The sequence below is a fragment of the Streptomyces sp. NPDC021562 genome (assembly GCF_040640875.1).
Taxonomy (GTDB): Bacteria; Actinomycetota; Actinomycetes; order Streptomycetales; family Streptomycetaceae; genus Streptomyces.
This window is the reverse complement of sequence record NZ_JBFACN010000008.1, coordinates 230,943-288,120: the sequence shown is the minus strand read 5'-3', so window position 1 is coordinate 288,120 and position 57,178 is coordinate 230,943. Positions and strand designations below refer to the sequence as shown.

Sequence of the window (57,178 nt, the reverse complement as noted above, 5' to 3'; positions counted from 1 at the left end):
GAGCCACTGACACAGCGGCCCGCTTTTCAGATGTGCCTCGCCCGCGCGGTAACGGGGCCTGAGAGATTCAAGGGAGGGACTTGCTCCTTCGGCGCCCCGGGCACCGTGGTGCCGGGGACTCTCCCGCGCGGATTCAAGCGGCCGGTATGCAGTTGGCGCGGACATCATTGCACGCCGCCCGCGGCCGCGGCAGGCCGGACGGGCCGCGCCCCTTTGTGACGGGCCTGTGGCAGGAAGCGAACGGAACCGCGAGACACCGTGCATTACCTTCTCTTTACATTTTGTGGGGAAAACCTTTCCTGAACCCCCAGGGAGGACGGTCACGGTGACAAGGACCACGGCGTACGCGACGACGACGGGCATCGCCCTGCCCGGCCAGGCGACGGCCCCGGCCCGCGAGCGGTGCGGCGATCTCCCCGTCGCACCGGTCGTCCGCGACCTGCGCGACCGCGCCGGCCACAGCCCGCACGGCCTGCTCTTCGGCCCCCGTGACCTGGTCGTCGTCACCGGGTTGCCGGGCAGCGGGAAGTCCACGCTGATGCGGCGCACCGTCCAGGGCATCCGGATCGACTCCCAGGACACCCGCGACCGCTGGGACGCCCGGCTGGCCCGCGTCCTGCCGTACGCGGTCTACCGGCCGCTGGTCCGCCTCGCCCACTACGCCGCGCTGCGCCGCGCGCTGCGCACCGGCGAGGGCGTGGTGGTGCACGACTGCGGAACACAGGTCTGGGTGCGCGACTGGCTGGCCCGGGAGGCGCGCCGCCGCGGCGGGACCCTGCACCTGCTGCTGCTCGACGTCACGCCGGGCACGGCCCTGGACGGCCAGCGCGAGCGGGGCCGGGGTGTCTCGCGGTACGCCTTCCTGCGCCACCGCCGGGCGGCGGCCCGGCTCATCCGCTCCGTCGAGAAGGGCGAACTGCCCCCCGGCTGCGGAGCGGCACTCCTCCTCGACCGCGACGCGGCGGACGCACTGCGCCGCATAACCTTCACAACCTGACCCCGCGCCGACCACCCTTGCACCGCCCAGCACCCCCGGCACGCCCCCGCACCCGCCACCGCGCGTCACCCCCCACCCACACCCGCGACGCGAGCCCCACCCCCGCCCGCACCCGCGACGCGCGCGCCACCCGCCACGCGTGCCCCACCCCGCGTGCGGTCTCGCTCGTGCGGGCTGAGTGGGCTGGGAGTGTGCGGTCCGGTCGGCTGCTCGCTTTGTCGGTGTCACCCGCTAGCCTTTCCAGCCTCAGCAGTGGTTTCCAGCAGGCGGTAGGCAGATGGACTTCCCGGCGGACTTTCCCGCGGACTTCCCGGCACAGGCACACCCCCACCCGCACGGCGGTTGGCCCGGCAACGAACTGGAGGAGGTGCTGTCGGCCTCCCTCGGCGTGCCCGCGGCGGGGGCCCGGCTCATCGAGGTGCTGGGCCGCAGCTTCCTGTGGGTCCCGCTGCCCGAGGGCGGCGGCCCGCACAGCGGCTCCCTCGACCTGCCCACCACGGAGATCGCCGGCCAGGTGTACGTCCCGGTCTTCAGCTCCGAGGAACAGTTCCGCCTGGTGGTCGGCTCGCACCTGTCGTACACCATCGCCCCCGCCGTCGAGTTCGCCCGCGGCCTGCCCCCGCAGGTCGGCATCGCCGTGAACCCCGGGGGAGTGGTGGGCCTTCCGCTGCCGCCGGAGGGCGTCGCCGAGCTGTGCCGGGTCGGCCGCACCGAACTGGACGGCCCCGCCTCGGGCGGCCGGGTGCGCCTCTTCGAGCCGGACTGGCAGGACGACCCGATGGACTTCCTGGCGGCGGCCTCGGCGGAGTTCGCGGCGATCGGCGTGGTCGCCACGGCCCGCCGCTGCCTGGCCGCGATCGAGACGGCCGACCCGGTGATGTTCGTGGGCGTCGAACTCACCCAGTGGGAGGGTGACCTGCGCGCCCTGCCCCTGGAGGCCCTGGGCAAGGCGCTGGGACGGGTCCCGGTGCCCTGGCCGGTCAACCTGGTCCTGCTGGACGTGGCGGACGACCCGGTCGCCCACTGGATGCGGGACCACGTGCGCCCCTTCTACCAGTACGGCCACTGAGGCAGTACGGCCACCGAGGTCCTTTCCCCTGCGGCCGGACCCGTACCCGCGCACGGACCATCGGCCCCCACCCCCCGGGCGCTTAAGCTGTCCCCAAACGCGGGGCAAGCTCCACACGCGGGGCGACGAACGAAGGGGCGGTAACACGTGAGCGCCAGCGGCACCGCGGCGACCGGACAGGTCGAGCACATGCTGCGCCAGGTAACGCCCGGGCGCTACGACGCCTACGAGGCACTCCTCCGCGCCCTCGCCACACCCGCCTCCGGCCAGATCTGGATGCTGCTCTGGCACGGCCAGTCCGGTTCCCCCGACGCCCAGTACGGGAACATGGAGGTGGAGGGGCACGGCTACGCCCCCTGCGTGACCTCGGCCCAGGAACTGTCGGCCAGCGGCTGGAACCGCTCGTACGAGGTGGTCGACGGCCTCGACGTGGCCCGCACCCTGTACCCCGACCACTTCGGCCTCTGGCTCAACCCGCACGCCCCGGGCGGCGGGGTCGGCATCCCCTGGCTGGACCTGCGCCGCATCGCCACGGGCCTGGACCGGCAGCCGGCCGGTCCGCTGCGGCTGGCCGAACCGACCATCGAGATCCCGCAGTTCTACGCCCTGCTGTCGCAGAACGCCCACCGCACGCCCGCGGTCCGCTCGTTGCGCCGCGCCTGGGTGCAGCCCGCGCTCGGCGCACCGTACTTGGCGATCGGCCTCGACGTGTACGACACGTCGCCGCCGGCGGTGGACTCGGTGCGGGCGATGATGCAGCAGTCGATCGGCGCGGTCCCCGACGGCCTGCCGGTGTCCACCGTTGCCATGACCGACGAGTACGACCCGGTCGTACTCTGGATGAGAGCGGCGGCCCGCCCGTTCTACGACCGCGAGGCCCACGCGGCCCTCCCTCCGGCCCCGGCGGCCGGCTACGGCTACCCACCCGCGCCCGGCGGATACTGACGCTTCCACCGGCCGGTCGCGAAGTGCGCGGGACGGTGTGATTCAGGTCATGCCCTTCCGTCGAATGTGGTGATTTGGCCATCCGTGCGACGACTTGTCACCTCTGCCCCCGTCCGGCAGGCGTTACCCGGTGTTCGGATAACGAAACGTCTTGCTCGTATCACGGTTGCGCATCCATTCGCCGCCAACTCTGGCAACCAGTCGCCGGAGCGTTGAAGACTCGCGCTTCATGGGGTGTTCAACCCTGCCCAGGAGAGAGCGATCATGCCGCTACCAGCGGCAAGTGCAAGCCGGCTACAGCCGGTTGAGAGGGGTCCCTGCCAGATGACGGCACCATTGCACGAGCCGACCGCGGAAGCGGCCCCGAGTGCGGCCGAAGAAGCGGCGCTTGCCACCGCCGGTGAGAAGGCCGTGCAGGGGCGTTCCCTGGGCCGGATCGCCTGGGAGCGCCTGAAGCGGGACAAGCTCGCCCTGACGGGTGGCGTCGTCGTGCTCGTCCTCATCGTGATCGCCCTGCTGGCGCCGGTGATCACCCACCTGCTCGGGCAGGACCCGGACAACTTCAACGAGAGCCTGATCGACCCGCTGTTCGGCACCCCCAAGGGTTCGCTGGGCGGCGTCAGCGGCGACCACCTGCTGGGTGTGGAGCCCGTCAACGGCCGCGACATCCTCGCCCGCATCCTCTACGGCGCCCGCGTCTCGCTCCTGGTGGGCTTCCTGTCCGCCGTCGTCGCGGTCGTCCTCGGCACCGTGCTGGGCATCCTGGCGGGCTTCTTCGGCGGCTGGGTGGACTCGCTCATCAGCCGTGTCATGGACGGCCTCCTGGCCTTCCCCCAGCTGCTGTTCACCATCGCGCTGGTCTCGGTGATGCCGAACAACATGCTGGGCCTGTCCGGTTCCAACGTGCGTGTGTTCGTGATGATCCTGGTCATCGGCTTCTTCGGCTGGCCCTACATCGGACGCGTGGTGCGCGGCCAGACCCTCTCGATGCGTGAGCGCGAGTACGTCGAGGCCGCCAAGTCGCTGGGCGCCGGGCGCTTCTACATCCTGTTCAAGGAACTGCTGCCCAACCTGGTCGCGCCGATCATCGTCTACACGACGATGATGATCCCCACGAACATCCTCACCGAGGCGGCGCTCAGCTTCCTGGGTGTGGGCGTCAAGCCGCCCACGTCCTCCTGGGGACAGATGCTGTCGAGCGCGATCGACTACTACGACTCCGACCCCATGTACATGGTGGTCCCGGGTGTGGCGATCTTCATCACCGTCCTTGCCTTCAACCTGTTCGGCGACGGCGTGCGTGACGCGCTGGACCCGAAGGCTTCCCGCTGAACCGCCGTACCCCAAGCGTCCCGTGGCACCAACACGGGGTCTCTCATCTAATCCGGAGGATCCGAGATCGTGACTACCCAACGCACCTCAGGGCGGCGTAAGCAGGCGTTTGCCGCCGCTGCTGCGGTCGCCGCACTGCTGACCACGGCGGCGTGCGGCGGCGGAGGCAGCGACGACAACAACGGTTCGAAGTCCGGCGCCGCCGGCTTCGACGCCGCCAACAACAAGGTCGCCCAGGCCTCGCTGGTCAAGAAGGGTGGCACGCTGCGGTTCGGCGGTGCCCAGGACGCGGACTCGTGGGACACCACGCGCGGCTACTACGGCTTCATGTGGAACTTCGCCCGCTACTACAGCCGTCAGCTGATCACGGGCAAGACCGAGCCGGGCAAGGCGGGCGCCCAGCTCACCCCCGACCTCGCCACCGGTCTGGCCAAGGTCACGGACGGCGGCAAGACCTACACGTACACCCTGCGTGACGGCGTGACGTGGGAGGACGGCAAGCCGATCACGTCCAAGGACGTCAAGTACGGCATCGAGCGCGTCTGGGCGCAGGACGTGCTGTCCGGCGGCCCGACCTACCTGAAGGACTTCCTGGACCCGAAGGGCGAGTACAAGGGCCCGTACAAGGACACGTCCAAGGACAAGCTCGGCCTGAAGGCGATCTCCACCCCGGACGACAAGACGATCGTCTTCCACCTGCCGAAGGCCAACTCGGACTTCCAGGACGTGCTGGCGCTGGTCTCGGCCTCCCCGGTCCGCCAGGACCAGGACACCAAGTCCAAGTACGGCCTGCACCCGTTCTCCTCCGGCCCGTACAAGTTCCAGTCGTACAGCCCCGGCAAGAGCCTGACGCTGGTGCGCAACACCGCGTGGAAGCAGTCCTCGGACCCGGTCCGCAAGGCGTACCCCGACAAGATCACCGTCCAGTTCTTCTCGGACGCCAACCAGCTGGACCAGCGTCTGCTCAACGGTGACCTGGACCTGGACATCAACCAGACCGGCATGTCCCCGCAGGGCCGCACCACCGCCCTGAAGGAGCACAAGGCCAACCTGGACAACCCGGTCTCCGGCTACATCCGTTACGCGGTCTTCCCGCAGAGCGTGAAGCCGTTCGACAACATCGAGTGCCGCAAGGCCGTCATCCTGGGCGCCGACCACGTGTCGCTGCAGACCGCCCGTGGTGGCCCGATCGCCGGTGGCGACATCGGCACCAACATGCTCCCGCCGTCCGTCCCGGGCTCCGAGGGCCAGAAGTACGACCCGTACGGCATCTCCGGTGCCAACAAGAACGGCAACATCGCCGAGGCCAAGAAGGCCCTGCAGGCCTGCGGCAAGCCGAACGGCTTCTCCACCACCATCGCGGTCCGCAACAACAAGCCGGTCGAGGTGGCCACGGCCCAGTCGCTCCAGGCCTCGCTGAAGAAGATCGGCATCAACGCCCAGATCGACCAGTACGACGGTTCGCAGACCACCGGCATCATCGGCAGCCCCTCGAACGTCCAGAAGAAGGGCTACGGCATCATCATCATGGGCTGGGGCCCGGACTTCCCGACCGTCCAGGGCTTCGGTCTGCCGCTGTGGGACAGCAAGTACATCGTCCAGAGCGGTAACAACAACTACGCCCTGATCAAGGACAAGACCATCGACGGTCTGTTCGACCAGTACGTCACCACGCTGGACGAGGCCGGCAAGGCCAAGATCTCGACCGAGATCAACCACAAGGTCATGGAGGGCGCGTACTACCTGCCCTTCACCTTCGAGAAGTTCATCAACTGGCGCTCGGACAACCTGGCGAACGTCTACACGACGGACAACTACAGCGGTACGTACGACTTCGTCAACCTCGGCCTGAAGAACCCCAAGAAGTAAACCGGCACACCCGCCGTACGGCACGAAAGGCAGGTGAAGGCCGGCGCGGCGTGGTCGCGGGCCATCGGAAGACCTCCGGTGGCCCGCGGCCCCGCGGCGGGCCGTAAGCTGTGCTCGCTTACCTGATCAGGCGGCTGTTCGCCGCCGCAGTGATGCTGGTGGTCATCGTCATGGTGGTCTTCGGCATCTTCTTCCTCGTCCCCAAGTGGGCGGGCGTGGACATCGCCTCCAGCTTCGTGGGCAAGCAGGCCGACCCGGCCGCCGTCGAGGCCGTACGGCAGAAGCTGGGCCTGAGCGACCCGATCTACTCCCAGGTCTGGCAGTTCTTCAAGGGCATCTTCGTCGGCCGCACCTACTCGGGCGGCGGTGACGTGACGCACTGCGCCGCGCCCTGCTTCGGCTACTCCTTCCGCAGCGAGCAGGCCGTCTGGCCGGTGCTCACCGACCGCTTCCCGGTGACCCTGGGTCTCGCGCTCGGTGCCGCCGTGCTGTGGCTGGTCTTCGGTGTCGCGGCCGGTGTGCTCTCCGCGCTCAAGCGGGGCAGCATCTGGGACCGCGGCGCGATGGTCGTCGCCCTGGCGGGTGTCTCCCTCCCCATCTACTTCACCGGTCTGCTCAGCCTGGCGATCTTCGCCTTCGGCCTGAAGTGGATCGACGCGCAGTACGTGCCCCTCAGCCAGAGCGTCGGCGGCTGGTTCGGCGGCATGATCCTGCCCTGGATCACCCTCGCGTTCCTCTACGCGGCGATGTACGCCCGGATCACCCGCGCCACCATGCTGGAGATCCTCGGCGAGGACTACATCCGCACGGCACGCGCCAAGGGCCTCACGGAGCCGGTCGTCATCGGCAAGCACGCCATGCGCTCCACGATGACCCCCATCCTCACCATGCTCGGCATGGACCTCGGCGCCCTCATCGGCGGCGCCATCCTGACGGAGTCGACGTTCAACCTGCCCGGCCTCGGCCGCGCGGTGCTCGACGCCATCCGGAACCAGGACCTGCCCATCATCCTGGGCGTCACCCTGATCACTTCTCTCGCGGTGCTGATCGCCAACCTCGTGGTGGACATCCTGTACGCCGTGATCGACCCCCGAGTGAGGCTCTCATGACGGAACTGAGCAAGAGCGGAGCAGCCGTGGGCGAGCCCACGAGCGACTCTCCCGCACCGACCGCCTTCCTCGAAGTGCGCGACCTGAAGGTGCACTTCCCGACCGACGACGGTCTGGTCAAGTCCGTCGACGGGCTCTCCTTCAAGCTGGAGAAGGGCAAGACCCTCGGTATCGTGGGCGAGTCCGGTTCCGGCAAGTCGGTGACCTCGCTCGGCATCATGGGCCTGCACACCGCCGGGCAGTACGGCAAGCGCAAGGCGCAGATATCCGGCGAGATCTGGCTGGACGGCACCGAGCTGCTCGGCAGCGACCCGGACGAGGTGCGCAAGCTGCGCGGCCGCCAGATGTCCATGATCTTCCAGGACCCGCTGTCGGCGCTGCACCCGTACTACACGATCGGCCAGCAGATCGTGGAGGCGTACCGCATCCACCACGACGTCGACAAGAAGACCGCGAAGCGGCGCGCCGTCGAGATGCTCGACCGGGTGGGTATCCCCCAGCCGGACAAGCGGGTCGACAGCTACCCGCACGAGTTCTCCGGCGGTATGCGTCAGCGCGCGATGATCGCGATGTCGCTGGTCAACAACCCCGAACTGCTCATCGCGGACGAGCCGACGACCGCCCTGGACGTGACCGTCCAGGCGCAGATCCTCGACCTGATCCGGGACCTGCAGAAGGAGTTCGGCTCCGCGGTCATCGTCATCACCCACGACCTGGGCGTGGTCGCCGAACTCGCCGACGACATCCTCGTGATGTACGGCGGGCGGTGTGTGGAGCGCGGGCCGGCCGAGAAGGTGTTCTACGAGCCCCGCCACCCCTACACCTGGGGTCTGCTCGGCTCGATGCCGCGCCTCGACCGCGAGCAGCAGGACCGCCTGATCCCGGTCAAGGGCTCCCCGCCCTCCCTGATCAACATCCCGTCCGGCTGCGCCTTCAACCCGCGCTGCCCGTACGCGGACGTCCCCAAGGACAACGTCACCCGCACGGTCCGCCCGGAGCTGACCGAGGTCGGCAGCCGGCACTGGGCCGCCTGCCACATGACGCAGGAGCAGCGGGAGCGGATCTGGACCGAAGAGATTGCGCCGAAGCTGTGAGCGAGAAACCCACCAAGGACGCGGCCGTCACCATTCCCGCGCAGAGCGACGGCGCCGTCTCCACCCGGGGCGTGGCCCAGGGCGAGACCCTGCTCAAGGTGACCGGCCTCCAGAAGCACTTCCCGATCAAGAAGGGCCTGCTCCAGCGGCAGGTCGGCGCCGTGCACGCGGTCGACGGGCTCGACTTCGAGGTCAAGGCCGGTGAGACCCTCGGCGTCGTCGGCGAGTCCGGCTGCGGCAAGTCGACGATGGGCAGGCTGATCACCCGGCTGCTGGAGCCGACCGGCGGCACGGTCGAGTTCGAGGGCAAGGACATCACGCACCTCGGCGTCGGCGGCATGCGCCCGCTGCGCCGCGACGTGCAGATGATCTTCCAGGACCCGTACTCCTCGCTGAACCCGCGCCACACCATCGGCACGATCATCGGGGCGCCCTTCAAGCTCCAGGGCGTGACGCCGGAGGGCGGTGTCAAGAAGGAGGTGCAGCGGCTGCTGTCGGTGGTCGGTCTCAACCCCGAGCACTACAACCGCTACCCGCACGAGTTCTCCGGCGGTCAGCGCCAGCGCATCGGCATCGCCCGCGCGCTCGCCCTGAAGCCGAAGCTGGTCGTGGCCGACGAGCCGGTCTCCGCGCTCGACGTGTCGATCCAGGCGCAGGTCGTGAACCTCATGGACGACCTCCAGGAGGAGCTGGGCCTCACCTACGTCATCATCGCCCACGACCTCTCCGTGGTACGGCACGTCTCGGACCGCATCGCCGTGATGTACCTCGGCAAGATCGTCGAGCTGGCCGACCGGGACTCGCTGTACAAGGCGCCGATGCACCCGTACACCAAGGCCCTGATGTCGGCGGTGCCGATCCCGGACCCGAAGCGCCGTGGTCAGAAGAGCGAGCGCATCCTGCTCCAGGGCGATGTGCCCTCCCCGATCTCCCCGCCGTCCGGTTGCCGCTTCCACACGCGGTGCTGGAAGGCGACGGAGATCTGCAAGACGACCGAGCCGCGCCTCCTCGAACTGCGCACCGGCCAGCAGGTCGCCTGCCACCACCCGGAGAACTTCGCCGACCAGGCACCGCAGGACACGGTCCTGCTGACCGCGGCGAAGCAGGCCGCGGAACTGGTCGGCGAAGCGGCCCTGGAGGAGTCGGCGGAGACGTCGGCGGCGGTCGCCGCGGCGGCGGAGGAGATCACCGCGTCGGAGGAGACCACCAAGGCGCCCGAAACGGCTGCCGCGCAGCCGGAGCCCGCGGAAACGGAAAGCGAAGAAGGCGCGACCGTGCCCGAGGCCGCGACCGAATCCGCGGAATCGGAAACCCGCGACGAGAAGTGAGCGGAACATCCGCGTGAATGCCCCGGCAGCCCCTTTCGGGTTGCCGGGGCATTCGTGTGCCACCCGGATTACCGGGCAGGTTCAGGACTTCGTCTCCCAGTAGTGCCACCCGACCGAAGTGGCCGGCAGCTTCGCCGTGCCCGTCGCCAGGACCGTCGTCCTGCAGTTGGGGTTCGTGCGGTTCGACTGCCAGCCGACCTTGTAGCCGTTGGAGCCGTACTGCAGGTTGCCGTACTTGTGGGGGTTGATGTCGTGCGAGTACGTGTGACCGGTCGTGACCGCCACCGACTTGGTGATGGATCCGCTCACGGAGGCCTTGGCCGAGGCGAAGAGGTAGCTCGCGCTGACCTCCAGCGAGGTGGAGAGGCTGTAGGTGATGGTGCTGGACCTGGTCACCGAGGCCGAGATGGTGCCGCCGGGGCCGTCCTTGAAGTAGGCGCCCTTCGCGGGCAGCCGGTACGCCTTGTGCGACGTGATGAGGACGCCGTAGGTGATCGGGCACGACTTCGGCGTGACGGTGCCGGCGGCCGCCGGTGCCGCCCCCGCGACCACCGGCACCGTCGCGGCCATGACGAACGCGGCCAGCGTGGCTCTCTTGCGCATGGAATTCCCCCAGTGAATGGTGCGGCTTTCGCTGCCGCGAATGCCGTCAGCCGTGACCCTATGAACGTGACGGTGGACGGTCAACGGAGCCCGGAACGAGTTGAGCAAGAACTGAGGTTGCCGAGGTGATGGCCGAGAACAGGAGTCTGTCGCAGGTGACTCGTGACACGTCTCGGTAAAGCCATGTACATGTCGTGACGGGAGCGTGCAGAGTCGGCCCTGTCCGTCCACTGACCGGCACGCTCGAAAGGGACGACCCATGCGCCTCTCCCGTTCGGCACGGCTGGCGGCTGTCGCGACCGCGGCAGCCGCCTCCTTCGTCATCGCCGCCGCTCCCGCCCCCACCCCGGGCGCCGACGGCGTCGGCGACCCCTACTTCCCGCAGCTCGGCAACGGCGGGTTCGACGCCCGGCACTACGACCTCGACATCGCCTACGCCCCCGACACCGGCCGCCTGGACGGCCGTACGACGATCACCGCGCGCGCCACCCAGAACCTCTCCTCCTTCGACCTCGACCTCCAGAAGCTGGACGTCACCCGGATCGAGGTGAACGGCAGACGCGCCGAGTTCACGCGCAGCGGCGACGAGATCACCGTCACCCCCGGGAACTTCCTCGCCAGGGGCCGCACGTTCACCGTCTCCGTCACCTACGGCGGCATACCCCAGCCCCTCAACAGCCCCATCGTCTTCGGCTCCGACTACGGCTGGATGAAGACCCCCGACGGCGTCTTCGTCGCCTGCGAGCCCAACGCGGCCTCCACCTGGTTCCCGTCCAGCGACCACCCCTCCGACAAGGCCACCTACGACATCAGGGTCAAGGCGCCCAAGGGCCTGACCGCGGTCTCCAACGGCCGGCTCGTCTCGACCTACGACAAGGGCGCCTCCACGTACACCCACTGGCGCGAGTCGAAGCCCATGGCGACCTACCTCGCCACCGCCACCATCGGCAAGTTCGACGTACGGACCGGGAAGACCCCCTCCGGCATACCGATCTACGTGGCCATCGACCCCACCCTCGCCAACAGCAACAGCGTCGACGTGTACGCCGTCACGGCCGCCGCCACCGACTACTGGGCCTCGCTCTTCGGGCCGTACCCCTTCGAGGAGACCGGTGCGATCGTCGACAACATGCCGCAGGCGGGGTTCTCGCTGGAGGTGCAGAGCAAGCCGGCCTACTCGGCGGTGCGCAACGAGACGACGATCGTGCACGAACTGGCCCACCAGTGGTTCGGCGACTCGGTGAGCGTGGCGCAGTGGAAGGACACCTGGCTCAACGAGGGCTTCGCCACCTACGCCCAGTGGCTGTGGGCCGAGCACCAGGGCACCAGGTCGGCCCACGACTCGTTCCTCGCCGCCTACGACGCCCGGGCCGCCGACAACCCCTTCTGGGGGATCACCGTCGCCGACCCGCAGCGCGACACCATGTTCGCCTCGGCCGTCTACCAGCGCGGCGCCATGACCCTCCAGATGCTGCGCGAACGGATCGGCGACACGGCCTTCTTCAAGCTGCTCCCCGCCTGGACGAAGCTGCACCGCTACGGCAACGCCGACACCGCCGACTTCATCCGGCTCGCGGAGAAGGTCTCCGGGCAGCAGCTCGACGGCCTGTTCCACACCTGGCTCTTCACCCCTGGCAAACCGACCCTGTAGGCCTGGCTTTGTAAGGTGCGTGCACCCTGACGGTCCACAATGTCAGGGTGCAGCTCCAGCAACTCTTCTCCCCGTCCGTCCAGCACACCCTCGACGTCATCGGCATCTTCGTCTTCGCGATCTCCGGCGCGCTGCTGGCCGTCCGCAAGAACTTCGACGTCTTCGGCATCGCCGTGCTGGCCGAGGTCACCGCGCTGGGCGGCGGGATCTTCCGGGACGTGATCATCGGCGCGGTGCCCCCGGCCGCCTTCACGGACCTCGGGTACTTCATGACCCCCCTCATCGCGGCCCTGGTGGTGTTCTTCCTCCACCCGCACGTCGAACGGATCCAGTCGGCGGTGCTGGTGTTCGACGCGGCCGGTCTCGGCCTGTTCGCCGTCAGCGGCACGACGAAGGCGTACTCCTACGGCCTCAACCTCACCGCGTCGGCCGCCCTGGGGCTCGCCACCGCGGTCGGCGGCGGCGTGCTCAGGGACGTGCTCGCCAACGAGGTTCCCTCGCTGCTGCGCTGGGACCGCGACCTGTACGCGGTCCCGGCGATCGTCGGGGCGACGACCGTGGTGCTGTGCATCCACTACGACGCGCTGACCCCGTACACCAGCGGGCTCGCGGTGGTCACCGCTTTCGTACTGCGCCTGCTCGCGATGCGGTACCACTGGCGAGCGCCGCGCGCGTGGAACCGGCGCTCGACGGTTCGAGAGGAGTAGTGGAGCGGCCCTTGACGTGGCTCTGGCCCATGTTGACCGTGAGCCACTCGAACACGGTCGCCACCTGGGGCCGCCACAGCGCCATGTTGTGGCCGCCGTCGCTGCGCGGCAGGAACACCACGTGCACGGTGGTCGGCGCCTTCGCGATCTGTTCGAGCGCCACCCCGGCCTGGTAGCCGTCACCGGACTCGCCGGACAGGTAGAGCGCGACCGGGGGCGGGCTGGCCGCCTTCCGCAGCAGCAGGTAGGGGTTGTTCTGCGCGCGCAGGGTGGGGTTCTGCGCGGCGAGTGAGTTGCGCTCGCCGATGGGGTCGTTGTACCCGGACAGGCTGACCGCGGCCCGGTAGCGGTCGGGGTGCGCGACCGCCAGCTTGACCGCGCAGTGCGCCCCGGCCGAGTAGCCCGCGGTGGCCCAGTTCGCCGGGGCGGGGGCGGCCCGGAAGTTGTCGGTGACCATCTTCGGGACGTCGATGCTGAGCCAGGTGTCGGCGTTGACCGTGCCCGGGATGTTGGCGCACCCGGTGTCCACCCCGGCCAGCAGGTTGGTGCGCGGGGCGACCAGGATGAAGGGCGCGACCCTGCCGCTCCGCATCAGCGGCTCAAGCTGCTGGGTCACCTTCATCGAGCCGAACCACGCCTTGGCCGAGCCGGGGTAGCCCGGCAGCAGCTCCACCACCGGGAACCTGTGGTTCTTGTACCTGGGCTCGTTGTACTGGGGCGGCAGCCACACGTAGACCTCGGCGTTCACCCCCGAGATCCGGCCCTTGAGCTGGGTGACCTGCACCCCGCGCATGCCCGGTCCGCTGGCCGCGGCGAAGGTCTGCTTCACCTTGGGCAGCGTCTTCAGCGCTATTCCGCCGGTCCCGTCCTGGCCGAGGTTGGCGGCCTGCTGGACGTGGTTGCCGGTGCCGAGGAGGTCGGCCCAGTTGTCGTACAGGTTGTTCTGGTTGTTGACCAGTACGAAGATCAGCGTCACCGCCGTGGCCTGAGCGAACAGCAGCATCAGGACCCGGGCTGCGGCACGCACGATCCTGGGCCCCCGCATCCGCGACCACAGGGCGAGCGGCAGTATGAGAGCGACCACGGTCAGGACGATGGTCGTGTAGAGGAACGGAGTCCCGGTGAGGCTCATGTCCCCATAGAGGGGAATTCCCGGGTCCGGGTTACGGACGTCTCCGGACACTTACCTAGAAATTGCCGGAACCTCACTCGGGAGGGGGATCCCTTACCGGGGAGTCACTGCCGCATGGCTCACAAAAGCGACCGCTTAGTAATTTCCTCTTGTACTGTTCAGGCATGTCAGAAGCATCAGCGACGCAGGCCGTCATCGGCGACAGCGAGTTCGACCGCGACACCGCGGTGACCCCGCGCGCGCCCGGGGTGTACGACATCGACCTCTCGGCCGGCTGGACCATCATCAGCGCCGTCAACGGCGGCTATCTGCTGGCGGTGCTCGGGCGGGCCCTCGCGGACACGCTGCCGCACCCGGACCCGTTCACCGTCTCCGCGCACTACCTGACCGCCTCCCGGCCGGGCCCGGCCGTGATCCGCACGGACACCGTCCGCACCGGCCGCACCCTCTCCACCGGCCAGGCCTCCCTCTTCCAGTACGACGACGAGGGCAACGAGGTCGAACGCATCCGCGTCCTGGCCTCCTACGGCGATCTCGCCGCCCTCCCCGACGACGTCCGCACGACGGCCGTCCCGCCCGCCATCCCGCCCATGGACCAGTGCTTCGGCCCCGAGGACGGGCCCGCCCCGGTCGACGGCAGCTCCGCCATCACCGAGCGGCTGATGCTCAAGCTGGACCCGGCGACCCTGGGCTGGGCGCTCGGCGCACCCTCCGGCAAGGGCGAGATGCGCGCCTGGTTCGGGCTCGCCGACGGCCGGGACGCCGACCCGTTCTCGCTGCTGCTGGCCGTGGACGCGCTGCCGCCCACCGCGTTCGAGATCGGCCTCACGGGCTGGGTCCCGACGGTCGAGCTCACCGTCCACGTCCGGCACCGCCCCGCCCCGGGCCCCCTCCGGGTCTCCATCACCACCCGGAACCTCGCCGGCGGCTTCCTGGAGGAGGACGCCGAGGTCTGGGACAGCGCGGACCGGCTGGTCGCCCAGTCACGGCAGCTGGCCCGCGTCCGGCTCGGCTGACCGCCGGTCTCTGTCACGGGCCTGTACCAGCGCCCAGGCCGCCGCCGCTCCGGAAGGCGCAGGTCACAGGGGTGCCTTGAACCGCCCTTTGCCCCGAGCACAGGCGGCGCATAGGGCGGTCCCAAGAACGCCCTAAGCGCCGTTGGTTGAGTGCCACTCCTCAGGACTCCCTCATCCTCCACGGAGTTGGCTCTCATGAAGCGTGTACGTCTCGTCCCCGCGGTCGCCCTGCTCGCCGTGTCACCGCTGCTGCTGACCGCGTGCGGCTCGGGCGACTCGTCGTCCTCCTCCGGCACCGGCAACTCCGGCTCATCGGGGACCTGTCAGCGCCCCTCGGGCATGCCCACCGGTCGGGCCTCCGGCGCCCCGTCCGGTGCCCCCTCGGGCGCCCCCACCGGCACCGCCAAGCCGACCGGCACCCCCACCGGCATGCCGAGCGGCGCGCCGGGCGGCGGCGGTCAGGGCGGCCCCGGCGGCGGCATGGGCGGTGGCTGCGGAAGCGGCCAGGGCGGTCCCGGGGCCGGCGGCGCGGCCCCCAGCGGCGCGCCGACCGCGCAGGCGACGAAGAGCTGAGCACCGAGGTCGTACGACAGGGGCGGCGCGTCCGGCGAACGGACCCGCCGCCCCTGTGTGTCACGGCTCCTGGTCCAGCCAGTGCTGCCGGCCGAGGCTGATGAGCCGCATCTGACGGGTGGCGATCCGGGTCACGCGCTGCCGCTCCGCCTCCGAGGGCTCGGGCGACTCCAGGGTCTCCAGGAACAGCGAGGCGGTGATGAGCATCTGGTCCACGTACAGGTGGGCCAGCATCAGCAGGTCGTCGTCCTGCCAGCCCTCGGCCCCGGGGTCCTTGGCCAGCTCCGTCTTGACCTCCTCGGCGAACCGGGCCAGCTGGTCCCGGATCGCCGCCCGCACCGGCTGCACCCCGCCGTGCCGCTCGCGCGCGATGAACCGGACGTGCGCCGGGTGCGCGGCCACATGGTCGGCGATCAGCCGCACGGCCCGGGTGATGCGCTCGTCGCCGGGGGTGGCGACCGTCGTGCGGACCATGGGGTGCAGGCTGCCGAGCGCCTCGTCGACGAGGGCGACGCCCAGGTCGGCGGTGGACCGGAAGTGCCGGTAGAAGGCGGTCGGGGCGACCCCGACGGCCCGGGTGACCTCGCGCAGCCCCAGGCTGCTCAGGCTCTGCTCCTCCAGCAGCCCGAGCGCCGCGTCCAGGAGGGCCTGGCGGGTCTTCTGCTTCTGGGCCTGCCGGATGCCGAGGGTGTGACTCATGTCATCCAGTTAACAACTGTTCTCCAGAATTGAAAAGCCGTAGGAGTTGCTAGACTCGAAGTCAGTGAACAACTGTAACTACAACCGTTCACCCAAATGTAACGGAGGGGGATCGAAACCCATGCTGTTCCTCGTCGCCGCACTCATGCTGCTCGGCGTGGTGCTGGGCACTGTGGCCCACGCGCCGCTCGACGTCACCGCCGGCCTGGCCGCGGTCATCGCCGTCTGGCTCGCCGTCTTCGCGGTCCGTGAGCGCATCGCCCGGCACCGCCGCACCTCGGCCAACTGACCTTCCGTCCCGCTCGCCAGAGGAGCCGACCATGATGCACCTCACCGCCCCGGCCGCCCCCCGTACCCGGCCGCGCACCCGCGACGCCGACGGCATGGCCGTCGCGTCCTTCATCCTGGGCCTGCTGGGCCTGCTGGTCCTGAACCTGTTCCTGGGCCCGATCGCGATCGCCCTGGCCGCCGTCGCCCTGTGGCGCGGCACGGCCCGCAAGGGCCGCGCCTACCTCGGCCTGTTCCTGGGCGTGGCGGACCTCGCGGTCCTCGGCATCGCGATGGAGCTGTCGAACACGGTGTCGTGGAGTCTCTGAACGGGATCTTGAAAGCCCGGTTCAGGGCAGCGCCCCGTCAGGGGCGCTGGGGGTACCCCCGGCCGAAGGCTGGGGGAGGAACTGCGCGACCAGCCACGGCCTACCGGCACCCGCAACCGGCCATAGACCCCTACGGCGCTGGGCGACCCCCACCCCGCCCCCCGTAGAATCGACCCCACCATGGCCTACCTCGACCACGCAGCCACGACCCCCATGCTCCCGGAAGCGGCCGCTGCCCTCACCGCCGCCCTGGGCGTCACCGGCAACGCGTCCTCCCTGCACGCCTCCGGCCGCCAGGCCCGCCGCACGGTCGAGGAATCCAGGGAGACCCTGGCCGAGGCGCTCGGCGCCCGCCCCAGCGAGGTCGTCCTCACCTCCGGCGGCACCGAGGCCGACAACCTCGCGGTCAAGGGCCTCTACTGGTCCCGCCGCGACGCGGACCCCGCTCGCACCCGGGTCCTGTCCAGCCCCGTCGAACACCACGCGGTCCTCGACGCGGTCCACTGGCTCGGTGAACACGAGGGCGCGACGGTGGAGTACCTCCCCGTCGACGGCTACGGCCGGGTCCACCCCGACGCGCTGCGCGAGGCGATCGCCCGCAACCCCGACGACGTGGCCCTCGCCACCGTCATGTGGGCCAACAACGAGATCGGCACGATCCTGCCGATCCGCGAACTCGCCGACGTGGCCCGTGAGTTCGACATCCCCCTGCACGCGGACGCGGTGCAGGCGTTCGGCCAGACCCCGGTGGACTTCGCCGCCTCCGGCCTCGCCGCGATGACCGTCTCCGGCCACAAGATCGGCGGCCCCTACGGCATCGGCGCCCTGCTGCTCGGCCGTGAGTACAGCCCCGTACCGGTCCTGCACGGTGGCGGCCAGGAGCGGCACGTGCGCTCCGGCACCCTCGATGTCCCGGCGATCGCCTCCTTCGCGGTGGCCGGGCGCCTCGCCACCGAGCGCCGCGAGCGGTTCGCGCGCGAGGTCGGCGCCCTGCGGGACCAGCTGATCGACGCGGTGCGTACGGCCGTACCGGACGCGATCCTCGGCGGCGACCCGGTGGACCGGCTGCCGGCCAACGCCCACTTCACGTTCCCGGGCTGCGAGGGCGACTCGCTGCTCCTGCTGCTCGACGCGCAGGGCATCGAGTGCTCGACGGGCTCCGCCTGCACGGCCGGGGTCGCCCAGCCGAGTCACGTCCTGCTGGCCACCGGGACCGACCCGGACCTGGCCCGGGGCACCCTGCGCTTCTCGCTCGGCCACACCTCCACCCAGGCCGACGTCGACGCCGTCGCCAAGGCGATCGGCCCGGCGGTGGAGCGGGCCCGGGCCGCCGGACTGTCGTAGACCGGTTCCGCCGGGGCGCGACACGCGAACGGCTGCCGCCGGCGCTCCGCCCGCCGGCGGCTGCCTGACGAGAGGACCGGCCTCCGGCCGGCTAGCTCTCGGTCACCATGAGGGACGCCATCATTCCCTCGTCCTCGTGCTGCAGCAGATGGCAGTGCAACATGTACATGTAGGTGTCGTCCGCGAAGTCCGTGAACTCCATCGCGATCTTGATCGAGCCGCCGCCGACCACCTCGTAGGTGTCGAACCAGCCGAGGTCGACTCCCGTCGGATCCTCGCCGTTGACGGAGACCAGCTGGTAGGGCACGTCGTGCAGGTGGAACGAGTGCTCCAGCTGGGTGCCGTTCTTGATGGTCCAGATCTCCTTGGACCCCAGCGTGGTGCTGATCATGGCCATCGAGGACATGCTCGTCCCCGCCGACCCGTTGATCGTCATGGTCGTGCCGCTCTGGCCGAGGGTGATGGTCCGGGCGGTGAAGTCGCTGGTGTCGTACCGGTCGATCGTGTTGAGCGAGGCCGGCAGGTCGTCGGGGGTGTCGGTGCCGGACGCGGTGATCGCGAGCACGTCGTAGGTGCCGCTGCCGCCGCGGACCCAGCCGGTGGTGACGACGGCCTGCAGCGTGACGGCGTCCGACAGGTCGAGGACGAACTCGGCGCGGGCGCCGGCCACCAGACGGATGCTGGTCACCTCGGTGGCCGCGGTGAGGTAGCCCTGGTCGGTGGCGATCTGGTTGAGGTTGCCGCCGTCGCTGCGCTGGATGGTGATGATGTCGGACGGCGAGGCGTTGAGCACCCGGAACCGGGTGCGGGTCTTGGTCGCCGTGAACGTCAGGGTGGTGTCGTCCACGTTGGTGCCGTTCAGCAGCAGCGGGAAGCTCAGCCCGTTGCCCAGGTAGCCGCTGAGGTTGTACTTGATGTCGCCGGCGCTGTCCGTGGCGAGGCTCTGGAAGATCAACGGAATGTCGTCGGTGCCGTAGGTGCTCGGCAGGTCCGAGGAGGCGGTCGAGTCGTCCGTCACGATGATCATGCCGGCCAGTCCGTGCACCGCCTGCTTGGCCGTGGTGCCCAGGGCGTGCGGGTGGTACCAGAGCGTCTTGGCGTCGTCCTCGACCGTGAACGTCGGGGACCAGGTCTCCCCGTCGGCGAAGGCGACCTGGGGGCCGCCGTCCATCTTGGCGGGGACGTGGGCGCCGTGGAAGTGGACCGTGGTGTCCTCGCCCAGGCTGTTGGTGATGTTGAGCAGCACCGTGTCGCCGTTGGTCCACTTCATGGTGGGGCCGAGGAAGGACTGGTTGTAGCCCATCGTGGAGCTGGTGACCCCGGAGATCACCTCGGCGGTGCCGGTCTTCGCCTCCAGGGTGAAGGTGGTGGTGCCGCCGGAGGTGGTGCCCTCCAGGAGGTCGGGGACGGTCAGCGTCGCCGTGTTGGTCGCGGCGCCGGCCTTGTTGCCCTCCGCGTCGGCCAGCAGGGCGAAGGCCGCGCCGCCCGCGGCTACGGCGCCCAGCCCGACCCCGGCCATGCCGCCGAGGAACGTGCGGCGGTGAAGTCCCTTGCGGCGCCTGGCCGTCGTCCCGCCGCGGGTGACCTGCTCGTCGGTGCCGTCCGCCTCGAAGGCGGGATCTGTGGTGTGGGTCATGGCCCCGGATGGTTGACCGGGGGACTGTGCGCAATCTGAGGCGAAGTTAGGAGCCGACCCGGAGGGCTGTGCGGCGGCCGTGGACGCCCGCATCGCTCAACTCGCCCGCGAACAGACCCGAGTTGGCGAGGTGCAGCTTGCGCCCGGGGTGAGGGACGCAACGGACACAGGCGGCGCGCAGGGCGACCACAGGGTCACGATTGAGTCACGTGAGTCATCTGAGTCACCTGAGCCAGGGCGGGGCGGGTCACGCCTGTCCGGCGTGCCGCACCAGCCGCATGTAGCGATCCCAGTCCCAGTGCTCGCCCGGATCGGTGTGGTCCGTCCCCGGCACCTGTGCGTGGCCGATCACGTGCTCGCGGTCCACGGCCATGCCGTAGCGCCTGCATATCGCGGCCGTGAGCCGTGCCGAGGCCGCGTACATCGCGTCGGTGAAGTCCTGCGGACGGTCCACGAACCCCTCGTGCTCGATCCCGACGCTCCGCTCGTTGTACGACCGGTTGCCCGCGTGGAACGCGACGTCCAGCTCGCGGACCAGCTGGGTGATCCGTCCGTCCTTGCGCACGATGTAGTGCGCGGCCGCCGCGTGCGCCGGGTCCTGGAAGGCCTTCACCGCGCTCGCGTAGCCGCCCTGCGTGACATGGACGACCACCCGGTCCACCGGATAGTCGTCCGGCCGGTTCGCCGTCCGGTAGTTCGCCGGGGACGCCGCCACCCAGCGCGCCCCCCTGAAGTCCACCGCCCCCGCCACCCGGGCCTTGCGCACGCCCGGCAGCCGCCAGTAGAACCGCGTCAGCTCGTCCCTGCTCAGCGCCGCCGTGCCGACGGCCGCCGCCGCCCCGCCGACCAGCAGCGCGCGGCGCCCGATCCGCCGGTCCCTGTCAGCCGCCACTGTCCGATCCACCCCCCCTGCGCACCTCCGTGTGCACGCCGTGTGATCTCCAACGGATACTCGTGGGCCCTGGTTCCCGCGCCCCCGTACCCTTGAGGGGCTATGACTGACACCCCGCAGCGCACCCGTCCCCTCCGCGTCCTCGCCGCCATGTCGGGCGGCGTGGACTCCGCCGTCGCCGCAGCCCGCGCGGCGGAAGCCGGCCACGACGTCACCGGCGTCCACCTCGCGCTCTCCGCGAACCCGCAGTCCTTCCGCACGGGCGCCCGGGGCTGTTGCACCATCGAGGACTCCCGCGACGCCCGCCGCGCCGCCGACGTCATCGGCATCCCGTTCTACGTCTGGGACCTCGCCGACCGCTTCCGTGAGGACGTCGTCGAGGACTTCGTCGCCGAGTACGAGGCCGGGCGCACCCCCAACCCGTGCCTGCGCTGCAACGAGAAGATCAAGTTCGCCGCGCTCCTGGACAAGGCCCTGGCCCTCGGCTTCGACGCGGTGTGCACCGGCCACTACGCGAAGGTGGTCGTCGGGGACGACGGCTCCCGCGAACTGCACCGCGCCTCCGACATGGCCAAGGACCAGTCGTACGTCCTCGGCGTCCTGGACGAGAAGCAGCTCGCCCACGCGCTCTTCCCGCTCGGCGACACGGTGACCACCAAGGACGAGATCCGGGCGGAGGCCGAGCGCCGCGGCCTCGCCGTCGCCAAGAAGCCCGACTCGCACGACATCTGCTTCATCGCGGACGGCGACACCCAGGGCTTCCTGGCCCGGCGGCTCGGCAAGGCGGAGGGCGACATCGTCGACGAGTCCGGCGCGAAGGTCGGCACCCACGAGGGCGCGTACGGCTTCACCATCGGCCAGCGCAAGGGCCTGCGGATCGGCACCCCGGCCGCCGACGGCAAGCCGCGCTACGTCCTCGACATCTCACCGGTGGACAACACGGTCACGGTCGGCCCGGCCGCCGCCCTCGACGTCACCGGCCTCACCGCGATCAAGCCCCGCTGGTGCGGCACGGCCCCCTCCGGCCCCGGCACCTACACCGCCCAGCTCCGCGCCCACGGCGGCGAGACCGAGGTGAGCGCCGAGCTGGTCGGCGGCGAACTGCGCGTCACGTTCACCGAGCCGGTCCGCGGCGTCGCCCCCGGCCAGGCGATCGTCCTGTACGACGGCACCCGCGTCGTCGGCTCGGCGACCATCGCGTCGACCGTACGCCGTCAGTCGGTGACCTCGACGTCGTAGAAGCAGAGGTGGTCCTTGATCCGGGCGACCTCTGGCTTGGGCTCGGGATACGCCCAGACCAGGTCCGGCGCGTCCGGCAGGGACCAGTAGGAGGCGGTGCCCTTGAAGGGGCAGACGCTGTGCGACGCGGAGGGCGTGAGCAGGTCGAGCCGCACGTCGTCGGCGGGGATGTAGTAGCGCGGGGGACAGCCGGTCTCGTGCAGTACGAGGGCCCGGTCGCTCTCGGCGAGGACCAGGTCGCCGTGCGTCACGCGCACGTGCCGGTCACTGTCTTCGACGGTGATGGTGTGTCCTGAGGCCATGTAGAGGGGACGCGTACCGGCGCCCACTTGTTCCCGGCGCCGGCACCCGCACCCGCCGCACTCCGCCAGTGCCTACCCTGACCCCATGCGAATCTGCGTCTTCCTCTCCGCCGCCGACCTCGACGACCGCTACACCCGGCCCGCCCGCGACTTCGGCAAACTCATCGGAGCGGGCGGCCACGCCCTGGTCTGGGGCGGGTCCGACACCGGTCTCATGAAGGTCGTCGCGGACGGGGTCGAGGAGGGCGGCGGCAGGCTGATCGGCGTCACCGTGGAGTTCCTCGCCAACAAGGCCCGCCCCGGCGTCGACGAGATGGTCGTCGCGGCCTCCCTCGCGGAGCGCAAGCGGCTCCTCCTGGAGAAGGCCGACGCGGTCGTGGTCATGGTCGGCGGTACCGGCACCCTGGACGAGGCCACCGAGATCCTGGAGCTGAAGAAGCACGGCCGCACGGACAAGCCGGTCGTCCTGCTCAACACCGCCGGTTTCTACGACGGCCTGGAGGAACAGTTCCGCCGCATGGAGGCCGAGGGCTTCCTGCCCCGCCCCCTGCCGGAGCTGATGCACTTCGCCGCCGAACCCGCCGACGCGCTCGCCTACCTGGAGGCGAACCGGCCGGCCCGCTGATGCGAGCATGGCCCTCATGGCAACTCATGTGATCACCGGCGCCGGCTCCGGTATCGGCGCCGCCGTGGCCCGCAGGCTGCACGCGCGCGGGGACGACCTCGTCCTGCACGCGCGCGACGCGGCCCGCGCCAAGGAATTCGCCGCCGAGTTCCCGGGCGCCCGCACCCTGGTCGGCGACCTGGCGGACCCGGACCGGCTCTCCTGGGCCTTCTCCCACCAGTCGCTCCCGGACCGGGTGGACTCGCTGCTGCACATCGCGGGCGTGGTGGACCTGGGCGAGGTCGGCGAGCTGACCCCGAAGTCCTGGCGGCACCAGCTGAACGTCAACCTGGTCGCACCGGCCGAGCTGACCCGGCACTTCCTGCCCCAGCTGCGCGCCGCCCGCGGCCATGTGCTGTTCGTGAACTCGGGCGCGGGACTCAACGCCCACGCCGGCTGGTCGGCGTACGCGGCGTCCAAGCACGGCCTGAAGGCCCTCGCGGACTCCCTGCGCCAGGAGGAGGCCGGCAACGGAGTCCGGGTCACCTCGGTCTACCCGGGCCGGACGGCGAGCCCGATGCAGGCGAAGGTCCACCAGCAGGAGGGCAAGGAGTACGACCCGGCCCGCTGGATCGACCCGGAGTCGGTGGCGACCACCGTCCTGACCGCCCTGGACCTCCCGAGGGACGCGGAGATCACGGACGTCAGCGTGCGCCCCGGCCCGACGCCCGGCCCGGCGTAGCGGCGGTCGGGGGCACCACGTCCGGCGCACCGCACCAGCGCACCCGCGCCCCGACCAGCGCAGCCGCGCCACCGCACCCCGACCACCGCACCCGCACCGCGGTCACCCCGCATAGGCTCCTCGTGTGAACGCACACCCCACCTTCGGCCCGGCCACCGGCGTCGGCTCGCTTCCCGGCACCGACGCCAGGGAGGCCGCGAAAACCGCGACGGGCAGCTTCGAGGACTTCCCGTTCCTGCCCGAACTGCCCGCCCGCGGCCCCGGCGCCGACATGATCGGCCGTACCGCGGGCCTGCTCGTCGAGCTGTACGCGCGCGTGGAGCCCAGCGGCTGGCGGATCGGCGACCGGCCGGGCCGCGACACCCGGCGCGCCCGGTCCTGGCTGGGCGAGGACCTGGACGCACTGGAGGAGTTCACCCAGGAGTACCAGGGGCCGCTGAAGGTGCAGGCGGTCGGGCCCTGGACGCTCGCCGCCGCCCTGGAGCTGAGGAACGGCGAGTCGGCCCTCTCCGACCCCGGCGCCTGCCGCGACCTGGCCGCGTCGCTCGCCGAGGGCCTGCGCCTGCACCTGGCCGAGGTACAGCGGCGGGTTCCCGGCGCCGGCCTCGTGCTGCAACTCGACGAGCCGTCCCTCACCGCCGTGCTGCGCGGCCAGGTGCGGACCGCCAGCGGCTACCGCACCCACCGGGCCGTGGACCGCCAGCTCGTCGAGTCGACCCTGCGGGACGTCATCGACGTCCACGCCGGCGGCCCGGTGGCCGTCCACTCCTGCGCCCCCGACGTGCCCTTCGCGCTGCTGCGCCGGGCCGGGGCCGAAGCGGTCTCGTTCGACTTCTCGCTCCTCACCGAACGTGACGACGAGACGATCGGCGAGGCCGTGGAGGCCGGTACCCGGCTGCTGGCCGGTGTCGTGCCCGGCACGGACACCGCATTGTCAGACCCTGCCGGTAGCGTCATGGGTGTCAGGACGCTGTGGCGCAGGCTGGGGCTGCGACCGGGGCTGCTCGCGGAGACCGTCACGGTCACACCGGCGTGCGGGCTCGCGGGCGCCTCCCCGGCCTACGCCCGGCAGGCGCTCGCCCACTGCGTCCGGGCGGCGAGATCACTCGCGGACAACCCAGAGTAACGGGAGGAACACGGTGGCCGGCGACAAGCAGCAGGCTCAGACGGCGGTGCCCGCCGAGGCCCGGGAGCAGCACGCGCAGCTCGCCGAGCAGATCGAGGAGCACCGCTTCCGGTACTACGTGAAGGACGCCCCGGTCGTCAGCGACGCCGAGTTCGACAGGCTCCTGAAGACGCTGGAGGCGCTGGAGGACCAGTACCCGCCGCTGCGCACCCCGGACTCGCCGACCCAGAAGGTCGCGGGGTCGTACGAGACGGAGTTCACCTCGGTCGAGCACCGCGAGCGGATGATGTCGCTGGACAACACGTTCAACGACGACGACCTCGCGGCCTGGGTCGAGCGCATCCACAAGGAGCTGGGCGACCAGGAGTTCCACTTCCTGTGCGAGCTGAAGGTCGACGGCCTCGCGGTCAACCTGACGTACGAGCGCGGGCGCCTCGTCCGCGCGGCTACCCGCGGCGACGGCCGCACCGGCGAGGACATCACGCCCAACGTCCGCACGATCGCCGAGATCCCGGACCGGCTGCACGGCGAGAAGGTCCCGGACCTGGTGGAGATCCGAGGCGAGGTCTACTTCCCGATGGAGAAGTTCGCCGAGCTCAACGAACGGCTGGTCGCGGCCGGTGACAAGCCGTTCGCCAACCCGCGCAACGCGGCGGCCGGTTCGCTGCGCCAGAAGGACCCGCGCGTCACCGCCTCCCGCCCGCTGCACATGGTCGTGCACGGCATCGGCGCCCTGGAGGGCTTCGAGGGCCTCGGCCGGCTCTCCGAGGCGTACGAGCTGCTGAAGACCTGGGGACTGCCCACCTCCCGGCACAACAGGGTGGTCGACGACCTCGACGGGGTGCGGGAGTTCATCGCCCACTACGGCGAGCACCGGCACTCGGTGGAGCACGAGATCGACGGCGTCGTCGTCAAGCTGGACGAGATCCGCCTCCAGGGCCGCCTCGGTTCGACGGCCCGGGCCCCGCGCTGGGCGATCGCGTACAAGTACGCGCCGGAGGAGGTCAACACCAAGCTCATCGACATCAAGGTCGGTGTCGGGCGCACCGGGCGGGTCACGCCGTACGCGCAGGTCGAGCCGGTGACGGTGGCGGGCAGCGAGGTGGAGTTCGCGACCCTGCACAACCAGGAGGTCGTCAAGGCCAAGGGGGTGCTGATCGGCGACACCGTGGTGCTGCGCAAGGCCGGTGACGTGATCCCCGAGATCCTCGGCCCCGTCGCCGACCTGCGCGACGGCAGCGAGCGGGAGTTCGTGATGCCCGCCGAGTGCCCCGAGTGCGGCACCCCGCTGCGGCCCATGAAGGAGGGCGACATCGACCTCCGCTGCCCCAACGCCCGCACCTGCCCCGCCCAGTTGAGGGAGCGGGTGGCGTATCTCGCGGGCCGGGAGTGCCTGGACATCGAGCACTTCGGCTCGGTGGCGGCGGCCGCCCTCACCCGGCCGCTGGAGCCGGCCGACCCGCCGCTGGTCGACGAGGGAGACCTCTTCGACCTCACGGTGGAGAAGCTGCTGCCCATCAAGGCGTACGTCCTCGACCCCGACAGCGGGCTGCCCAAGCGCGACCCCAAGTCGGGCGAGGAGAAGGTCGTCACGGTCTTCGCCAACCAGAAGGGCGAGCCCAAGAAGAACACCCTCGCCCTCCTCCAGCACATCGAGGAGGCGAAGACCCGTCCGCTCGCCCGCTTCCTCAACGGCCTGTCCATCCGGCACGTCGGACCGGTCGCCGCACAGGCGCTGGCCCGCGAGTTCCGCTCCATCGACCGCATCGAGCAGGCCACCGAGGAGGAACTGGCCGGCATCGACGGCGTCGGAGGCATCATCGCGACGGCGCTCAAGGAGTGGTTCGCCGAGGAGTGGCACCGCGAGATCATCCGAAAGTGGAAGGCCGCTGGAGTCCCGCTCGAGGACGAGTCCACCGGCGACGACGAGGGACCGCGTCCCCTGGAAGGACTCACCGTCGTCGTCACCGGAACGCTGGAGCGCTACACCCGGGACGGCGCCAAGGACGCACTGCAGAGCCGCGGGGCCAAGGTGACCGGCTCGGTGTCCAAGAAGACATCCTTCGTGGTCGTCGGTGACAACCCCGGATCGAAGTACGACAAGGCGATGCAGGTGAAGGTTCCGGTCCTGAACGAGGACGGATTCGTCGTCCTTTTGGAGCAGGGGCCGGAGGCGGCGGCCGAAGTGGCGCTTCCGACCGGGGAGTAGCGGTTGAAGGCCACCCGTTCGGCGCATACCAGATGCATACGGGTGGCCGGGGCGCAATCGGGCAACCGTCCACGACCGTTGCCCGTGAAAGCCTTCCGCGGCCTACTGTTGGGATATGCGCCCGCCGTGCCCAGCTGCGGTCGGGGCATTCCCGTGCTCCGCAGGGCACGGACCGCATGGCGTGGGCACCGCCGGCTGTGAGAGGGACGGGAATGGAACCGACCGAGAGCGCCGCCCCGGGCGCACGGCTGCCGCTGCGCCGCCGGGCGTGCGCGTGGCGGGAGAGCCGCGGGACGGGGCGGGGCGACCGGCGCACCGGGTTGCCGGTCGCGAGCCTCGTGGCGGACGCCCGTGACCCGCTGCCGCTGGCCGCCGTCGAGCCACCGTCCCGTCTGACCGGCTCCGAACACGACTCCGAACGGCACCTGTCCTGGCCCGCGCTGCCCGCCGGTACCGTCGGCGCCGCCGCGTTCGTCCTCGGTGCCGGCTTCTACCGCGCCTTCACCGACCACCACGCCCTGTTCCCGTCGGGCACGGTGGGCTGGTCGCTGGCCGTGCTGACCGGCATCATCGTCGGCCACCTGGTGCTGCTCGGCCGCGCCCGCTGGTGGGGCGGCACCGGCTCCGGCGCCGCCCTCACCCTCGCCGTCCTGCTGCTCTACGGCTGGGTCCCGGCCGGCATGGTCAGCCTCACCGTCGTCGTCCTGGTCGGCATAGCCCGGCGCCACCGCTGGCGGCAGGGCGTCCTGCACGGCGCGGTGGACATCCTCGGCATCGGCGCCGGCGCTCTCGTGCTCGGCGCGTTCGGCCGGGTGCCGACCGTCGAGTCCCCCTGGAACCCCGCCGGTTGGAGCGTCACCGCGGCACCCCAGGTCGTGCTGGTGGCGGTGGCCTACCTCGCCGTCACCCGCGCCCTGCTCTGGTACCTGCACATCCCGCGCGGCGGCGAAGTGCCCACCGTCGCCCGCACCGCCCTGATGCGACAGGGCCTGGTCGCCGTCGCCCTGCTCGGCATCGCCCCGCTCGTCTGCGTGGTCGCCGTCGCCCAGCCGCTGCTGCTCCCGCTGTTCTCCATCCCGCTGGTCGCCCTCGACTCCACCCTGTGGATAGCCCGGGCCCGCGCCGAGGAGCAACTGCGCGACCCGCTGACCGGACTGCCCAACCGGCAGTGGCTCCTGGAGCGGATCTGGACCGCCCTCGACGACGCGGAACGCATCGGCGCCCGTTCCGCCCTCATGCTGATCGACCTCGACCGGTTCCGTTCGGTCAACGACACGCTCGGTCATCTCGCCGGTGACCGGCTGCTGCTCCAGATAGCGGACCGGCTGCGGGCCGCGCTGCCTCGCGGTGCGGAGGCGGCCCGGCTCGGCGGTGACGAGTTCGCGGTCTTACTGCCCGTCGCCGACTCCACGACGTCCGCGACCCGGGTGGCCCGCAACCTGGTCACCGCCCTCTCCTCCCCGCTCGACCTCGACGGCCTCACCCTCGTCCTGGAGGCCAGCGCCGGCGTCGCCGTCTTCCCCGACCACGCGCTCGACGCGGAAGGGCTGCTGCGCCGGGCCGACGTGGCCATGTACCAGGCGAAGCGGGACCGCACCGGCGTCGAGGTCTACGAGTCCAAGCGGGACTCCAACACCCCGGACCGGCTGGGCCTGCTGGGCGACCTGCGCCGCGCCCTGGACGCCCACGAGGTGCAGCTGCACTACCAGCCCAAGGTGCGCTTCGACGGCCAGGTGGCCGGACTCGAGGCCCTCGTGCGGTGGGTGCACCCCGAGCGCGGCAAGGTGCCGCCGGACGAGTTCATAGCGATCGCCGAGTCCTCCGGGCTGATGCCCCATCTGACGGAGTACGTCCTGGAGACCGCGCTCGGGCAGGTCGCCGCGTGGCGGGCGCAGGGTCTGCGGGTCCCGGTGGCGGTCAACGTCTCGCCGCGGGACGTTCACACGCCCGGGTTCGCGGGCCTGGTGGCGGCGCGGCTGGCCCGGCACGGCGTGCCGGCCGGGGCGCTGCAGCTGGAGATAACCGAGCATGTGCTGCTCGAGGACCCGCAGCGGGCCGCCGACACCCTCGCGGGACTCAACGGGCACGGCGTGAAGATGTCCCTGGACGACTTCGGCACGGGCTACTCGTCGCTGGTGCACCTGCGGCGGCTGCCGGTGAGCGAGCTGAAGATCGACCGGTCCTTCGTGGCCCGCCTGGCCGTGGACAACGAGGACGCCGAGATCGTGCGCTGCACGGTCGACCTCGCGCATTCGCTGGGGCTGCTGGTCGTCGCGGAGGGCGTCGAGGACGACGAGACCTGGGAGCGGTTGCGGGACCTGGGGTGCGACGCGGTGCAGGGGTGGCTGGTCGCCGCCGCCATGCCGCCGGAGGAGACCACCGCATGGCTGCTGGCGCGCGGGGCGCGGGGATGGGAGCGGCCGCGGGCGGCTCTCCCGGCGGCCGAGTAGTTTCCCACCCGCCCGCCCGTTCACCCTTTTTCAAGAGGTGAGCGTCTGCCCTGGGGACGCGATGGTGCGCCCTTTGGGGGAGCTGGCCCCTTACGGAGTGGCGAAGTGGCTGACCAGCAGCGCCAGCCGCGTCTCGTGGTCCTTCTCCGGCAGGCGGCCGCTGCGCATCAGGGTCACCAGGCCGTGCAGGGCGGCCCAGAAGGTCTCGGTCAGGATGCCGGCGTGCTCGCCGTCGGCGGTGATCGGCTCGACCGCCCCGAGGATCTCGCCGAACGCCGCCTGCAGCGGCTCCGGAGCCTCGGGGGTCGCGAACGGCAGGTCCACCAGGTGGGTGAACATCGCGTCGTAGAGGGCCGGGCGGCGGCGCCCGAAGGACGTGTACGTGGCCGCGACCGCGGCCAGCGCCTCGCGCGTGGTCGTCGCCGACGTGCGCGCCGCCCGTAGCTCCACCGCGAGGTCGGCGCAGCCCTGCACCGCCACCGCCGCCATGATCGCGTCCTTGCCCTTGAAGTGGCTGTAGAGGACCGGCTGGCTGTACTCGATCTCGGCGGCCAGGCGGCGGGTGGTCACCGCGTCCCAGCCCTCCGTCTCGGCGAGTTCGCGGGCGGCCGTGACGATCAGCTGCTCGCGCTCTGCCCGTTCACGTTCCCGGCGGTTCTGAATCGACATGCCTGGAATTCTAGCAGCGCTAGCCAATCTGTCGATGCTCTGCTAGCTTCGCTATCAGTCCTAGCGTTGCTAGAAAATCTCTCAGGGGGAGACCATGACCGTCACCGCGTACACCCTCGCCGTCCTGCTCGACCTGTTCTGCCTGTTCCTCGGCTACCGGTTCCTGTTCCAGCCGGGCCCCGCCGCCGCCGGCTACGGCGTGCCGGCCGACCCGAAGGGCGACGCCGGCGCCTACCTCTCGGTCAAGGGCCTCAGGGACGGCACGTACGGAGTCGTGGGGCTCCTGCTGCTGGCCTTCGCCGGGGCGCACGCCGAGGCCTGGTTCATGCTCGGCGTGGCACTCATACCGTTCGGGGACACGGTGAACGTGCTCCGCAACGGCGGGACGAAGGCGGTCGCCTTCGGGATCCACTTCGCCACCGCGATCATCATCCTGATCAGTGCCGCCCTGCTGTTCCTCGTCTGACCGCGCGGCGCGCCGTCACCCACCGGGGGTTCCGTCATGTCGTTGTTCGTACCGAAGTTCGATGAGTCCGTGATCGTGCGGGAGGCCGCCGCCGAGGTGGTCGGCGGCGACCCGACCCGGATCCGGCTGCTCGCCGACAGCAGCGCCACCGGCGGCGCGCTCTCCACCGTCCGGGTCACGCTCGGCGAGGGCGCCGACGGCGCCGCACCGCACCTGCACCGCACCGCCGCCGAGCTGTTCTACCTGCTCGACGGTGCGGCCGAACTGCTCTCCGGCGACGACGTCGTCACCGCCGAACGCGGCGACCTGGTCGTCGTCCCGCCCGGCAGGCCGCACGCCTTCGCCGCCGTCCCCGGCAGCACCGCGGACCTCCTGATCGTCATCACCCCGGGCGTGGAGCGCTTCGAGTACTTCCGCCACCTCCAGCGCCTGCGCCTCGGCGAGGCCACCCTGGAGAGCCTCCTGGAGACGCAGGAGCTGTACGACAACCACTTCCTGCGCAGCACGGCCTGGGAGAGACGCCACTGAAACCCGATGGATACGGGGCCCGGCGAAACCGTTTAACAGCCACCGGGCCCCGCCCCATAGGATTGGCTCCAAACCGCACACACTCACCCCAGAGGAACGCTGCATGCCTGGCATCACGCGCGAGGAGGTCGCCCACCTCGCCCGGCTGGCGCGTCTGGAGCTGAAGCCCGAAGAGCTCGAACACTTCGCGGGACAGCTGGACGACATCATCGGCGCGGTCGCCCGCGTCAGCGAGGTCGCCGACCAAGACGTACCGCCGACCTCGCACCCGCTGCCCCTGACGAACGTCATGCGCGCGGACGAGGTCCGTCCCTCGCTCACCCCCGAGCAGGCGCTCTCCGGCGCCCCGGCCCAGGAGCAGCAGCGTTTCAAGGTGCCGCAGATCCTGGGGGAGGACTAGACAGCCATGACGGACATCATCAAGCTCACGGCCGCCGAGACCGCCGCGAAGATCGCCTCCGGCGAACTCACCGCCGTGCAGGTCACCGAGGCCCACCTCGCCCGCATCGAGGCCGTCGACGAGAAGGTGCACGCCTTCCTGCACGTCGACCGCGAGGGCGCCCTGGCGCAGGCCCGTGCCGTCGACGAGAAGAAGGCCCGCGGCGAGCGGCTCGGCCCGCTGGCCGGCGTCCCGCTCGCGCTCAAGGACATCTTCACCACCGAGGGCATCCCGACCACCGTCGGCTCGAAGATCCTGGAGGGGTGGATCCCGCCGTACGACGCCACCCTCACCAAGCGTCTCAAGGCCGCCGACGTCGTCATCCTCGGCAAGACCAACATGGACGAGTTCGCCATGGGGTCCAGCACCGAGAACAGCGCGTACGGCCCGACCGGCAACCCCTGGGACCTGACGAAGATCCCCGGTGGCTCGGGTGGCGGTTCGTCCGCGGCCCTCGCCTCCTTCCAGGCCCCGCTCGCCATCGGCACCGACACCGGCGGCTCCATCCGCCAGCCGGCCGCCGTCACCGGCACGGTCGGCGTGAAGCCGACGTACGGCGCGGTGTCGCGGTACGGCATGGTCGCCTTCTCCAGCTCCCTGGACCAGGGCGGCCCGTGCGCCCGTACGGTCCTGGACGCGGCGCTCCTGCACGAGGTCATCGCCGGGCACGACCCGCTCGACTCCACCTCCATCGACGCCCCGGTCCCGCCGGTCGTCGAGGCCGCCCGCAACGGCAGCGTCGAGGGCATGCGCGTCGGTGTCGTCAAGCAGTTCCGCGGCGAGGGCTACCAGGCCGGCGTCATCCAGCGCTTCGACGAGTCCGTCGCCCTCCTCAAGGAGCTGGGCGCCGAGATCGTCGAGCTGGACTGCCCGTCCTTCGACCTCGCGCTCTCCGCGTACTACCTGATCGCGCCCAGCGAGTGTTCGAGCAACCTCGCCCGCTTCGACGGCCTGCGCTACGGCCTGCGGACCGGCGACGACGGCACGCACTCCGCCGAGGAGGTCACCTCCCTCACCCGTGAGGCCGGCTTCGGCCCCGAGGTGAAGCGCCGCATCATGCTCGGCACCTACGCCCTGTCGAGCGGCTACTACGACGCCTACTACGGCTCCGCCCAGAAGGTCCGCACGCTCATCACGCGCGACTTCGAGAAGGCCTTCGGGCAAGTGGACGTCATCGTGTCGCCCACGACGCCGACCACCGCCTTCGCGATCGGCGAGCGCGCCGACGACCCGATGGCGATGTACCTGGCCGACCTGTGCACCATCCCGACGAACCTCGCGGGCAACGCGGCGATGTCGCTGCCCTGCGGTCTCGCCCCGGAGGACAACCTCCCGGTGGGCCTGCAGATCATCGCCCCGGCGCTCAAGGACGACCGTCTTTACAAGGTCGGAGCCGCTGTCGAGGCCGCCTTCGTGGAAAGGTGGGGGCACCCGCTCCTAGAGGAGGCACCGTCGCTGTGAGCAACGCACTGTCGAAGGCCAAGGGCTTCAAGAAGTCGAAGTCCGGCACGTACCTGTCCATGGCCACCACCGCGTTCGGCGCGGTGAGTGTCGCCAAGCAGATCAAGAAGGCCCGCGCCGAGCACGACACGCTCCGGCTGATCGACGCCACGGTCTCCGCCGTGGCGATCGTGACCGGCCTCGCGATCCTCTACCGCGAGCTGAAGCGGCTGGGCGACGACGACGTCCTGCTGGGCTGAGAGGGAAGTTTCACCGTGACCACCACGACCGACCTGGTGTCGTACGAGGACGCGCTGGCGTCGTACGACCCCGTCATGGGCCTTGAGGTCCATGTCGAACTCGGCACCAGGACCAAGATGTTCTGCGGCTGTTCGACCGAGCTGGGCGCCGAGCCCAACTCGCAGACCTGCCCGACCTGCCTCGGCCTGCCCGGCGCGCTCCCGGTCGTCAACGCGACCGGGGTCGAGTCCGCGATCAAGATCGGTCTCGCGCTGAACTGCGAGATCGCCGAGTGGTGCCGTTTCGCCCGGAAGAACTACTTCTATCCGGACATGCCGAAGAACTTCCAGACCTCCCAGTACGACGAGCCGATCGCCTTCAACGGCTACCTCGACGTGCAGCTGGAGGACGGCGAGACCTTCCGCGTGGAGATCGAGCGCGCCCACATGGAGGAGGACACCGGCAAGTCCACCCACGTGGGTGGCGCGACGGGCCGTATCCACGGCGCCTCGCACTCGCTGCTCGACTACAACCGCGCCGGCATCCCGCTCATCGAGATCGTCACCAAGCCGATCGAGGGCGCGGGCGAGCGTGCCCCCGAGGTGGCGCGGGCGTACGTCCGTGAGCTGCGCGAGGTCATCCGGGCGCTCGGCGTGTCCGAGGCCCGCATGGAGATGGGCCAGATGCGCTGCGACGTGAACCTGTCGCTGCGGCCGCACGGCACCGAGAAGTTCGGCACCCGCTCCGAGACGAAGAACGTGAACTCGCTGCGGTCCGTGGAGCGTGCGGCCCGTTTCGAGATCATGCGGCACGCGGCCGTGCTGAGCGGCGGCGGGACGATCGTCCAGGAGACCCGGCACTTCCACGAGGACACCGGGTCGACGACCTCGGGTCGCGTGAAGGAGGAGGCCGAGGACTACCGGTACTTCCCGGAGCCGGACCTGGTTCCCGTGGCGCCCTCGCGCGAGTGGGTCGAGGAGATCCGCGCCGCGCTCCCGGAGATGCCGCTGGCCCGCCGCAACCGGCTGCTCGCCGAGTGGGGCGTCTCCGCGGTGGAGATGCAGGCGATCATCAACGCCGGTGCGCTGGACCTGATCGTCGCCACCATCGACGCCGGTGCCGACGCGGCCTCCGCCCGCAAGTGGTGGATGGGCGAACTGGCGCGCAGCGCCAACGAGTCGGGCACCTCGCTGGACGAGTTGGCGATCACCCCGGCGCAGGTCGCCCGGGTCACCGAGCTGGTCTCCAAGGGCGACCTCAACGACAAACTGGCCCGCCAGGTCATCGAGGGCGTCCTCGCGGGCGAGGGCACCCCGGACGAGGTCGTGGACAAGCGCGGCCTCAAGGTCGTGTCGGACGAGGGCGCGCTCGGCAAGGCCGTCGAGGAGGCCATCGCCGGCAACCCCGGCATCGCCGACAAGATCCGCGGCGGCAAGGTGGCCGCGGCCGGTGCCCTGGTGGGCGCGGTCATGAAGGCGACCCGCGGTCAGGCCGACGCGGCCCGCGTGAAGGAACTGATCCTGGAACAGCTCGGCGTCAGCGAGGGCTGAGCACCCGGTTCGAGCACCTGGTTCGCACGGTACGGCCCCGCAGGCAGCGCCCGCGGGGCCGTACCCGTCCGACGCGGCGGCCGACGGCCCGCCCTCCCGGTTTCCGGCATCGGTGAACGGGCTCCTTGTGATCTTCGTAGTGGTAGGCGATGCGTAGGAGCTCATGCGAACCGGCAGACAACGCACCCGCTCCGGTCGTCGGCGAGGGGCCGGACAAGGCTGCCCGACGGGAGCCGGAGGCCCGGGCGGCGGACGACGAGGACGTCGTCGAGGACGCCCGCCGGGCCCGCTGGATCGCCACCGTGACCGGGGTGCTGCTGGCCGTGATGGGGGTCACCGCGTCCTCGATGAGACTGAGCGGGGTGCCCGGCCTGGTGCCGGCCGCCTACGGCTCCGGCGCCGTGGTCTGCGTGCTCGCGTCGGTGCTCGGGGCCCGGGGCCGCACCCGCGTGGCCCTGTGGCTGATGATCCTGGGGACCATGGTGATGGCCCTCGGGGACCAGTTCGACTAGGGGCTGCCCGGCGGAGGCGGCCACCTTCCCCCGGAGAGAAGGAGCAACGCCCGGATGTACGCGGTATCGCTGGGTGACGGCGCCGAACTGCGGCCCCTGGAGGTCTGGCACGCCGAGGAACTGCTGGCGGACATCGACCGGGGACGTGAGTCCATCGGACGGTACATCGCCCTGGCCGACGTGATCCGGGACCTGGACGGCGCGCGCGCCTACCTCCGCTCCTACGCCGACAAGCGGGCCGCCGACGCCGGCAGCCTGCACGGGGTGTGGTTGGACGGGAGGCTCGTCGGCGGGCTGCTGTTCCGGACCTGGGACACGGCGACGGGGGTCTGCGAGGCCGGCTGCTGGCTGGAGCCCGCGGCCGCCGGGCGTGGTCTGGCCACCCGGGGCATGCGGATCCTTCTGGACTGGGCGTTTGACGGGCGCGGCATGCACCGTGTGGAGTGGCACGCGTCGCCGGCGAACGAAGCGAGCATCAACGTGGCCCGGCGGCTGGGCATGACCCGCGACGGCGTGCTGCGGGAGAACCACCCCCACCGGGGCGTGCGCACGGACACCGAGGTCTGGTCGGTGCTGGCCCCCGAGTGGCGTGCGGCACGCGCGCGTACCGCACAGCCCGATCATTAAGAGACCTCTCAGACAGCGTCCGTACGGTGCGAGGTATGGGAACGAAGACAGTGGACGGGGCCGGGACCGGCGCCGAGGCGAAGAACGACGAGACGGCGACGGAAGAGGCGGCGGTGGACACCACGAAGGCTCCGGCCGAGGCACCTGCGGGTACCGGGAGCGAGGACCCCGCGGCGGACGTCGAGCCGGAGGCGGAGGAGTCCGACGAGCTCACCGAGGAGGAGCCGGCCGCCCTCGCCGAGGAGGAGCCGGCTCCATCCGGCGTCGGCCAGGGCGCCGGGGCCGTCGTGTCCGTCGCGCTCGGCCTCGTCTCCCTCACGGGCGGCTGGATCGGTACGGTCGCCGCGGCCCGCGAGACCCTCATAGGCCAGCTACAGACCTCGTCGAGCGCGAGCGTCGCCAAGCAGGTCAAGGAGGTGTACGGCGACGCGTGGCAGACCACCGCGCTGTGGGCCGGCCTGTTCGCGCTGGTCGCGCTGGTCACCGGTGTCGTGGTGCTCGTCAGGCCCGCCTTCGGCGCGCCGGGCCGGGCGCAGGCGCCGTGGATCAAGTCGGTCGCCTGGGCGGGTGTCGCGCTCGGCGTCATCGGTCTGCTCCTGGCGGTCCTCAAGTACTCCGACGCACTGCTCGGCCTGCCCTCGACCGGCTGAGGAAAGCGCAGTTCACCAGGGGCCTCAGGGCGTCCGTAAGCACCTTACGGACGCCCTGAGGCCCCTTACGCGTACCCAGGCCCCCGCGGCCGCCCGAAGATGCGGAACTCTCCCGATGTGGCGCAGCCCCCTGGGAGACGAAGGTGGAGCCATCGCAGAAAGCGAAGCCCCACCGACTCCTCTTCCAAGGGAACCGCCATGTTCGCGTACGAACTCCACCAGATCCGGTCCGCCGAACTGCGCCGGCAGGCCGCCGACGCCCGCCTCGTCCGCGCGGCCGTCCGCTCCCGCCGCGCCGCCCGCCGCGCGGAGCCGGCCGGCGGCACCGCGGAGCCGGCCGAGTCCCATACCGCCGGCCGCGGCGGGAGCCGGCTCCCACGCACGGCATGACCGGGCCCCGGGCGGGCGGCGACGCCCGCCCGCAGGCCGGGAGCGAAGCCGCCGGCGGCCGGACGGGGGTCGACCGCCGGCACCCCCCATCGTCATCGGCTCATACGACGAGCGCACTGGCGCTGTGGAAAACCGTTGCCGTCCCCTCCACGCCCCGTGCGATGCTCTGGCCCGTGGAGACCAGGTCCGTGAGTCCCGTGTTCGTAGGCCGCAGCGACGAGTTGGGGGCCCTCGACGAGGCGCTCACCCGCGCCGGGGCCGCCGAGCCGCAGGCGCTGCTGCTCGGCGGCGAGGCCGGCGTCGGCAAGACCCGGCTGGTCGAGGAGTTCGCCACGGCCGCCTGCCGCAGGGGCGCGGTCGTGGCGCTCGGCGGCTGCGTGGAGATCGGCGCCGACGGGCTGCCGTTCGCCCCCTTCTCCAGCGCGCTGCGCACCCTGCGGGCCGTCCTGCCCGACGAGTGGGCCGCGGCCGCCGCGGGCCAGGAGGAGGAACTGGCCCGGCTGCTGCCCGAGCTCGGCGAGGCCACCACCAGCCGCCACGACGAACAGGGCACCGCCCGCCTCTTCGAACTCGCCGCCCGCCTCCTGGAACGGATCGCCGCCGACCGCACCGTGGTCCTTGTCCTGGAAGACCTGCACTGGTCCGACGCCTCCACCCGCCACCTCCTCGCCTACCTGCTGCGCACCCTGCGCACCGGCCGGCTCGTCGTCCTCGCCACCTACCGCTCCGACGACATCCACCGCCGCCACCCGCTGCGCCCCCTGCTCGCCGAACTCGACCGGCTGCGCACCGTCCACCGCCTCGAACTCGCCCGCTTCACCCGCGAGGAGGTCGGCCGCCAGATCGCCGGCATCCTGGCCGCTGAACCCGACCCGGCCCAGGTCGACGAGATCTTCGACCGCTCCGACGGCAACGCCTTCTTCGTCGAGGAACTCGCCGTCGCCGGCGCCGAGAGCTGCCGCACCGGCCTCACCGACTCGCTGCGCGACCTGCTCCTGGTGCGCGTCGAGGCACTGCCGGAGAGCGCCCAGCGGGTCGCGAGGGTCGTCGCCGAGGGCGGCTCCACCGTCGAGTACCGGCTGCTGGAGGCCGTCGCCGGGCTCGCCGAGGACGACCTCATCGAGGCGCTGCGGGCCGCGGTCGGCGCCAACATCCTCACCCCCACCCCGGCCGGCGACGGCTACCGCTTCCGGCACTCCCTGGTCCGTGAGGCCGTCGCCGACGACCTGCTGCCCGGCGAACGCTCGCGGCTCAACCGGCGCTACGCCGAAGCCCTGGAGGCCGACCCCACCCTGGTGCCGGCCGACGCCCGGGTGACCCGCCTCGCCAGCTACTGGTACCAGGCCCACGATCCCGCCAAGGCGCTGCCCGCCGTCCTCGACGCCTCCGTCGTGGCCCGCCGCAGGCACGCCTACAGCGAGCAACTGAGGCTGCTGGAAAGGGCGATGGAGCTGTGGGACACCGCCCCCGAGGAGATCCGCGCCGCCCTGCGCCCCGTCGACTACACCGACGTCTACCCGCCCTGCGGCTGCGACCCGGCCACCACCCCGTTGCGCTACCTCGACCTGATGGCGGAGGCGGCGGTCGCCGGCCGTTTCTGCGGTGAGCGGGAACGCGCCCTGAAGATCACCAAGAAGGCGCTGCGGATCCTGGAGGAGGAGGGCGACCAGCTGCGCGCGGCGTGGTTCTGGGTGCAGCGCTCCCGGCTCGTCCAGGCCCTGGCACGGGGCGACGGCTGGCAGGAACTCGGCACCGCCCAGGACCTGGTGCGCGGCCTGCCGCCCTCCGAGGTGCACGCCGACGTGCTGGCCAACGTCGCCGCCTGGTCCATGCTCCACGAACCGGGCCCGGAGGCCTTCGCCGCGGCGGAACGGGCCGTGGAGTACGCCCGGATGGTGGGCGCCCGCGAGATCGAGCTCAACGCCCGCCTCACCCTCGGCGGCCTCATGGTCGACGCGGGCGACGTCGAGGCCGGGCTGACGGAGATGGCCCGGGTCAAGAAGGCCGCCCTCCAGGAAGGCGTGGCGCATGTCGCGGGCCGCGCCTATGTGAACCTGCCGTCCGAACTGGAGGCGGTCGGCCGTTCCCGGGAAGCGGTGGCGCTGCTGCGCGAGGGCCTGGCCTTCACCCGCAGGTTCGGGCTGCTGGATCCGGAGGCCTGGATCTGGGACAACCTCTCGGACTCCCTGTACACACTGGGGCAGTGGGAGGAGGCCGCCGAGGCCGCGGCGGGGGCCCTCGGCTCCGCGGCCGGCGCGAAGCCCCGGGGCTCCAGCGTCCTGCGCCTCGCCCATCTCGCCCTGGCCCGGGGCGACCTCGCCGAGGCAGGCCGCCAGCTGTCCGTCGCCCGCGCCCACCTCGGCACCCATGACCCCATGCCCGAGCAGTGGCTGCCGGTGGCCCGCGTCACCATCGGCGTCGCCGCCGGGGAAGGCCGCCTCCTGGACGCCCGCGCCGAACTGCACCGCGCCCTGGAGGGCGGCTTCCCGCCCGGCACCCAGCGCTACGGCTGGTCCGTGCTGCTGGCCGCCGCCACCGCCGAGGCCGACGCCCGCGCCCTGCCCGCGGCCGCCGACGGCCGCAAAGAGGTCCTCGACCGGCTCGCCGAGGCGGTCCGCAAGCTCGCCACCGGCGCGCCCGTCTGGCAGGCGTACGAGCGCTGGACCCGCGCCGAACTGCACCGCGTCCACGGCACCGACACCGCCGCCCTCTGGTCGGACGTGGTCACCGACTTCGAGACGCTGGACCGCCCCTACGACCTCGCCCGGGTCCGCCGCCGGCTCGCCCAGGCGCTGCTCGAACAGGCCGCCGGTGACGAGGAGCGCGAGCGGGCCCGGGAACTGCTCCGCCTGGCCGGTGCGGTCGCCGCGCACCTGGGCGCCCGTCCGCTGGCGGACGCCGTCGCCCTGCTCGCCCAGCGCGCCCGTCTCACCCTCACCGGAAAGACCCCCGGCCGGGCCCTCGACCCCGCCGAGAGCCTCGGTCTCACCAGCCGGGAGCGGGACGTACTGCGCCTGGTCTCGGCCGGCCGCACCAACCGTCAGATCGCCGAGGAGCTGTTCATATCCCCGAAGACCGCGAGCGTCCACGTCTCGAACATTCTGGGCAAGCTGGGCGTCGCAGGGAGGGGCGAGGCAGCGGCGGTGGCCCACCGACTGGGGTTGTTCCCCGTCGAGGCCCTCGGCCCGACCAGGTAGGGGACCGGCACAGGAGGCACCGTGTTCAACATGTTCGACGAGCTCTTCGCACCCGGCCGCAAGCACACCCACGACGAGCAGAAACGGCTGGAACTCACCCGGGAGGACGTGGGGGACACGGATCCCGGACGCGGTCCGATAGACCTCGCGTCCGGCAAGGTCGTCATACGCCTTCCCCAGGAGGAGCCCGAGGCGGAGCCCGCCGAAGACCCCGGTGGCGCCCCGGGTGACGCCTCAGGTGACGCCTCCGGCGACGACAGGGCGTGAGCGGCGCCGCCTACTTCACCTCCAGCTCGAGGATCCGGTCGTCGCCCGCCTTCGGCCTGCCCCGTCCGTCCGTGTTGCTGGTCACCAGCCACACCTTGTCGCCGCCCGCCGCCACCACCGTCCGCAGCCGGCCGTACTCGCCGGTGAGGAAGGCCTGCGGCGCGGCGGCCGCGGTCGTGCCGCGGAGCGGGACACGCCACAGCCGCTGCCCCTTCAGGGCCGCCATCCAGATGACCCCGTGCACGTAGGCGATCCCGCTGGGGGAGGCGTCGTCGGTGTGCCACTGGGCGATCGGGTTCACGTACTTCGGGTCGCCCGACCTGCCCTCCGCGTTCGGCCAGCCGTAGTTTCCGCCGGGCTTGACGGCGTTCAGCTCGTCCCAGGTGTCCTGGCCGAACTCCGAGGCGAACAGCCGCTGCTTGTCGTCCCAGGCCAGACCCTGCACGTTGCGGTGGCCGTAGGTGTAGACGGGCGAGTTCGGGAACGGGTTGCCGGGGGCCGGATCGCCCTCCGGGGTCAGCCGCAGGATCTTCCCGCCCAGTGACCCCTTGTCCTGGGCGAGACCGCGCCGCCCGCTCTCGCCGGTGCCGGCGTAGAGCATGCCGTCGGGGCCGAAGGCGATCCGGCCGCCGTTGTGGATGAACCCCTTGGGGATGCCCTTGAAGATCGTGTCGGGGGCGCCCAGCTGCTCTCCCGCCGGCTTGTTCGCGTCCCACAGCATCCGCACGATCCGGTTGTCGGAGGCCGAGGTGAAGTAGGCGTAGATCATGTGGTCCGAGGCGAATCCGGGGGAGAGGGCGATACCGAGCAGGCCGCCCTCACCGGCGGCGGCCACGCCCGACACCGTGCCCAGCTCCGTGATCTTCCCGGTCCTCTCGTCGACCTTGCTGATCGTCCCGTCGTCCCGGTCGGAGACCAGCAGCCCGCCGCCGTCCGGCAACACCGCGAGCCCCCAGGGCGACTTCAGCCCCTGGGCGACGGTCCGCACCACCCTGACCGACCCCGTGGCGGGCGCGACGGCCTCGGCGGACGCGGAGGCGGACGCACCGGCCGACGCACCGCCCGACGCACTCTCGGCCCAGGGCGCCGTGGGCACCCCACCGCCGCCGCCCCCGGAGGAACACCCGCCGGCGAGCAGTACCCCGGCCGCGGCCAACACAGCGGTCACACCTCGACGTTGCACGATCACGGTCCTTCCGGCAGCCCTCTGCCCGACGTTAGTGCAGCGCCCCGCACGGGGCGCGGGGAACTCAGTCCCACGACCCCTGCGCCGCAGGCAACCGCCCCAGCTCGGCAAGGTCCTCCGCACTCAGCCGCACCTCCACGGCCCCGGCGTTCTCGGCCACCCACCGCCCCCGCTTCGTCCCCGGCACCGGTACCACGTGTGCCCCCTGCGCCAGTACCCACGCCAGCGCCACCTGAGCGGCGGTGACCTCACCCCCGTACCGCCCCGCGACCCTGCGCAGTCCCGCGACGATCGGCTGGTTCGCCGCCATCATCTCCGCCGTGAACCGGGGGTGCCGGGCCCGCAGGTCGTCCGGTTCGAACCCCTCACCCGGCCTGAGCGTCCCGGTGAGGAAACCGTTGCCCAGCGGCATCGCGGCGAGGAATCCGACGCCCCGCGCCGCGCACCACGGCAGCAACGCCTCCAGCGCCTCCGGCGACCACACCGACAGCTCCGCCTGCACCGCGGTCACCGGAAACACCTGCTGCACCCGCCGAAGCTGCCGCAACGTGGCGTCGTGCATCCGCGCCCCCGACCTGCGCCCCCCGCGCGCCCCCACGGCGCACAACCCCAGCGCACGCACCTTCCCCGCCTGCACCAGTTCCGCCATCGCGCCCCAGGTCTCCTCGACGGGGACCTCGGGATCGGCGCGGTGCAACTGGTAGAGGTCTATGACGTCCGTCTGGAGCCGCCGCAGCGAGGCGTCGCAGGCCCGCTTCACGTACCCGGGCCGGCCGTTCGCCACGATGTGCTGGTCGCCCACCAGCAGCCCCACCTTGGTCGACACGAAGGCCTCGGCCCGCCGCTCCCTGAGCACCCGTCCCAGCAGCAGCTCATTGGTGAACGGCCCGTACATGTCCGCGGTGTCCAGCAGCGTCACGCCCAGGTCCAGCGCCCGGTGCACCGCTCTCGCCGACTCGTCGCCCCGCTGTCGCGAACCGCTGTACGCCCAGCTCATCGGCATGCACCCGAGTCCGACGGCCCCCACCGCGAGCGCCCCCGCGCCGATCGTCCTGCGCTCCACCAGCCCGTGAACCTCCTTCTTGGACCCCCCAACCTAACCTCTGCGCGCGCACGCCCCTGACATAGCCTCCTGACCATGACCCAAGACGCATGGCTGCCCATCCCGCCGGACGAGTTCACCGAACTGCCCGAAGGGCTCGACTACCTGTTCTGGGACGGTGGCCAGGAGTTTCCCGGTGACCCCGCCGACTGCGCCGTCTACGTCGTCCCCTACATGAAGCGGCAGCCGGTGAAGGTGCGGCCGCTTCAGGGGATGCGCAACGTCCGGCTCATCCAGACCCTCACCGCCGGCGTCGACGACATGATCGCCGCGCAGGACCTCATCGTCCCCGGCGTCCAGTTGTGCAACGCGCGCGGGGTGCACGAGGCGAGCACCGCCGAACTGGCGCTCGCCCTGACGCTGGCGTCGCTGCGCGGCATCCCGGGCTTCGTCCGGGCCCAGCAGCAGGAACACTGGCAGAGCGGCTTCCACCCCGCCCTCGCCGACCGCAACGTCCTCATCGTCGGCTACGGCGCCATCGGCGAGGCCATCGAGGGCCGGCTCGTGCCCTTCGAGGTTGCGCGGGTGGCGCGTGTCGCGCGCTCCGGGCGCGCATCGGCGCGCGGTCCCGTGCATCCGCTCACCGAACTGCCGAATCTGCTTCCGGAAGCCGATGTCGTCATCCTTTCCACGCCCCTCACGGACACCACACGCGGCCTCGTCGACGCCGAGTTCCTCGCCCGGATGAAGAACGGCGCACTCCTCGTGAACGTCGCGCGCGGGCCCGTCGTGGACACCAAGGCCCTGCTCGCCGAACTGGAGAGCGGCCGTGTCACCGCGGCCCTGGACGTCACCGATCCCGAGCCGCTGCCGGCCGGACACCCCCTGTGGCAGGCGCCCGGTGTGCTGATCAGCCCTCATGTCGGCGGCCCCACCTCGGCTTTCCTGCCCCGCGCCAAGCGACTCGTCACCGAGCAGCTGAACCGCTTCGTGAACCGCGAGCCGCTGCGCAACGTGATCCTCACGACGGGCTCCGCCGCCGGCTGACCCGCGCGGCAGCACGCCCGCGATCCGCTTCCGGCACGGTCCGCGACCTCCCGGGCGCGGTGCGTGCGGGCATAGTCGCTGCTCGTCACGGAGCGTAGAGAAGCTATGTCCCTGAGTGACGAGACTGGTGTATCGTCCCGACAGGGGCTGCGCCGTGAGCCGTTCGGCGCCGGGGACGGACATGTCAGATTTGTGAGGGGGGCGACGGGCGATGCACGGCCTATGGACGAACGATCCGACGCGGCGGAGCCGCCGGCGGCGACCCTGGCGCACAGCTGCGCGCAGACGCGGCCACCACACCAGCCACCACACCAGCCATCACCAGCACACGCACAGCGGACGCGGGCGGCACCCCCATCCAGCGCACCGGGTCCCGAGGCACCCGGGACCGGCGCGGGCCGGGAGGATCCGGTGACAGCGCCGACGTCCGTGACGACCGCTCTCCCCGGAGCACTGCGGGCACAGCCTCCGGCAGGGATGACAGGGCCCCGTCCGCCGGCCGCCGGCGGCCGGACCGGCATGGTCCGCCAGCTCGTGCTGGCCCTGATCTGCGCGGCATACGCCGTCGGTGCCGCGTTCGACTGGGGCTCGAACCAGCTCGCCCTGTTCATGGGCGACTTCGGCCTGACCGCGGCCGCCGGCACCGCCGCCGTGTCCTGCTTCGTCTACGCCCGCTCCCCGCGGGTCCGCTTTCGATCCGCCTGGCTGCTGTTCTCCCTGTCCTCGGCCATGGCGGCCCTGGGCAACGCGGTCTGGGGATGGTACGAGGTCGTGCTCCAGCGGCCGGTGCCCAGTCCCAGCTACGCCGACCTGTTCTTCCTGTGCTTCGCGCCGCCCGCCATCGTGGGCCTGCTGGTGCTGGCCAAGCGGCCCGTGACCAAGGCCGGCTGGATCTGCCTGGGCCTGGACGCCTGGCTGATCGGCGGCTCGCTGCTCACCCTGTCCTGGAGCCTCGCGCTCGCCCAGGCCGCCCGGTTCGACGGGCCCAGCGTCGCGCACACCGCGCTCTCGCTGGCGTACCCGCTGCTGGACATCGCCCTGGTCAGCATGGTGCTCGCGCTGCACTTCCGGCGTTCGCCCGGCAACCGCACCGCGGTGAACACCGCGATCGGCGCGCTCGCCCTGACCGTGATGTGCGACGCCCTGTTCACCTCACCGCTGCTGCACAGCAGTTACCGCTCGGGTCAGCTGCTGGACGCGGGCTGGTTCGCCGGGTCGCTGCTGCTGGCGTACGCCCCCTGGGCCGCACCCCGGCCCCAGGGAACCCGGGAGCCCGAAGGGCACACGCGCGTCGTCCACGAGCACGTGCCCGGCGGGCGGACCCCGGCGCCCAGGCAGCCGTCCGCGCCCGCCCCGGGCGGGGATCACACCAGGTACCCGGCGGGCCGCCCGATCAGCGGCTCCCTGGCCGCGCTCACCCCGTACCTGGCCGCCGGCGTGTGCACCCTGGGCATCCTCTACAACGTCCTCGACGGCCGCAGCCCGGACCACGTGGTCCTGATCACCGCCGGCTGCGTGGTCCTCGCGCTCGTCGTGCGCCAGGGCATCATGCTGCTCGACAACATCACCCTCACCCAGGAACTGGCCCAGCAGGAGAACCACTTCCGCTCCCTGGTGCAGGGCTCCAGCGACGTCATCATGATCGCCGCGCCCAACGGCATCCTCCGGTACGTCTCCCCGGCTGCCGCCGGGGTCTACGGACGGCCCGCCGAGGACCTGGTGGGCTCGGAGCTGGCCAGTCTCATCCACCCGGAGGACCTCGGCTGCGTGGTGCACGAGGTGCGCCGCTTCCTCGCCGCCAGGCCCCAGGAGGAACCGACCACCCGGATCGAGTGCCGGTTCCGGTCCGGCGAGGGCGGCTGGCTCAATGTCGAGTCCACCGTCAACCGGCACCACGGCGGCCTCATCTTCAACAGCCGGGACGTCACCGAGAGAGTGCGGCTGCAGGCCCAGCTCCAGCACAACGCCGAGCACGACCCGCTCACCGACCTGCCCAACCGCGCCCTGTTCACCCGGCGTGTCCAGCAGGCGCTGTCCGGCCGCCGCTCCTCGGACCGGGGCCCCGCCCTCAGGAACACGGCGGTGCTCTTCATCGACCTGGACGGGTTCAAGGCCGTCAACGACACGATCGGGCACCAGGCCGGGGACGAACTGCTCGTCCAGGCCGCGCGCAGACTCCAGGACGCGGTCCGCCAGGGCGACACCGCGTCCCGGCTGGGCGGCGACGAGTTCGCGGCGCTGATCGTCGGGGACGGCACCCGTGACCGCAGTGCCCGGGAGCGGCACATCCTGGAGCTCGCCGACCGCCTCAGGGTGACCCTCTCCCAGCCGTACCTGATTGACGGCAACGATGTCCGTGTCAACGCGTCCATCGGCGTCGCCTTCGCCGAACCGGGCCTCGGGGCGGGCGAGTTGCTGCGCAACGCCGACCTGGCGATGTACCGCGCCAAGTCGGCCGGGAAGGGCCGCGTCGAGCTGTACAAGCCACAGATGCAGCAGGACGTCGTCCGCAAGGCGGAACTGGCCACCCGGCTGCGGGCCGCGCTGCACGACGGTGAGTTCGCGCTGCTGCACCAGCCCGTGGTGTGCCTGGAGAACGGCCGGATCGAATCGGTCTCCGCCCAAGCGCGCTGGCGCTCCTCGCAGGGGGTGCTGTTCACGCCCGCCGAGTTCCTCAGGGTGGCCGAGGACAGCGACAAGACCGCCGAACTGGACCGGTGGATCTTCCAGCAGGCGGTCGAACAGGCCGCCGAGCGGGCCGCGGGCGGGCTGTTGGTACCGGTCGCCGTGCGCCTGAGCGCCCGGCGGCTGCTCGACCGGTCCTCGGCGCTCGGCTCCGTCGAGGCCCTGCTCACCCGGCACGGGCTGCCCTCCGGGTCGCTGGTCCTGGAACTGTCCGACACCGACCCCAGGATCCCGCTGGACGAGCTGGAGCGTCGGCTGACCGCGCTCAGCAGGCACGGCGTCCGGATCGCGCTGGACGGCTTCGGCAGCGGCTACGCGGCGATCACGGCGCTCCGGAAGCTCCCCGTCGACGTACTCAAACTCGACCGCGGTCTGGTCGAGGGGATCGTCGAGTCGCCCCGGCTGTACAAGATCACCAGCGGGCTGCTGCGGATCGCCTGCGACCTGGGCCTCCAGTCCGTCGCCGAGGGCGTGGACCTGCCCGAACAGGTCACCGCGCTGCGCGCGATGGGCTGCACCCACGGCATGGGGATGGCCTTCTCCGGCCCGGTGGACGAGTACCGGCTGCGCCGGGCGCTCGGCTCCGGCCACTACCCGGTCCCGCACGCACCGGCCGAGCCGGCCTTCGCAGGGGGCGGCGCGGGGGTGTACACCAGTGGTGTGCCCGCGGTGCTCGGAGGCGGAAGTGCCCTTCGCTCACATAATGAGACTCCCGTCCCACCCACTTGACACGTGGTGCGCGTCAGAGGGAGGGTCAGTCCCATGCGCACCCGAATTCTCGTACTTGGACAGCGCGTCGGCTGAACTGGGACCCACCGGAGAAGGCTCCGGAAACCCAGCGACCACACCGGCGCGCTCCCCTCGCTTGCCTTTTGGCACGAGGGGTTTTTTGTTGCACCAGCACCACTCGTACAGCATGCGTACGGCAGCAGAATCCCGTACGAACCTCGCAAAAACCCTCAGCATCGAGAAGAGAATGCCGATGACCGAGCAGAGCGCCGCGGCCCACCATCCGCAGCCGCGGCCCCGTTCCGGAGGACAGCAGTCCGCCCCCGTCGAGCACGTCACGGGTGCGAAGTCCCTCATCCGCTCCCTCGAGGAGGTCGGCGCTGACACGGTATTCGGCATCCCGGGCGGCGCGATCCTGCCCGCCTACGACCCGCTGATGGACTCCACCCGGGTGCGCCACGTCCTGTGCCGGCACGAGCAGGGCGCCGGTCACGCCGCCACCGGCTACGCGCAGGCCACCGGCAAGGTCGGCGTCTGCATGGCGACCAGCGGCCCGGGTGCCACCAACCTGGTGACGCCGATCGCGGACGCGCACATGGACTCGGTGCCGCTCGTGGCGATCACCGGGCAGGTCGCGTCCTCCTCGATCGGCACGGACGCCTTCCAGGAGGCGGACATCGTCGGCATCACCATGCCGATCACCAAGCACAACTTCCTGGTCACCAAGGCCGAGGACATCCCGCGGACCATCGCCCAGGCGTTCCACATCGCCTCGACCGGCCGTCCCGGCCCGGTCCTGGTCGACATCGCCAAGGACGCCCTCCAGGCGAAGACGACCTTCTCCTGGCCGCCGGTCATGGACCTGCCCGGCTACCGCCCGGTGACCAAGCCGCACGCCAAGCAGATCCGCGAGGCCGCCAAGCTGATCACCTCCGCGAAGCGGCCCGTCCTCTACGTCGGCGGCGGCGTCATCAAGGCGCGCGCCACCGCCGAGCTGAAGGTCCTCGCCGAACTCACCGGAGCGCCCGTCACCACCACCCTGATGGCGCTCGGCGCGTTCCCCGACAGCCACCCGCTGCACGTGGGAATGCCGGGCATGCACGGTGCGGTCACCGCCGTCACCGCGCTGCAGAAGGCCGACCTGATCGTCGCCCTCGGAGCCCGCTTCGACGACCGTGTCACCGGCAAGCTGGACAGCTTCGCCCCGTACGCGAAGATCGTCCATGCCGACATCGACCCCGCGGAGATCGGCAAGAACCGCGCCGCCGACGTGCCGATCGTCGGCGACGCCCGCGAGGTCATCGCCGACCTGATCCAGGCCGTGCAGAAGGAGCACAGCGAGGGCCACCAGGGCGACTACAGCGCCTGGTGGAAGGACCTCTCCCGGTGGCGCGACACCTACCCGCTCGGCTACGACCAGCCGGACAACGGCTCGCTCTCCCCGCAGCAGGTCATCGAGCGGATCGGGCAGCTCGCCCCGGAGGGCACGATCTTCGCGGCGGGCGTCGGCCAGCACCAGATGTGGGCCGCGCACTTCATCCAGTACGAGAAGCCCGCCACCTGGCTGAACTCCGGCGGCGCCGGAACCATGGGCTACGCGGTCCCGGCCGCCATGGGCGCCAAGGCCGGCGCGCCCGGCAACACCGTCTGGGCGGTCGACGGCGACGGCTGCTTCCAGATGACCAACCAGGAGCTCACCACCTGCGCCCTGAACAACATCCCGATCAAGGTCGCCATCATCAACAACGGCGCCCTCGGGATGGTCCGCCAGTGGCAGACCCTCTTCTACAACCAGCGGTACTCCAACACGGTGCTGCACTCCGGTCCTGACGACGTCAACCCGGACGCGCGCGGCACCCGCGTCCCCGACTTCGTCAAGCTGTCGGAGGCCATGGGCTGCCACGCCATCCGCTGCGAGTCCCCGGACGACCTCGACAAGGTCATCGAAGAGGCGAACTCCATCAACGACCGCCCCGTCGTCGTCGACTTCATCGTCCACGAGGACGCGATGGTGTGGCCGATGGTCGCCGCCGGCACCTCCAACGACGAGATCCTGGCCGCCCGGGACGTCCGCCCCGACTTCGGCGACAACGAAGACGACTGAGCGAGAGAGACGCAGAAAACATGTCCAAGCACACGCTCTCCGTCCTGGTGGAGAACAAGCCGGGCATCCTGGCCCGGATCGCGGCCCTCTTCTCCCGCCGCGGCTTCAACATCGACTCGCTCGCCGTCGGGGTCACCGAGCACGCCGACATCTCCCGCATCACGATCGTGGTGAGCGTCGAGGCCCTGCCGCTCGAACAGGTCACCAAGCAGCTCAACAAGCTCGTCGAGGTGCTGAAGATCGTCGAACTGGAGCCGGGTTCGGCCGTTCAGCGGGAACTCGTTCTGGTGAAGGTGCGCGCCGACAACGAGACGCGCTCCCAGATCGTGGAGATCGTCCAGCTGTTCCGTGCCAAGACCGTCGACGTCTCCCCGGAGGCCGTCACCATCGAGGCCACCGGCAGCAGCGAGAAGCTGACCGCCATGCTCAAGATGCTGGAGCCGTTCGGCATCAAGGAACTGGTCCAGTCCGGGACCATCGCGATCGGCCGTGGCGCCCGGTCGATCACGGACCGCTCGCTGCGCGCCCTCGACCGTTCCGCGTAAGGCTTGCACCAGGCTTGACACGGGCGGCCGACGGCCGTCGGCCGCCCGTATGCCGAGACCCCGAGACTTCCCTTCCCCCCGCCGTCATACGGTGGGACGCAACATCTGCACACCAAGGAGAGAACCCAAAGTGGCCGAGCTGTTCTACGACGCTGACGCCGACCTGTCCATCATCCAGGGCCGCAAGGTCGCGGTCATCGGCTACGGCAGCCAGGGCCACGCCCACGCGCTGTCGCTGCGCGACTCCGGTGTCGACGTCCGTGTCGGTCTGCACGAGGGCTCCCGGTCCAAGGCCAAGGCCGAGGAGCAGGGCCTGCGCGTGGTGACCCCGTCCGAGGCCGCCGCCGAGGCCGACGTCATCATGATCCTGGTGCCGGACCCGATCCAGGCCAAGGTCTACGAGGAGTCGATCGCCCCCAACCTGAACGACGGCGACGCCCTGTTCTTCGGTCACGGCCTGAACATCCGCTTCGGCTTCATCAAGCCCCCGGCCGGCGTCGACGTCTGCATGGTCGCCCCGAAGGGCCCGGGCCACCTGGTGCGCCGCCAGTACGAGGAGGGCCGCGGCGTCCCCTGCATCGTGGCCGTCGAGCAGGACGCCACGGGCAACGGCTTCGCGCTGGCCCTGTCGTACGCGAAGGGCATCGGCGGCACCCGCGCCGGCGTCATCAAGACGACCTTCACCGAGGAGACCGAGACCGACCTCTTCGGCGAGCAGGCCGTTCTCTGCGGTGGCACCTCCGCCCTGGTGAAGGCCGGTTTCGAGACCCTGGTCGAGGCCGGCTACCAGCCGGAGATCGCCTACTTCGAGTGCCTGCACGAGCTGAAGCTCATCGTCGACCTGATGTACGAGGGCGGCCTGGAGAAGATGCGCTGGTCGGTCTCCGAGACCGCCGAGTGGGGCGACTACGTCACCGGCCCGCGGATCATCACCGACGCCACCAAGGCCGAGATGAAGAAGGTCCTCGCGGAGATCCAGGACGGCACCTTCGCCAACAACTGGATGGAGGAGTACCACGGCGGTCTGAAGAAGTACAACGAGTACAAGACCGCGGACTCCGAGCACCTGCTGGAGACCACCGGCAAGCAGCTGCGCAAGCTGATGAGCTGGGTGAACGAGGAGGCGTGAGCCTCAGCGACGGGGCCGGAGCACACTGCTCCGGCCCCGTTGTCCACCCCGTCGAATCTCGGACGGGTGATCCTTCCGCAGAGGCGTAGGACGACCAACGCCACGCCACTACACTGCCGTACTACATACGCGTCAGGCCCACAGCGTCGTGCGTCTCCGCGGCTAGCCAACCTCCACCGCCTGCGGCCGTCGGGACGGCCGTCCGCATTGGACCTGTGAGGACTCACGTGAGCTCGAAACCTGTCGTACTCATCGCTGAAGAGCTGTCGCCCGCCACTGTCGACGCGCTGGGCCCGGACTTCGAGATCCGGCACGCCAACGGAGCAGACCGAGCCGAACTGCTCCCCGCCATCGCCGACGTGGACGCGATCCTGATCCGCTCCGCCACCAAGGTCGACGCCGAGGCCATCGCCGCGGCGAAGAAGCTCAAGGTCGTCGCGCGAGCCGGCGTCGGCCTGGACAACGTGGACGTCTCCGCCGCCACCAAGGCCGGCGTGATGGTCGTGAACGCCCCGACCTCCAACATCGTGACCGCCGCCGAGCTGGCCTGCGGTCTGCTGATCTCCACCGCGCGCCACATCCCGCAGGCGAACTCCGCGCTGAAGAACGGCGAGTGGAAGCGCAGCAAGTACACCGGCGTCGAGCTCGCCGAGAAGACCCTCGGCGTGGTCGGCCTCGGCCGGATCGGCGCCTTGGTCGCGCAGCGGATGTCCGCGTTCGGCATGAAGGTCGTCGCCTACGACCCCTACATCCAGCCCGCCCGCGCCGCCCAGATGGGCGTCAAGGTGCTCTCCCTCGACGAGCTGCTGGAGGTCGCCGACTTCATCACCGTGCACCTCCCGAAGACCCCCGAGACGGTCGGCCTGATCGGCGACGAGGCGCTGCGCAAGGTCAAGCCGTCCGTGCGCATCGTCAACGCCGCCCGCGGTGGCATCGTCGACGAGGAGGCGCTGTACGCGGCGCTCAAGGAGGGCCGGGTCGCCGGCGCCGGCCTCGACGTGTACGCGAAGGAGCCGTGCACCGACTCCCCGCTCTTCGAGCTGGACCAGGTCGTCTGCACCCCGCACCTCGGCGCCTCCACCGACGAGGCCCAGGAGAAGGCCGGTATCGCGGTCGCCAAGTCCGTCCGCCTCGCGCTCGCCGGCGAACTGGTCCCGGACGCGGTGAACGTCCAGGGCGGTGTCATCGCCGAGGACGTCAAGCCGGGCCTGCCCCTCGCCGAGCGCCTCGGCCGCATCTTCACCGCGCTCGCGGGCGAGGTCGCGGTCCGCCTCGACGTCGAGGTCTACGGCGAGCTGACCCAGCACGACGTGAAGGTGCTGGAGCTGTCCGCGCTCAAGGGTGTCTTCGAGGACGTCGTCGACGAGACCGTCTCCTACGTCAACGCGCCGCTGTTCGCCCAGGAGCGGGGCGTCGAGGTCCGCCTCACCACCAGCTCCGAGGCCAGCGACCACCGCAACGTGGTGACCGTGCGCGGCACCCTCTCCGACGGCGAGGAGGTGTCGGTGTCCGGCACGCTGGCCGGCCCCAAGCACATCCAGAAGATCGTCGCGGTCGGCGACTACGACGTCGACCTCGCCGTCGCCGACCACCTGCTGGTCCTGCGCTACGAGGACCGGCCGGGCGTCGTCGGCACCGTCGGCCGCATCCTCGGCGAGGCGGGCATCAACATCGCCGGCATGCAGGTGGCCCGCGCGGCGGTGGGCGGCGAGGCGCTGGCCGTCCTCACCGTGGACGACACGGTCGCCCCGGCCGTGCTGGCCGAGGTCGAGACGGAGATCGGCGCCACGTCGGCCCGCTCCGTCAACCTGGTCTGACGGCACCTCCGCGAACGCCGGGTGGGCCGACGGCAGTCGGCCCACCCGGCGTTCGCGTGTCCGCCTAGCCGTCGGTGTCGCGCAGCTTCACCCCCGCTCCGACCGCGGCCGCCACCAGCAGCACCGCCCCCGCGATCGCCGCCCCCTGCATCCCGCTGGTGAACGCCTCCCGCGCGGTGGCCAGCAGGGACTCACCGGCCCGGCCGGGCAGCCCCGCCGCCGTGGCGAGCGCGCCGCTCAGCGTCTCGCGGGCGTCCGACGGAGCCGTGGCCGGCATCTCGTGGCGGTAGACGGCGGTGCCTATCGACCCGAGCACGGCCATGCCGAGCGCCCCGCCGAACTCCGCGCTGGTCTCCAGCAGGGCGGAGGCCGTGCCCGCCCGTTCCACCGGCGCCCCGCCCATCGCGAGGTCGGTCAGCTGGGACATGATCGCCACCATCCCGCAGGCGAGCACCCCGGCCCCGGTCAGCACCAGCCACAGCGAGTCGGTGCCGAGGAGGGCGAGCAGGACGAACCCGGCCGCCATCGCCGCGAAGCCGCCCGCGACGACGTACCCGCGGTCCACGCCCCGCTGCACCAGTTGTGCGGTGAGCGGACCGGCGACCCCGATGAACACCGAGGGCACCAGGCTCCACAGCGCGGCCGCGAGCGGGCTCATCCCGAGGACCGACTGCAGGTACTGCGTGGTGAAGATCGCCGAGCCCATCATGGCGAGTGAGGCGACGAGGTTCAGGACCAGCGCCGGGGTGAAGCCGCGGCCCCTGAGCAGCGCGGGCGGGATCAGCGGGGAGCCGGTGGTGCGCTGGCGGTGGACGAAGAGGGCCGCGAAGAGCAGGCCGGCGAGGACCGAGACGACGTACAGCGGGTGCCAGCCCTCGGAGGGGATCTCCTTGACGCCGTAGATCACGGGGAGCACGGCGGCCATCGAGAGCGGGACGCTCAGCCAGTCGAAGCGGCCGGGGGAGGGGTTCCTCGACTCCGGGAGCATGACCGGGCCGAGGAGCAGGAGCAGGGCCATCGCCGGGAGGTTGACCAGGAACACCGACCCCCACCAGAAGTGCTCCACTAGGATGCCGCTCATCACCGAGCCGAGCGCGATCCCGCCCGTCATCACCCCGGACCACAGGCCGATCGCCTTCGCGCGCTGGCCGGGGTCGGTGAACATGGTGCGCAGCAGCGCCATCGTCGACGGCATCAGGGTCGCGCCGCCGACGCCGAGGACCGCGCGGGCGGCGATCAGGGTGCCGGCGCTGTCGGCGTAGGCCGCGAGCAGCGAGGCGCCGCCGAAGGCCGCGGCGCCGAAGAGCAGCAGGCGCCGACGGCCGATGCGGTCGCCCAGCGCGCCCATCGTCATCAGCAGGCCGGCCAGGACGAAGCCGTAGATGTCCAGGATCCACAGCTGCTGGGTGCCGCTCGGCCTGAGGTCGGCGCCGATCGCCGGGAGGGCGAAGTAGAGGACCGAGACGTCCATCGAGACCAGCAGCAGCGGCAGCATCAGCACGCCGAGCGCGGTCCATTCGCGGCGCCCCGCACGTGCGGGGGCGGTCGTGCTCATCGGGTTCGTCATACCAGCGAATGTACGGGTGTATTAAACGCTTGTCTAGAACGATTGTATAAGTCATGCGTCTAGGACGTCCGTATGGATCCGGGGGTAGGCTGGTCCGCATGGGACACCGTGAGGATCTGCTGGACGGCGCCAAGCGCTGCCTGCTGGAGAAGGGGTTCGCGCGGACGACGGCGCGCGACATCGTCAGGGAGTCGGGGACCAACCTCGCCTCGATCGGCTACCACTACGGCTCCAAGGACGCGCTGCTCGCCCAGGCCTACATCGCGCTGGTGGAGGAGATGTCCTTCGAGGGCGACGACACCGGACTCACCAGCGCGCCCGGCTCGCTGGAACGGTTCCGCGAGGTCTGGTCGAACATCGTCGCCACCATGCGGGAACCCGGCACGATGTGGCGGCTCAGCGTGGAGGTCGTGGCGATGGGCGACCAGCTGCCGGAGGTGCGCGACCAGCTGGCGCGCGCCCAGCGCGAGGGCGGCCGGGGGCTGACCTCGCTGCTGATGGGCGTGCCGGAGGACGAGGTCTCCGACGAGACCGCCGACACCCTGGGCCGCTTCTACATGACCCTGATGTCCGGCCTGATCTCCCAGTGGACCTTCGACCCGAAGACCGCACCCGACGGCGACACCCTCACCGAGGGCCTGCGCCAGATCATCGAGGCCGCCGGCCGGACCTGACCACCGGCCCCCGAGCCCCGGCCAGGTCTGCTACAACCGTGCCCCCTTCAGGGCCATGTGCAGCAGCAGCCGGTCCTCGCCGTCGTCCAGGTCGAGGCCGGTGAGCTGTTCGACGCGGGACAGGCGGTAGTAGAGGGTCTGCCGGTGGATGCCGAGGGCCGCGGCCGTGCGGCCCGCCTGGCCCGCGCAGTCCAGGTAGACCTCGGCGGTCCTGGCCAGTTCGCGGTGGGCCGCGGTGAGCAGCGGGGCCACGACCGGGTCGCGGGACGCCTCCGACGGCAGCGCGGTCAGCAGCCGGTAGGGGCCGATGCGCGCCCACTGCGCCACCGGCCCGAACCGGGGTTCCGCCAGCGCGGCGCGGGCGGCCGCAGCGGCCTCCTGCCAGACCACGCCCAGCTCGGCCAGCCCGGTCCTGGCCTCGCCCACCCCCGCGACCGACGCCACCGCCCGGCCCGCAGCGAACCCCGCCGCCACGGCCGCCGCCGTCCGGGCCCCGGCCCCGCGGGCCGCCGCCGAACCGGCCTCCCGGGCCTCCTCGGCCTCCCTGAGCAGCCGGGTCGCCGCCGCCAGGGCGGGTGCGGCCACCTGGGTGCTGCGCAGCCGGACCAGTACCGCCAGGCTGTGCGCCGTCGCTCCCCACGGCAGCGTGCACAGCGCGGTCGCGTGCGGGACCGTGCGCGGGGACGGGGCGTCGTCCGGGTCGGCGGACGGCCAGGGGGCGACACAGACCAGCGTGTGCGGGCCGTCGCCGCGCGTCCCCAGGGCCGTACGCAGCTCGGCCACCGCCATGTCCTGCTGCCAGCCGCGCTCCGCGACCAGCACCGCCCGCAGCTCCCGGCTCAGCCCCGCCCCGGCCTGCGCCTCGTCCGCGAGCAGCGCGCCGATCCGCCCGGCCACCCCCATGGCCGCGGCCAGCTGGGCGTCCGTCGGGCCGGGATCGCCGTCCAGCAGCCAGACGTAGCCGAGCACGACACCCCGATGGCGTACCGGCAGGCAGATCCTGCCCCGGTACACCCCCGCCTCCGGGGTCGGCGGGATCCGGACCGGGCCGGTCGCCCGGGTGATGCCGAAGCCCTCGAACCAGGCGCGGACCGCCGCCGTGGAGCGCCGGGTCAGGATCGAACGGGTGCGGACCGGGTCCAGCGCGGACGGGTCCAGGTCGCCCTCGCTGTCGTAGGCCCCGAAGGCGATCAGCTCGAAGTCGCGGTTCTCCAGGGTCGCGGGGGCGCCCAGCAGCTCCGAGATCTCGTCGACCAGCTCCTGGTAGTCACCCCTGAATTCCGACGTCACCCGGGCATTCTCCCGCAATCCGAGGCGGCCTTCATACATCTGTCTGAGATCTCCGGCAGGGATGCGTGACAGCTGTCGATGGCCGACGATCAGAGAGATCCCTACCTTTCACGGTGGTTCCCCTTGCCGTGTCCACATCGTCGGATCGCGGCTTTTCCGGCATGTGTTGTGGAGGTGCCCCGTGCTGGGTCCCGTGATTCTCGCCGCGTCGCGCAGCGACCGGATGCGTCGCCTGATCTCGGCGGCCCCGGTGACGAAGCAGGTCGTCGACCGCTTCATCCCCGGTGAGACGGTCGGTGACATCGTCCCGGTCATCGAAGAGCTCACGGGCCGCGGCCTGGAGCTGACGATGGACGTCGTCGGCGAGGACATCACCAGCCCCGAGCAGGCCGCCGCCGCCCGGGACGCGTACCTGGCGCTCGTCGAGCACCTGCGCACGCTGGGTCTGGGCGAGCGCGTCGAGATGTCGGTCAAGCTGTCCATGTTCGGCCAGGCGCTGCCCGGCGGCCACGAGCTGGCCCTCGCGAACGTCCGGCCCGTCGTCGAGGCGGCCGCCGCCATCGGTACGACCGTCACCCTCGACGCCGAGGACCACACCACCCTCGACTCGATGTTCGCCATCCACGAGGAGCTGCGGAAGGACTTCCCGGGGACCGGCTGCGTCATCCAGGCCTACCTCTTCCGCACCGAGGCCGACGCCCGCCGCCTCGCCGCCGCGGGCAGCCGGGTCCGCCTGGTCAAGGGTGCCTACAAGGAGCCCGCGGAGGTCGCTCACCAGCAGAAGAGCGAGATCGACAAGGCGTACGTGCGGGTCCTGCGCACCCTGATGGAGGGCGAGGGGTACCCGATGGTCGGCTCCCACGACCCGCGCCTGATCTCCATAGCCCAGGAACTCGCCCGGCGCGCCGGACGCAAGCTGGACGAGTACGAGTTCCAGATGCTGTACGGCATCCGCAGCGACGAACACCTCCGGCTCGCCGCCGAAGGCCACCGGATGCGCGTCTACACCGCCTACGGCACCGACTGGTACGGCTACTTCATGCGCAGGCTGGCGGAGAAGCCGGCGAACCTGCGGTTCTTCCTGCGGAGCATGATCACTCATGACTGATGCGACCGACCTGTGC

52 protein-coding genes and 1 riboswitch are annotated in these 57,178 nt (G+C 71.2%); of the genes, 41 read left to right on the top strand and 11 right to left on the bottom strand.

The genetic code is table 11. The features are described 5' to 3' along the window. Window positions 1-36: 36 nt before the first annotated feature. Window positions 37-136, bottom strand: a riboswitch (glycine riboswitch). Between the two features lie 189 nt (window positions 137-325). From AB0G52_RS15390 to AB0G52_RS15355, 8 genes are all read left to right on the top strand, one after another. After that, complete coding sequence (locus tag AB0G52_RS15390) at window positions 326-997, top strand: AAA family ATPase (RefSeq protein ID WP_361336781.1); 672 nt, start codon at window positions 326-328, stop codon at window positions 995-997. Window positions 998-1,274: 277 nt separating this feature from the next. Then, entirely contained in the window at window positions 1,275-2,066 is a 792-nt protein-coding gene (locus tag AB0G52_RS15385) for an enhanced serine sensitivity protein SseB (RefSeq protein WP_132889701.1), read from the top strand. 147 nt (window positions 2,067-2,213) lie between these two features. Beyond that, entirely contained in the window at window positions 2,214-3,011 is a 798-nt protein-coding gene (locus tag AB0G52_RS15380) for an enhanced serine sensitivity protein SseB C-terminal domain-containing protein (protein ID WP_132889702.1), read from the top strand. Between the two features lie 324 nt (window positions 3,012-3,335). Beyond that, entirely contained in the window at window positions 3,336-4,343 is a 1,008-nt protein-coding gene (locus tag AB0G52_RS15375) for an ABC transporter permease (RefSeq protein WP_132889703.1), read from the top strand. Between the two features lie 69 nt (window positions 4,344-4,412). Continuing rightward, entirely contained in the window at window positions 4,413-6,212 is a 1,800-nt protein-coding gene (locus AB0G52_RS15370) for an ABC transporter substrate-binding protein (RefSeq protein WP_132889704.1), read from the top strand. Between the two features lie 110 nt (window positions 6,213-6,322). Further along, a complete protein-coding gene (locus AB0G52_RS15365; RefSeq protein ID WP_132889705.1) occupies window positions 6,323-7,321 on the top strand; it encodes an ABC transporter permease in 999 nt (332 codons plus the stop codon). Continuing rightward, window positions 7,318-8,415: an ABC transporter ATP-binding protein gene (locus AB0G52_RS15360; protein ID WP_132889706.1), complete on the top strand. Its 1,098-nt coding sequence runs from the start codon at window positions 7,318-7,320 to the stop codon at window positions 8,413-8,415. Before AB0G52_RS15365 ends, AB0G52_RS15360 begins: the two co-directional genes overlap by 4 nt. Then, window positions 8,412-9,743 (top strand): dipeptide ABC transporter ATP-binding protein, encoded by a 1,332-nt coding sequence (locus AB0G52_RS15355; RefSeq protein ID WP_361336777.1) that lies wholly within the window; start codon window positions 8,412-8,414, stop codon window positions 9,741-9,743. Before AB0G52_RS15360 ends, AB0G52_RS15355 begins: the two co-directional genes overlap by 4 nt. Window positions 9,744-9,824: 81 nt before the next feature. Here AB0G52_RS15355 and AB0G52_RS15350 read toward each other — a convergent pair whose 3' ends face one another. Next, a complete protein-coding gene (locus tag AB0G52_RS15350) occupies window positions 9,825-10,346 on the bottom strand; it encodes a hypothetical protein (RefSeq protein ID WP_132889708.1) in 522 nt (173 codons plus the stop codon). A gap of 259 nt (window positions 10,347-10,605) precedes the next feature. Here AB0G52_RS15350 and AB0G52_RS15345 point away from each other — a divergent pair, with 259 nt between their 5' ends. Further along, on the top strand, window positions 10,606-11,997 hold the full coding sequence (locus AB0G52_RS15345; protein ID WP_361336775.1) for a M1 family metallopeptidase: 1,392 nt from the start codon (window positions 10,606-10,608) through the stop codon (window positions 11,995-11,997). Between the two features lie 47 nt (window positions 11,998-12,044). Continuing rightward, window positions 12,045-12,704: a trimeric intracellular cation channel family protein gene (locus tag AB0G52_RS15340; RefSeq protein WP_132889710.1), complete on the top strand. Its 660-nt coding sequence runs from the start codon at window positions 12,045-12,047 to the stop codon at window positions 12,702-12,704. Here the strand turns inward: AB0G52_RS15340 and AB0G52_RS15335 are convergent. Continuing rightward, complete coding sequence (locus tag AB0G52_RS15335) at window positions 12,613-13,836, bottom strand: alpha/beta hydrolase-fold protein (protein ID WP_361336773.1); 1,224 nt, start codon at window positions 13,834-13,836, stop codon at window positions 12,613-12,615. The two genes, AB0G52_RS15340 and AB0G52_RS15335, sit on opposite strands and share 92 nt — an antisense overlap. A 164-nt stretch (window positions 13,837-14,000) precedes the next feature. Between AB0G52_RS15335 and AB0G52_RS15330 the strand changes: the two genes are divergently transcribed. Together AB0G52_RS15330 and AB0G52_RS15325 are read left to right on the top strand one after the other, a co-directional pair. Next, the gene (locus tag AB0G52_RS15330; RefSeq protein ID WP_132889712.1) at window positions 14,001-14,852 is read left to right on the top strand and encodes a thioesterase family protein; all 852 of its coding nucleotides are present in this window, start codon (window positions 14,001-14,003) and stop codon (window positions 14,850-14,852) included. Between the two features lie 195 nt (window positions 14,853-15,047). Then, a complete protein-coding gene (locus tag AB0G52_RS15325) occupies window positions 15,048-15,425 on the top strand; it encodes a hypothetical protein (protein ID WP_132889713.1) in 378 nt (125 codons plus the stop codon). Between the two features lie 60 nt (window positions 15,426-15,485). Here AB0G52_RS15325 and AB0G52_RS15320 read toward each other — a convergent pair whose 3' ends face one another. Next, the gene (locus AB0G52_RS15320; protein ID WP_132889714.1) at window positions 15,486-16,124 is read right to left on the bottom strand and encodes a TetR family transcriptional regulator; all 639 of its coding nucleotides are present in this window, start codon (window positions 16,122-16,124) and stop codon (window positions 15,486-15,488) included. 121 nt (window positions 16,125-16,245) lie between these two features. Between AB0G52_RS15320 and AB0G52_RS15315 the strand changes: the two genes are divergently transcribed. The 3 genes from AB0G52_RS15315 to AB0G52_RS15305 all read left to right on the top strand — a co-directional run bounded on the left by AB0G52_RS15315 (window position 16,246) and on the right by AB0G52_RS15305 (window position 18,064). After that, entirely contained in the window at window positions 16,246-16,413 is a 168-nt protein-coding gene (locus AB0G52_RS15315) for a hypothetical protein (RefSeq protein WP_165939399.1), read from the top strand. A 34-nt stretch (window positions 16,414-16,447) separates the two neighbouring features. After that, window positions 16,448-16,720: a DUF4190 domain-containing protein gene (locus tag AB0G52_RS15310; RefSeq protein WP_361336818.1), complete on the top strand. Its 273-nt coding sequence runs from the start codon at window positions 16,448-16,450 to the stop codon at window positions 16,718-16,720. A gap of 180 nt (window positions 16,721-16,900) precedes the next feature. Continuing rightward, window positions 16,901-18,064: a cysteine desulfurase family protein gene (locus tag AB0G52_RS15305; protein ID WP_361336770.1), complete on the top strand. Its 1,164-nt coding sequence runs from the start codon at window positions 16,901-16,903 to the stop codon at window positions 18,062-18,064. 91 nt (window positions 18,065-18,155) lie between these two features. Here AB0G52_RS15305 and AB0G52_RS15300 read toward each other — a convergent pair whose 3' ends face one another. Together AB0G52_RS15300 and AB0G52_RS15295 are read right to left on the bottom strand one after the other, a co-directional pair. Beyond that, window positions 18,156-19,700 (bottom strand): multicopper oxidase domain-containing protein, encoded by a 1,545-nt coding sequence (locus AB0G52_RS15300; RefSeq protein ID WP_361336768.1) that lies wholly within the window; start codon window positions 19,698-19,700, stop codon window positions 18,156-18,158. 247 nt (window positions 19,701-19,947) lie between these two features. Then, window positions 19,948-20,592, bottom strand: a complete 645-nt coding sequence (locus tag AB0G52_RS15295) for an N-acetylmuramoyl-L-alanine amidase (RefSeq protein ID WP_361336766.1) — start codon at window positions 20,590-20,592, stop codon at window positions 19,948-19,950. 102 nt (window positions 20,593-20,694) lie between these two features. Between AB0G52_RS15295 and mnmA the strand changes: the two genes are divergently transcribed. Further along, on the top strand, window positions 20,695-21,831 hold the full coding sequence (gene mnmA / locus AB0G52_RS15290; protein ID WP_361336764.1) for a tRNA 2-thiouridine(34) synthase MnmA: 1,137 nt from the start codon (window positions 20,695-20,697) through the stop codon (window positions 21,829-21,831). Here the strand turns inward: mnmA and AB0G52_RS15285 are convergent. Beyond that, entirely contained in the window at window positions 21,807-22,133 is a 327-nt protein-coding gene (locus AB0G52_RS15285) for a DUF427 domain-containing protein (protein WP_132889719.1), read from the bottom strand. The genes mnmA and AB0G52_RS15285 overlap by 25 nt on opposite strands. A gap of 85 nt (window positions 22,134-22,218) precedes the next feature. Here AB0G52_RS15285 and AB0G52_RS15280 point away from each other — a divergent pair, with 85 nt between their 5' ends. The 5 genes from AB0G52_RS15280 (at window position 22,219) to AB0G52_RS15260 (ending at window position 29,264) form a co-directional block, all read left to right on the top strand. Continuing rightward, window positions 22,219-22,758 (top strand): TIGR00730 family Rossman fold protein, encoded by a 540-nt coding sequence (locus tag AB0G52_RS15280; protein WP_132889720.1) that lies wholly within the window; start codon window positions 22,219-22,221, stop codon window positions 22,756-22,758. A gap of 16 nt (window positions 22,759-22,774) precedes the next feature. Then, window positions 22,775-23,479: an SDR family oxidoreductase gene (locus tag AB0G52_RS15275; protein WP_361336761.1), complete on the top strand. Its 705-nt coding sequence runs from the start codon at window positions 22,775-22,777 to the stop codon at window positions 23,477-23,479. A 124-nt stretch (window positions 23,480-23,603) separates the two neighbouring features. Then, the gene (locus AB0G52_RS15270) at window positions 23,604-24,605 is read left to right on the top strand and encodes a methionine synthase (protein WP_132889722.1); all 1,002 of its coding nucleotides are present in this window, start codon (window positions 23,604-23,606) and stop codon (window positions 24,603-24,605) included. A gap of 13 nt (window positions 24,606-24,618) precedes the next feature. After that, entirely contained in the window at window positions 24,619-26,814 is a 2,196-nt protein-coding gene (ligA, locus tag AB0G52_RS15265; RefSeq protein ID WP_132889723.1) for an NAD-dependent DNA ligase LigA, read from the top strand. A gap of 212 nt (window positions 26,815-27,026) precedes the next feature. Next, entirely contained in the window at window positions 27,027-29,264 is a 2,238-nt protein-coding gene (locus AB0G52_RS15260) for a bifunctional diguanylate cyclase/phosphodiesterase (protein ID WP_132889724.1), read from the top strand. 90 nt (window positions 29,265-29,354) lie between these two features. Here the strand turns inward: AB0G52_RS15260 and AB0G52_RS15255 are convergent, their stop codons facing one another. Continuing rightward, a complete protein-coding gene (locus AB0G52_RS15255) occupies window positions 29,355-29,933 on the bottom strand; it encodes a TetR/AcrR family transcriptional regulator (RefSeq protein WP_132889725.1) in 579 nt (192 codons plus the stop codon). A gap of 94 nt (window positions 29,934-30,027) precedes the next feature. Between AB0G52_RS15255 and AB0G52_RS15250 the strand changes: the two genes are divergently transcribed. The 12 genes from AB0G52_RS15250 to AB0G52_RS15195 all read left to right on the top strand — a co-directional run bounded on the left by AB0G52_RS15250 (window position 30,028) and on the right by AB0G52_RS15195 (window position 40,239). Beyond that, window positions 30,028-30,399 carry a DUF4267 domain-containing protein gene (locus AB0G52_RS15250; RefSeq protein WP_361336758.1) on the top strand — a complete coding sequence of 124 codons (372 nt, stop codon included), beginning with the start codon at window positions 30,028-30,030 and terminating at the stop codon, window positions 30,397-30,399. Window positions 30,400-30,435: 36 nt separating this feature from the next. Beyond that, a complete protein-coding gene (locus AB0G52_RS15245; RefSeq protein WP_132889727.1) occupies window positions 30,436-30,927 on the top strand; it encodes a cupin domain-containing protein in 492 nt (163 codons plus the stop codon). A 103-nt stretch (window positions 30,928-31,030) separates the two neighbouring features. Further along, on the top strand, window positions 31,031-31,327 hold the full coding sequence (gene gatC / locus AB0G52_RS15240; RefSeq protein ID WP_007384860.1) for an Asp-tRNA(Asn)/Glu-tRNA(Gln) amidotransferase subunit GatC: 297 nt from the start codon (window positions 31,031-31,033) through the stop codon (window positions 31,325-31,327). 6 nt (window positions 31,328-31,333) lie between these two features. Beyond that, window positions 31,334-32,827: an Asp-tRNA(Asn)/Glu-tRNA(Gln) amidotransferase subunit GatA gene (gatA, locus tag AB0G52_RS15235; RefSeq protein ID WP_361336755.1), complete on the top strand. Its 1,494-nt coding sequence runs from the start codon at window positions 31,334-31,336 to the stop codon at window positions 32,825-32,827. Continuing rightward, window positions 32,824-33,066: a hypothetical protein gene (locus AB0G52_RS15230; RefSeq protein ID WP_046726919.1), complete on the top strand. Its 243-nt coding sequence runs from the start codon at window positions 32,824-32,826 to the stop codon at window positions 33,064-33,066. Before gatA ends, AB0G52_RS15230 begins: the two co-directional genes overlap by 4 nt. A 15-nt stretch (window positions 33,067-33,081) precedes the next feature. Further along, window positions 33,082-34,596 (top strand): Asp-tRNA(Asn)/Glu-tRNA(Gln) amidotransferase subunit GatB, encoded by a 1,515-nt coding sequence (gene gatB / locus AB0G52_RS15225; RefSeq protein WP_132889729.1) that lies wholly within the window; start codon window positions 33,082-33,084, stop codon window positions 34,594-34,596. Window positions 34,597-34,745: 149 nt separating this feature from the next. Beyond that, complete coding sequence (locus tag AB0G52_RS15220) at window positions 34,746-35,108, top strand: hypothetical protein (RefSeq protein ID WP_361336752.1); 363 nt, start codon at window positions 34,746-34,748, stop codon at window positions 35,106-35,108. Between the two features lie 54 nt (window positions 35,109-35,162). Further along, entirely contained in the window at window positions 35,163-35,735 is a 573-nt protein-coding gene (locus tag AB0G52_RS15215; RefSeq protein ID WP_132889731.1) for a GNAT family protein, read from the top strand. Window positions 35,736-35,770: 35 nt separating this feature from the next. Beyond that, on the top strand, window positions 35,771-36,385 hold the full coding sequence (locus AB0G52_RS15210; protein ID WP_361336750.1) for a hypothetical protein: 615 nt from the start codon (window positions 35,771-35,773) through the stop codon (window positions 36,383-36,385). Window positions 36,386-36,583: 198 nt separating this feature from the next. Further along, window positions 36,584-36,775: a hypothetical protein gene (locus tag AB0G52_RS15205; protein ID WP_361336748.1), complete on the top strand. Its 192-nt coding sequence runs from the start codon at window positions 36,584-36,586 to the stop codon at window positions 36,773-36,775. Between the two features lie 161 nt (window positions 36,776-36,936). Next, window positions 36,937-39,972, top strand: coding sequence for an AAA family ATPase (locus tag AB0G52_RS15200; RefSeq protein ID WP_361336746.1), 3,036 nt, complete (start codon window positions 36,937-36,939; stop codon window positions 39,970-39,972). Window positions 39,973-39,993: 21 nt separating this feature from the next. Next, the gene (locus AB0G52_RS15195; RefSeq protein WP_361336744.1) at window positions 39,994-40,239 is read left to right on the top strand and encodes a DUF6191 domain-containing protein; all 246 of its coding nucleotides are present in this window, start codon (window positions 39,994-39,996) and stop codon (window positions 40,237-40,239) included. A 10-nt stretch (window positions 40,240-40,249) separates the two neighbouring features. Here the strand turns inward: AB0G52_RS15195 and AB0G52_RS15190 are convergent, their stop codons facing one another. Further along, window positions 40,250-41,407: a PQQ-dependent sugar dehydrogenase gene (locus AB0G52_RS15190; protein WP_361336742.1), complete on the bottom strand. Its 1,158-nt coding sequence runs from the start codon at window positions 41,405-41,407 to the stop codon at window positions 40,250-40,252. 82 nt (window positions 41,408-41,489) lie between these two features. After that, entirely contained in the window at window positions 41,490-42,488 is a 999-nt protein-coding gene (locus AB0G52_RS15185) for an aldo/keto reductase (RefSeq protein ID WP_132889737.1), read from the bottom strand. A 75-nt stretch (window positions 42,489-42,563) separates the two neighbouring features. Here AB0G52_RS15185 and AB0G52_RS15180 point away from each other — a divergent pair, with 75 nt between their 5' ends. The 6 genes from AB0G52_RS15180 (at window position 42,564) to serA (ending at window position 52,523) form a co-directional block, all read left to right on the top strand. After that, window positions 42,564-43,514: a 2-hydroxyacid dehydrogenase gene (locus tag AB0G52_RS15180; RefSeq protein WP_361336740.1), complete on the top strand. Its 951-nt coding sequence runs from the start codon at window positions 42,564-42,566 to the stop codon at window positions 43,512-43,514. 411 nt (window positions 43,515-43,925) lie between these two features. Further along, window positions 43,926-46,928 carry an EAL domain-containing protein gene (locus AB0G52_RS15175; protein WP_361336738.1) on the top strand — a complete coding sequence of 1,001 codons (3,003 nt, stop codon included), beginning with the start codon at window positions 43,926-43,928 and terminating at the stop codon, window positions 46,926-46,928. A 253-nt stretch (window positions 46,929-47,181) separates the two neighbouring features. Then, a complete protein-coding gene (locus AB0G52_RS15170) occupies window positions 47,182-49,032 on the top strand; it encodes an acetolactate synthase large subunit (protein ID WP_361336736.1) in 1,851 nt (616 codons plus the stop codon). A 20-nt stretch (window positions 49,033-49,052) separates the two neighbouring features. Beyond that, window positions 49,053-49,577, top strand: a complete 525-nt coding sequence (ilvN, locus tag AB0G52_RS15165) for an acetolactate synthase small subunit (RefSeq protein ID WP_046726929.1) — start codon at window positions 49,053-49,055, stop codon at window positions 49,575-49,577. A 130-nt stretch (window positions 49,578-49,707) separates the two neighbouring features. Continuing rightward, window positions 49,708-50,706, top strand: coding sequence for a ketol-acid reductoisomerase (gene ilvC, locus AB0G52_RS15160; protein WP_132889742.1), 999 nt, complete (start codon window positions 49,708-49,710; stop codon window positions 50,704-50,706). Window positions 50,707-50,933: 227 nt separating this feature from the next. Then, entirely contained in the window at window positions 50,934-52,523 is a 1,590-nt protein-coding gene (serA, locus tag AB0G52_RS15155) for a phosphoglycerate dehydrogenase (protein WP_132889743.1), read from the top strand. 64 nt (window positions 52,524-52,587) lie between these two features. Here the strand turns inward: serA and AB0G52_RS15150 are convergent, their stop codons facing one another. Continuing rightward, window positions 52,588-54,090 carry an MFS transporter gene (locus tag AB0G52_RS15150; RefSeq protein WP_361336734.1) on the bottom strand — a complete coding sequence of 501 codons (1,503 nt, stop codon included), beginning with the start codon at window positions 54,088-54,090 and terminating at the stop codon, window positions 52,588-52,590. A 98-nt stretch (window positions 54,091-54,188) separates the two neighbouring features. Here AB0G52_RS15150 and AB0G52_RS15145 point away from each other — a divergent pair, with 98 nt between their 5' ends. Then, a complete protein-coding gene (locus AB0G52_RS15145) occupies window positions 54,189-54,764 on the top strand; it encodes a TetR/AcrR family transcriptional regulator (RefSeq protein ID WP_132889745.1) in 576 nt (191 codons plus the stop codon). Between the two features lie 30 nt (window positions 54,765-54,794). Here AB0G52_RS15145 and AB0G52_RS15140 read toward each other — a convergent pair whose 3' ends face one another. Next, the gene (locus AB0G52_RS15140; protein ID WP_207921761.1) at window positions 54,795-56,093 is read right to left on the bottom strand and encodes a helix-turn-helix domain-containing protein; all 1,299 of its coding nucleotides are present in this window, start codon (window positions 56,091-56,093) and stop codon (window positions 54,795-54,797) included. A gap of 142 nt (window positions 56,094-56,235) precedes the next feature. Here AB0G52_RS15140 and AB0G52_RS15135 point away from each other — a divergent pair, with 142 nt between their 5' ends. Then, complete coding sequence (locus AB0G52_RS15135) at window positions 56,236-57,162, top strand: proline dehydrogenase family protein (RefSeq protein ID WP_361336731.1); 927 nt, start codon at window positions 56,236-56,238, stop codon at window positions 57,160-57,162. Window positions 57,163-57,178 lie beyond the last annotated feature (16 nt).

Bases quoted from the DNA above. Each gene is read 5' to 3' on its own strand.
- gatC (WP_007384860.1), top strand. From the start codon at position 31,031: ATGCCTGGCATCACGCGCGAGGAGGTCGCCCACCTCGCCCGGCTGGCG.
- AB0G52_RS15220 (WP_361336752.1), top strand. From the start codon at position 34,746: ATGCGTAGGAGCTCATGCGAACCGGCAGACAACGCACCCGCTCCGGTC.
- AB0G52_RS15330 (WP_132889712.1), top strand. From the start codon at position 14,001: ATGTCAGAAGCATCAGCGACGCAGGCCGTCATCGGCGACAGCGAGTTC.
- AB0G52_RS15145 (WP_132889745.1), top strand. From the start codon at position 54,189: ATGGGACACCGTGAGGATCTGCTGGACGGCGCCAAGCGCTGCCTGCTG.
- AB0G52_RS15325 (WP_132889713.1), top strand. From the start codon at position 15,048: ATGAAGCGTGTACGTCTCGTCCCCGCGGTCGCCCTGCTCGCCGTGTCA.
- AB0G52_RS15320 (WP_132889714.1), bottom strand. From the start codon at position 16,124: ATGAGTCACACCCTCGGCATCCGGCAGGCCCAGAAGCAGAAGACCCGC.
- AB0G52_RS15260 (WP_132889724.1), top strand. From the start codon at position 27,027: ATGGAACCGACCGAGAGCGCCGCCCCGGGCGCACGGCTGCCGCTGCGC.
- AB0G52_RS15200 (WP_361336746.1), top strand. From the start codon at position 36,937: ATGCTCTGGCCCGTGGAGACCAGGTCCGTGAGTCCCGTGTTCGTAGGC.
- AB0G52_RS15275 (WP_361336761.1), top strand. From the start codon at position 22,775: ATGGCAACTCATGTGATCACCGGCGCCGGCTCCGGTATCGGCGCCGCC.
- ilvN (WP_046726929.1), top strand. From the start codon at position 49,053: ATGTCCAAGCACACGCTCTCCGTCCTGGTGGAGAACAAGCCGGGCATC.
- AB0G52_RS15280 (WP_132889720.1), top strand. From the start codon at position 22,219: ATGCGAATCTGCGTCTTCCTCTCCGCCGCCGACCTCGACGACCGCTAC.
- gatA (WP_361336755.1), top strand. From the start codon at position 31,334: ATGACGGACATCATCAAGCTCACGGCCGCCGAGACCGCCGCGAAGATC.
- AB0G52_RS15360 (WP_132889706.1), top strand. From the start codon at position 7,318: ATGACGGAACTGAGCAAGAGCGGAGCAGCCGTGGGCGAGCCCACGAGC.
- AB0G52_RS15345 (WP_361336775.1), top strand. From the start codon at position 10,606: ATGCGCCTCTCCCGTTCGGCACGGCTGGCGGCTGTCGCGACCGCGGCA.
- AB0G52_RS15150 (WP_361336734.1), bottom strand. From the start codon at position 54,090: ATGACGAACCCGATGAGCACGACCGCCCCCGCACGTGCGGGGCGCCGC.
- AB0G52_RS15335 (WP_361336773.1), bottom strand. From the start codon at position 13,836: ATGAGCCTCACCGGGACTCCGTTCCTCTACACGACCATCGTCCTGACC.
- AB0G52_RS15310 (WP_361336818.1), top strand. From the start codon at position 16,448: ATGCACCTCACCGCCCCGGCCGCCCCCCGTACCCGGCCGCGCACCCGC.
- AB0G52_RS15205 (WP_361336748.1), top strand. From the start codon at position 36,584: ATGTTCGCGTACGAACTCCACCAGATCCGGTCCGCCGAACTGCGCCGG.
- AB0G52_RS15385 (WP_132889701.1), top strand. From the start codon at position 1,275: ATGGACTTCCCGGCGGACTTTCCCGCGGACTTCCCGGCACAGGCACAC.
- AB0G52_RS15245 (WP_132889727.1), top strand. From the start codon at position 30,436: ATGTCGTTGTTCGTACCGAAGTTCGATGAGTCCGTGATCGTGCGGGAG.
- AB0G52_RS15170 (WP_361336736.1), top strand. From the start codon at position 47,182: ATGACCGAGCAGAGCGCCGCGGCCCACCATCCGCAGCCGCGGCCCCGT.
- AB0G52_RS15180 (WP_361336740.1), top strand. From the start codon at position 42,564: ATGACCCAAGACGCATGGCTGCCCATCCCGCCGGACGAGTTCACCGAA.
- AB0G52_RS15300 (WP_361336768.1), bottom strand. From the start codon at position 19,700: ATGACCCACACCACAGATCCCGCCTTCGAGGCGGACGGCACCGACGAG.
- AB0G52_RS15375 (WP_132889703.1), top strand. From the start codon at position 3,336: ATGACGGCACCATTGCACGAGCCGACCGCGGAAGCGGCCCCGAGTGCG.
- AB0G52_RS15305 (WP_361336770.1), top strand. From the start codon at position 16,901: ATGGCCTACCTCGACCACGCAGCCACGACCCCCATGCTCCCGGAAGCG.
- AB0G52_RS15140 (WP_207921761.1), bottom strand. From the start codon at position 56,093: ATGTATGAAGGCCGCCTCGGATTGCGGGAGAATGCCCGGGTGACGTCG.
- AB0G52_RS15350 (WP_132889708.1), bottom strand. From the start codon at position 10,346: ATGCGCAAGAGAGCCACGCTGGCCGCGTTCGTCATGGCCGCGACGGTG.
- mnmA (WP_361336764.1), top strand. From the start codon at position 20,695: ATGACTGACACCCCGCAGCGCACCCGTCCCCTCCGCGTCCTCGCCGCC.
- AB0G52_RS15285 (WP_132889719.1), bottom strand. From the start codon at position 22,133: ATGGCCTCAGGACACACCATCACCGTCGAAGACAGTGACCGGCACGTG.
- AB0G52_RS15210 (WP_361336750.1), top strand. From the start codon at position 35,771: ATGGGAACGAAGACAGTGGACGGGGCCGGGACCGGCGCCGAGGCGAAG.
- AB0G52_RS15255 (WP_132889725.1), bottom strand. From the start codon at position 29,933: ATGTCGATTCAGAACCGCCGGGAACGTGAACGGGCAGAGCGCGAGCAG.
- AB0G52_RS15250 (WP_361336758.1), top strand. From the start codon at position 30,028: ATGACCGTCACCGCGTACACCCTCGCCGTCCTGCTCGACCTGTTCTGC.
- AB0G52_RS15215 (WP_132889731.1), top strand. From the start codon at position 35,163: ATGTACGCGGTATCGCTGGGTGACGGCGCCGAACTGCGGCCCCTGGAG.
- AB0G52_RS15315 (WP_165939399.1), top strand. From the start codon at position 16,246: ATGCTGTTCCTCGTCGCCGCACTCATGCTGCTCGGCGTGGTGCTGGGC.